The organism is Phytobacter palmae, from assembly GCF_039409775.1.
Taxonomy (GTDB): Bacteria; Pseudomonadota; Gammaproteobacteria; order Enterobacterales; family Enterobacteriaceae; genus Phytobacter; species Phytobacter palmae.
On the sequence record NZ_JBCIVJ010000009.1, the window covers coordinates 1 to 55722 of the forward strand.

At 54.0% G+C, this 55722-nt stretch carries 55 protein-coding genes and 3 pseudogenes (1 of these 58 only partly in view); 36 read left to right on the forward strand and 22 right to left on the reverse strand.

Features of this window, described 5'->3' with window-relative positions; translation table 11 throughout:
* Positions 1 to 147 precede the first annotated feature (147 nt).
* From AAIG39_RS12420 to AAIG39_RS12445, 6 genes and pseudogenes are all read left to right on the forward strand, one after another.
* A pseudogene (locus tag AAIG39_RS12420) lies at positions 148 to 475 on the forward strand (RHS repeat-associated core domain-containing protein); the annotation flags it as partial.
* Between the two features lie 27 nt (positions 476 to 502).
* Positions 503 to 865, forward strand: a complete 363-nt coding sequence (locus tag AAIG39_RS12425; RefSeq protein WP_343194086.1) for a DUF7587 domain-containing protein — start codon at positions 503 to 505, stop codon at positions 863 to 865.
* 7 nt (positions 866 to 872) lie between these two features.
* Complete coding sequence (locus AAIG39_RS12430) at positions 873 to 1175, forward strand: hypothetical protein (protein ID WP_343193974.1); 303 nt, start codon at positions 873 to 875, stop codon at positions 1173 to 1175.
* Positions 1176 to 1285: 110 nt separating this feature from the next.
* Positions 1286 to 1690, forward strand: a pseudogene (locus AAIG39_RS12435) (RHS repeat-associated core domain-containing protein); the annotation flags it as partial.
* A 105-nt stretch (positions 1691 to 1795) separates the two neighbouring features.
* Positions 1796 to 2041 (forward strand): annotated as a pseudogene (locus AAIG39_RS12440) (ribonuclease domain-containing protein); the annotation flags it as partial.
* Positions 2042 to 2046: 5 nt separating this feature from the next.
* Positions 2047 to 2379, forward strand: coding sequence for a barstar family protein (locus tag AAIG39_RS12445; protein WP_090089382.1), 333 nt, complete (start codon positions 2047 to 2049; stop codon positions 2377 to 2379).
* A gap of 46 nt (positions 2380 to 2425) precedes the next feature.
* Here the strand turns inward: AAIG39_RS12445 and AAIG39_RS12450 are convergent, their stop codons facing one another.
* Positions 2426 to 2722, reverse strand: a complete 297-nt coding sequence (locus AAIG39_RS12450; RefSeq protein WP_343194077.1) for a SymE family type I addiction module toxin — start codon at positions 2720 to 2722, stop codon at positions 2426 to 2428.
* Positions 2723 to 3042: 320 nt separating this feature from the next.
* On the opposite strand from AAIG39_RS12450, the gene AAIG39_RS12455 reads away from it, so the two are divergent.
* The 4 genes from AAIG39_RS12455 (at position 3043) to AAIG39_RS12470 (ending at position 6944) form a co-directional block, all read left to right on the forward strand.
* On the forward strand, positions 3043 to 3402 hold the full coding sequence (locus AAIG39_RS12455) for a GtrA family protein (protein WP_103245679.1): 360 nt from the start codon (positions 3043 to 3045) through the stop codon (positions 3400 to 3402).
* The gene (locus AAIG39_RS12460) at positions 3399 to 4319 is read left to right on the forward strand and encodes a glycosyltransferase family 2 protein (protein ID WP_249569070.1); all 921 of its coding nucleotides are present in this window, start codon (positions 3399 to 3401) and stop codon (positions 4317 to 4319) included. Before AAIG39_RS12455 ends, AAIG39_RS12460 begins: the two co-directional genes overlap by 4 nt.
* On the forward strand, positions 4319 to 5830 hold the full coding sequence (locus tag AAIG39_RS12465; RefSeq protein ID WP_343193975.1) for a hypothetical protein: 1512 nt from the start codon (positions 4319 to 4321) through the stop codon (positions 5828 to 5830). Before AAIG39_RS12460 ends, AAIG39_RS12465 begins: the two co-directional genes overlap by 1 nt.
* 418 nt (positions 5831 to 6248) lie before the next feature.
* Complete coding sequence (locus AAIG39_RS12470) at positions 6249 to 6944, forward strand: glutamine amidotransferase (protein WP_343193976.1); 696 nt, start codon at positions 6249 to 6251, stop codon at positions 6942 to 6944.
* Between the two features lie 48 nt (positions 6945 to 6992).
* On the opposite strand, the gene AAIG39_RS12475 is transcribed toward AAIG39_RS12470, so the two are convergent.
* Entirely contained in the window at positions 6993 to 8765 is a 1773-nt protein-coding gene (locus AAIG39_RS12475) for a sigma-54-dependent Fis family transcriptional regulator (protein ID WP_090085081.1), read from the reverse strand.
* Positions 8766 to 9039: 274 nt separating this feature from the next.
* Here AAIG39_RS12475 and exaC point away from each other — a divergent pair, with 274 nt between their 5' ends.
* The 4 genes from exaC (at position 9040) to AAIG39_RS12495 (ending at position 12920) form a co-directional block, all read left to right on the forward strand.
* The gene (gene exaC, locus AAIG39_RS12480; RefSeq protein ID WP_090085079.1) at positions 9040 to 10560 is read left to right on the forward strand and encodes an acetaldehyde dehydrogenase ExaC; all 1521 of its coding nucleotides are present in this window, start codon (positions 9040 to 9042) and stop codon (positions 10558 to 10560) included.
* Between the two features lie 376 nt (positions 10561 to 10936).
* Positions 10937 to 11302 carry a response regulator gene (locus AAIG39_RS12485; RefSeq protein WP_343193977.1) on the forward strand — a complete coding sequence of 122 codons (366 nt, stop codon included), beginning with the start codon at positions 10937 to 10939 and terminating at the stop codon, positions 11300 to 11302.
* Positions 11302 to 11940: a chemotaxis protein CheC gene (locus tag AAIG39_RS12490; RefSeq protein ID WP_090085076.1), complete on the forward strand. Its 639-nt coding sequence runs from the start codon at positions 11302 to 11304 to the stop codon at positions 11938 to 11940. The genes AAIG39_RS12485 and AAIG39_RS12490 overlap by 1 nt, the downstream gene beginning before the upstream one ends.
* Before the next feature lie 5 nt (positions 11941 to 11945).
* Positions 11946 to 12920, forward strand: a complete 975-nt coding sequence (locus AAIG39_RS12495; RefSeq protein WP_090085074.1) for a diguanylate cyclase — start codon at positions 11946 to 11948, stop codon at positions 12918 to 12920.
* 60 nt (positions 12921 to 12980) lie between these two features.
* Here the strand turns inward: AAIG39_RS12495 and AAIG39_RS12500 are convergent, their stop codons facing one another.
* Entirely contained in the window at positions 12981 to 13130 is a 150-nt protein-coding gene (locus tag AAIG39_RS12500; RefSeq protein ID WP_343193978.1) for a hypothetical protein, read from the reverse strand.
* 21 nt (positions 13131 to 13151) lie between these two features.
* Positions 13152 to 13439 carry an Rdx family protein gene (locus AAIG39_RS12505; protein WP_343194078.1) on the reverse strand — a complete coding sequence of 96 codons (288 nt, stop codon included), beginning with the start codon at positions 13437 to 13439 and terminating at the stop codon, positions 13152 to 13154.
* 220 nt (positions 13440 to 13659) lie between these two features.
* Between AAIG39_RS12505 and AAIG39_RS12510 the strand changes: the two genes are divergently transcribed.
* The 5 genes from AAIG39_RS12510 (at position 13660) to AAIG39_RS12530 (ending at position 19731) form a co-directional block, all read left to right on the forward strand.
* Positions 13660 to 16032, forward strand: a complete 2373-nt coding sequence (locus AAIG39_RS12510; protein ID WP_343193979.1) for a TonB-dependent receptor domain-containing protein — start codon at positions 13660 to 13662, stop codon at positions 16030 to 16032.
* Positions 16033 to 16099: 67 nt separating this feature from the next.
* Positions 16100 to 17152, forward strand: coding sequence for a hemin-degrading factor (locus tag AAIG39_RS12515; protein WP_343193980.1), 1053 nt, complete (start codon positions 16100 to 16102; stop codon positions 17150 to 17152).
* Positions 17149 to 17967, forward strand: a complete 819-nt coding sequence (locus AAIG39_RS12520) for a heme/hemin ABC transporter substrate-binding protein (protein ID WP_343193981.1) — start codon at positions 17149 to 17151, stop codon at positions 17965 to 17967. Before AAIG39_RS12515 ends, AAIG39_RS12520 begins: the two co-directional genes overlap by 4 nt.
* Complete coding sequence (locus tag AAIG39_RS12525; RefSeq protein WP_343193982.1) at positions 17967 to 18959, forward strand: FecCD family ABC transporter permease; 993 nt, start codon at positions 17967 to 17969, stop codon at positions 18957 to 18959. The genes AAIG39_RS12520 and AAIG39_RS12525 overlap by 1 nt, the downstream gene beginning before the upstream one ends.
* The gene (locus AAIG39_RS12530; RefSeq protein ID WP_343193983.1) at positions 18952 to 19731 is read left to right on the forward strand and encodes a heme ABC transporter ATP-binding protein; all 780 of its coding nucleotides are present in this window, start codon (positions 18952 to 18954) and stop codon (positions 19729 to 19731) included. The genes AAIG39_RS12525 and AAIG39_RS12530 overlap by 8 nt, the downstream gene beginning before the upstream one ends.
* Positions 19732 to 19763: 32 nt before the next feature.
* Here the strand turns inward: AAIG39_RS12530 and katG are convergent, their stop codons facing one another.
* On the reverse strand, positions 19764 to 21947 hold the full coding sequence (katG, locus tag AAIG39_RS12535) for a catalase/peroxidase HPI (RefSeq protein ID WP_343193984.1): 2184 nt from the start codon (positions 21945 to 21947) through the stop codon (positions 19764 to 19766).
* Between the two features lie 323 nt (positions 21948 to 22270).
* Here katG and AAIG39_RS12540 point away from each other — a divergent pair, with 323 nt between their 5' ends.
* A complete protein-coding gene (locus AAIG39_RS12540; protein ID WP_343193985.1) occupies positions 22271 to 22936 on the forward strand; it encodes an HAD family hydrolase in 666 nt (221 codons plus the stop codon).
* 4 nt (positions 22937 to 22940) lie between these two features.
* Here AAIG39_RS12540 and phnE (AAIG39_RS12545) read toward each other — a convergent pair whose 3' ends face one another.
* The 4 genes from phnE (AAIG39_RS12545) to phnC form a co-directional block, all read right to left on the reverse strand.
* On the reverse strand, positions 22941 to 23822 hold the full coding sequence (gene phnE, locus AAIG39_RS12545) for a phosphonate ABC transporter, permease protein PhnE (protein ID WP_343193986.1): 882 nt from the start codon (positions 23820 to 23822) through the stop codon (positions 22941 to 22943).
* Complete coding sequence (gene phnE / locus AAIG39_RS12550) at positions 23819 to 24691, reverse strand: phosphonate ABC transporter, permease protein PhnE (protein ID WP_343193987.1); 873 nt, start codon at positions 24689 to 24691, stop codon at positions 23819 to 23821. The genes phnE (AAIG39_RS12545) and phnE (AAIG39_RS12550) overlap by 4 nt, the downstream gene beginning before the upstream one ends.
* Positions 24692 to 24780: 89 nt before the next feature.
* Positions 24781 to 25722, reverse strand: coding sequence for a phosphonate ABC transporter substrate-binding protein (gene phnD, locus AAIG39_RS12555; RefSeq protein WP_343193988.1), 942 nt, complete (start codon positions 25720 to 25722; stop codon positions 24781 to 24783).
* A gap of 35 nt (positions 25723 to 25757) precedes the next feature.
* Positions 25758 to 26600 carry a phosphonate ABC transporter ATP-binding protein gene (gene phnC / locus AAIG39_RS12560; RefSeq protein WP_343193989.1) on the reverse strand — a complete coding sequence of 281 codons (843 nt, stop codon included), beginning with the start codon at positions 26598 to 26600 and terminating at the stop codon, positions 25758 to 25760.
* 337 nt (positions 26601 to 26937) lie between these two features.
* Here phnC and AAIG39_RS12565 point away from each other — a divergent pair, with 337 nt between their 5' ends.
* The 5 genes from AAIG39_RS12565 (at position 26938) to AAIG39_RS12585 (ending at position 32471) form a co-directional block, all read left to right on the forward strand.
* Positions 26938 to 27393, forward strand: coding sequence for a MarR family transcriptional regulator (locus AAIG39_RS12565; protein WP_090085050.1), 456 nt, complete (start codon positions 26938 to 26940; stop codon positions 27391 to 27393).
* A 27-nt stretch (positions 27394 to 27420) separates the two neighbouring features.
* On the forward strand, positions 27421 to 28599 hold the full coding sequence (locus AAIG39_RS12570; protein ID WP_343193990.1) for an efflux RND transporter periplasmic adaptor subunit: 1179 nt from the start codon (positions 27421 to 27423) through the stop codon (positions 28597 to 28599).
* A gap of 10 nt (positions 28600 to 28609) precedes the next feature.
* The gene (locus AAIG39_RS12575) at positions 28610 to 30148 is read left to right on the forward strand and encodes a DHA2 family efflux MFS transporter permease subunit (protein ID WP_343193991.1); all 1539 of its coding nucleotides are present in this window, start codon (positions 28610 to 28612) and stop codon (positions 30146 to 30148) included.
* Between the two features lie 298 nt (positions 30149 to 30446).
* Positions 30447 to 31679 carry an MFS transporter gene (locus tag AAIG39_RS12580; RefSeq protein ID WP_343193992.1) on the forward strand — a complete coding sequence of 411 codons (1233 nt, stop codon included), beginning with the start codon at positions 30447 to 30449 and terminating at the stop codon, positions 31677 to 31679.
* A gap of 111 nt (positions 31680 to 31790) precedes the next feature.
* Positions 31791 to 32471, forward strand: a complete 681-nt coding sequence (locus AAIG39_RS12585) for a transporter substrate-binding domain-containing protein (RefSeq protein WP_343193993.1) — start codon at positions 31791 to 31793, stop codon at positions 32469 to 32471.
* Positions 32472 to 32492: 21 nt separating this feature from the next.
* On the opposite strand, the gene AAIG39_RS12590 is transcribed toward AAIG39_RS12585, so the two are convergent.
* Positions 32493 to 33449, reverse strand: coding sequence for an AraC family transcriptional regulator (locus tag AAIG39_RS12590; RefSeq protein ID WP_090085040.1), 957 nt, complete (start codon positions 33447 to 33449; stop codon positions 32493 to 32495).
* A 115-nt stretch (positions 33450 to 33564) separates the two neighbouring features.
* On the opposite strand from AAIG39_RS12590, the gene AAIG39_RS12595 reads away from it, so the two are divergent.
* On the forward strand, positions 33565 to 34755 hold the full coding sequence (locus AAIG39_RS12595; RefSeq protein WP_343193994.1) for an MFS transporter: 1191 nt from the start codon (positions 33565 to 33567) through the stop codon (positions 34753 to 34755).
* Positions 34756 to 34848: 93 nt separating this feature from the next.
* Here the strand turns inward: AAIG39_RS12595 and AAIG39_RS12600 are convergent, their stop codons facing one another.
* Positions 34849 to 35862: an aldo/keto reductase gene (locus AAIG39_RS12600; protein ID WP_343193995.1), complete on the reverse strand. Its 1014-nt coding sequence runs from the start codon at positions 35860 to 35862 to the stop codon at positions 34849 to 34851.
* 102 nt (positions 35863 to 35964) lie between these two features.
* Here AAIG39_RS12600 and AAIG39_RS12605 point away from each other — a divergent pair, with 102 nt between their 5' ends.
* The 3 genes from AAIG39_RS12605 to AAIG39_RS12615 all read left to right on the forward strand — a co-directional run bounded on the left by AAIG39_RS12605 (position 35965) and on the right by AAIG39_RS12615 (position 38653).
* A complete protein-coding gene (locus AAIG39_RS12605; RefSeq protein WP_343193996.1) occupies positions 35965 to 36846 on the forward strand; it encodes a LysR family transcriptional regulator in 882 nt (293 codons plus the stop codon).
* A gap of 56 nt (positions 36847 to 36902) precedes the next feature.
* Positions 36903 to 37691: a phosphotransferase gene (locus AAIG39_RS12610; protein ID WP_343193997.1), complete on the forward strand. Its 789-nt coding sequence runs from the start codon at positions 36903 to 36905 to the stop codon at positions 37689 to 37691.
* A 284-nt stretch (positions 37692 to 37975) separates the two neighbouring features.
* The gene (locus AAIG39_RS12615; RefSeq protein ID WP_343193998.1) at positions 37976 to 38653 is read left to right on the forward strand and encodes a DUF1963 domain-containing protein; all 678 of its coding nucleotides are present in this window, start codon (positions 37976 to 37978) and stop codon (positions 38651 to 38653) included.
* Positions 38654 to 38938: 285 nt separating this feature from the next.
* On the opposite strand, the gene AAIG39_RS12620 is transcribed toward AAIG39_RS12615, so the two are convergent.
* Positions 38939 to 39340, reverse strand: coding sequence for a RidA family protein (locus AAIG39_RS12620; RefSeq protein ID WP_079496650.1), 402 nt, complete (start codon positions 39338 to 39340; stop codon positions 38939 to 38941).
* 143 nt (positions 39341 to 39483) lie between these two features.
* Here AAIG39_RS12620 and AAIG39_RS12625 point away from each other — a divergent pair, with 143 nt between their 5' ends.
* The gene (locus AAIG39_RS12625) at positions 39484 to 40089 is read left to right on the forward strand and encodes a TetR/AcrR family transcriptional regulator (RefSeq protein WP_343193999.1); all 606 of its coding nucleotides are present in this window, start codon (positions 39484 to 39486) and stop codon (positions 40087 to 40089) included.
* Here AAIG39_RS12625 and AAIG39_RS12630 read toward each other — a convergent pair.
* Positions 40086 to 41549 (reverse strand): MFS transporter, encoded by a 1464-nt coding sequence (locus tag AAIG39_RS12630; RefSeq protein ID WP_090085018.1) that lies wholly within the window; start codon positions 41547 to 41549, stop codon positions 40086 to 40088. The two genes, AAIG39_RS12625 and AAIG39_RS12630, sit on opposite strands and share 4 nt — an antisense overlap.
* A gap of 80 nt (positions 41550 to 41629) precedes the next feature.
* A complete protein-coding gene (locus tag AAIG39_RS12635) occupies positions 41630 to 42376 on the reverse strand; it encodes a glucose 1-dehydrogenase (protein WP_090085016.1) in 747 nt (248 codons plus the stop codon).
* A 128-nt stretch (positions 42377 to 42504) separates the two neighbouring features.
* Between AAIG39_RS12635 and AAIG39_RS12640 the strand changes: the two genes are divergently transcribed.
* Positions 42505 to 43374: a LysR family transcriptional regulator gene (locus AAIG39_RS12640; protein ID WP_090085014.1), complete on the forward strand. Its 870-nt coding sequence runs from the start codon at positions 42505 to 42507 to the stop codon at positions 43372 to 43374.
* Between the two features lie 2 nt (positions 43375 to 43376).
* On the opposite strand, the gene AAIG39_RS12645 is transcribed toward AAIG39_RS12640, so the two are convergent.
* The 4 genes from AAIG39_RS12645 to AAIG39_RS12660 form a co-directional block, all read right to left on the reverse strand.
* Entirely contained in the window at positions 43377 to 43916 is a 540-nt protein-coding gene (locus tag AAIG39_RS12645) for a cytochrome b (RefSeq protein ID WP_090085012.1), read from the reverse strand.
* Positions 43913 to 44968: a catalase family peroxidase gene (locus AAIG39_RS12650; RefSeq protein WP_343194000.1), complete on the reverse strand. Its 1056-nt coding sequence runs from the start codon at positions 44966 to 44968 to the stop codon at positions 43913 to 43915. The genes AAIG39_RS12645 and AAIG39_RS12650 overlap by 4 nt, the downstream gene beginning before the upstream one ends.
* A gap of 48 nt (positions 44969 to 45016) precedes the next feature.
* A complete protein-coding gene (locus AAIG39_RS12655; protein ID WP_090085008.1) occupies positions 45017 to 45586 on the reverse strand; it encodes a DUF308 domain-containing protein in 570 nt (189 codons plus the stop codon).
* A gap of 199 nt (positions 45587 to 45785) precedes the next feature.
* On the reverse strand, positions 45786 to 46370 hold the full coding sequence (locus AAIG39_RS12660; protein ID WP_090085007.1) for a TetR/AcrR family transcriptional regulator: 585 nt from the start codon (positions 46368 to 46370) through the stop codon (positions 45786 to 45788).
* Between the two features lie 246 nt (positions 46371 to 46616).
* Between AAIG39_RS12660 and AAIG39_RS12665 the strand changes: the two genes are divergently transcribed.
* The gene (locus AAIG39_RS12665; RefSeq protein ID WP_343194001.1) at positions 46617 to 46901 is read left to right on the forward strand and encodes a hypothetical protein; all 285 of its coding nucleotides are present in this window, start codon (positions 46617 to 46619) and stop codon (positions 46899 to 46901) included.
* A gap of 4 nt (positions 46902 to 46905) precedes the next feature.
* On the opposite strand, the gene AAIG39_RS12670 is transcribed toward AAIG39_RS12665, so the two are convergent.
* Positions 46906 to 47826 (reverse strand): AraC family transcriptional regulator, encoded by a 921-nt coding sequence (locus AAIG39_RS12670; protein ID WP_343194002.1) that lies wholly within the window; start codon positions 47824 to 47826, stop codon positions 46906 to 46908.
* A gap of 104 nt (positions 47827 to 47930) precedes the next feature.
* Between AAIG39_RS12670 and AAIG39_RS12675 the strand changes: the two genes are divergently transcribed.
* The 3 genes from AAIG39_RS12675 to oqxR all read left to right on the forward strand — a co-directional run bounded on the left by AAIG39_RS12675 (position 47931) and on the right by oqxR (position 50289).
* On the forward strand, positions 47931 to 48764 hold the full coding sequence (locus tag AAIG39_RS12675; protein WP_343194003.1) for an oxidoreductase: 834 nt from the start codon (positions 47931 to 47933) through the stop codon (positions 48762 to 48764).
* A gap of 314 nt (positions 48765 to 49078) precedes the next feature.
* Positions 49079 to 49528, forward strand: coding sequence for a DUF2569 family protein (locus AAIG39_RS12680; RefSeq protein ID WP_343194004.1), 450 nt, complete (start codon positions 49079 to 49081; stop codon positions 49526 to 49528).
* 281 nt (positions 49529 to 49809) lie between these two features.
* Entirely contained in the window at positions 49810 to 50289 is a 480-nt protein-coding gene (gene oqxR / locus AAIG39_RS12685) for an efflux pump transcriptional repressor OqxR (RefSeq protein WP_090085000.1), read from the forward strand.
* Between the two features lie 66 nt (positions 50290 to 50355).
* Here the strand turns inward: oqxR and oqxB are convergent, their stop codons facing one another.
* Together oqxB and oqxA are read right to left on the reverse strand one after the other, a co-directional pair.
* On the reverse strand, positions 50356 to 53508 hold the full coding sequence (gene oqxB / locus AAIG39_RS12690; protein WP_343194005.1) for a multidrug efflux RND transporter permease subunit OqxB: 3153 nt from the start codon (positions 53506 to 53508) through the stop codon (positions 50356 to 50358).
* Positions 53509 to 53531: 23 nt separating this feature from the next.
* Positions 53532 to 54707 carry a multidrug efflux RND transporter periplasmic adaptor subunit OqxA gene (gene oqxA / locus AAIG39_RS12695; RefSeq protein ID WP_343194006.1) on the reverse strand — a complete coding sequence of 392 codons (1176 nt, stop codon included), beginning with the start codon at positions 54705 to 54707 and terminating at the stop codon, positions 53532 to 53534.
* 337 nt (positions 54708 to 55044) lie between these two features.
* On the opposite strand from oqxA, the gene AAIG39_RS12700 reads away from it, so the two are divergent.
* Positions 55045 to 55410, forward strand: coding sequence for a helix-turn-helix domain-containing protein (locus AAIG39_RS12700; protein WP_090084993.1), 366 nt, complete (start codon positions 55045 to 55047; stop codon positions 55408 to 55410).
* Positions 55411 to 55513: 103 nt separating this feature from the next.
* On the opposite strand, the gene pdxR is transcribed toward AAIG39_RS12700, so the two are convergent.
* Positions 55514 to 55722, reverse strand: partial view of a MocR-like pyridoxine biosynthesis transcription factor PdxR gene (pdxR, locus tag AAIG39_RS12705; RefSeq protein WP_343194007.1) — the 3' end only. 1270 nt of this gene lie beyond the right edge of the window; 209 of the gene's 1479 nt are visible here — the last part of the coding sequence; its start codon lies off the right edge, out of view; its stop codon occupies positions 55514 to 55516.

Here is a 55722-nt window from a genome sequence, read left to right on the forward strand (position 1 = left end):
CTGTAAATATTATTGTCGCGGCAGGTGAAAGCCAACCATCCAGGTTTAAAATAATCTTATTAGGCTATGCGATCGAAAAATAATTCTCTAAAGAAAAGCGTATATTTTTTATCTATAAAAATGGCTGGGTAAACGTTAGAGTATTTGGATGTTTTCTGGTTCCACTGTCAGCCGAACGGTACGCCAGAACGGATGACGGACCGTGAAGGACATATCCGCTGGGAAGGGCAGAACAGCGCGTGAGGTAAGCTGCTGCACGATTCAATACCGCAGGAGACGGGCTATGCGCAGAACCTGCGTATACAGGGGCAATACCTGGAACGTGAGAACGGGTTGCACTATAATTTGTTTCGTCATTACGACGCGGATAGCGCCAGGTTTACCCAGCAGGACCCTATAGGGCTGGCTGGGGGACATAAACTTATATGCGTATGCGCCGAATCCACTGTCGTATATAGACCCATTCGGGTTAAGTCCTGATTGTAATACTGTCAAAAGAGCAGTGACACCTGAACAAATGGCGAGTATTCGAGCTGGTAATGGAATAACCAGACCAACTCCATATCACAAAACAACACCAACCCAACACGTTGCAGGTGCTCCACATTCACGCGCCCCTTGGATTTTCACCACCAGGAGCCAAGCATCAGCAGTGTATTTTGCTACTCATGGGGGTACTCGTCCGGCTAATCCTATTATAGAAATTGATTTATCTAAAATACCGAAAGACAGAATATTGGATGTTTCAACGGCTAAAAAAGCTGCTGAAAATTTACAAACCACATCTACTCGGAATGCTGCCGCAGCACATCATAAAGTATTGATTTTTGGGGAGATTCCTCACGGAGCCATTATATTTAAGTAGGTGAATAATGTTAAATGATATAAAAAAGCAGATAATTACTAATAATTTTGTTGATAATGTTAGAGTTAACATGAATTTCAATGATCATGAATATGATAAGCTTATTTCTAGCTTGGAAAGTCTTGCTAATCATATGAAAAATGAATCAATTATTGATAAGGAATTGGCATTGTATTTATATACAATGCCTCAAATGATAAGAAATGCATATTCTAGTTTTGATAAATGGGAAAACAAACCAGAATTAGCATTAAGATTAGAAGATGCATGGATTGAATTAGATTCGTTAGTGATAAACTGTTTGAGCTGAAGAAATAAAAGCCGGGAAAGATTAAATCTCCCGGCTTTTTATTTTTTAACTCTCGTTCAGCACACTAAACATCCCGTTTCGCATCCCCTTAACCATCTGTTTAACCTGATGATGTGCCCCTGACTTATGTTTATAGCGACGCGGAAAGTTATGAACCGCTAGCGCGTATTGATGGCGCAGAGGATCCGGATATCTTCTGGTTCCACTGTCAGCCGAACGGTACGCCAGAACGGATGACGGACCGTGAAGGGCATATCCGCTGGGAAGGGCAGAACAGCGTGTGGGGGAAACTGCTGCACGAGTCGATACCGCAGGAGACGGGCTATGCGCAGAACCTGGGTATGCAGGAGCAATACCTGGATCGTGAGACCGGGGTGCACTACAATTTGTTTCGTTATTACGACCCGGATAGCGCCAGGTTTACCCAGCAGGACCCGATAGGGCTTAAAGGCGGGTTAAGTCTCTGTAGTTACGCGCCTAATCCGTTAAGTTGGATCGATCCACTTGGGCTGAAATGCTCTCATTCCGCTAAAAATCCGAAAGAATTCCATGCGGCTGTAAATGAGAAATGGGGACATAAAATGACCCCAGCAGAAATGCGAGAAATACAAAAAACAATCGATTATATTAAATTAAACAGACCTGCATATTCTAGAGATGGAATACAGTTTGAAAATAACTTTAGAATATCACCTGATAGTCAACGTCTTAATACAGGGAGTGGTCCTTATAGAGAATGGACTGTACGAACCCCGGGTGTTGGTAATCGAGGGACAAGACGTATTGTTGTAGATACAAAAACAGGTCAGGCGTACTATAGTCATGATCATTACAATTCGTTCATAGAAATAGATCTCGGAGGATGAAAGTAATGAAAATGATTAATTTATCAGTAAATTTCAATGATATAAATAGTCACTCTGAATTTCATGAAAAATTTAAGCGGTTGTTCGGCTTTCCTGATTTTTATGGTAAAAACTTCCATGCATTTATTGATTGTCTTACTAGCTTGAGAATCCCAGAAGATGGAATGACAACCGTAAATATACAGCAGGATGAATATATATTACTCGAAGTCATTGACATAAATCATTTACAAGACGATCTTAAACATGATTTTCTCTTGGCAATACAGGAAATAAATAACAGGTGTACATTATTAGGGGAGAAAGCGTCACTATTATTATTGCTATCTAAGTCTTGAGAACTATAAAGAAGCCGGGAAAGAAAAATCCCGGCATCTTTATTATTTAACTCTCGTTCTGCATATTAAACATCCCGTTCCGCATCCCCTTAACCACCTGTTTAACCTGATAAAGTTCCTCCCGCAGTTCCTGTATCTCGTTATTGTCAGCGATGATAGTCAGGCACCCCTCCGTAATCCTCACCGTCACGCCCCGCCCGGTCTCAAATCCCGCTTCCTTTAACCAGTCGCCCTTAAGGTGCAGGCTGGAATGTTGTGAGTAGTACGTGGTCATGCAGGTTTTGCTGTTGATGTGGCTGGCGCTGACATAGCCGATTTTATAACGACGCTGTGTTTTGGAAATGGCGGGTTCTGCCTTAGAGTGGCCCGGTGCAGATAAGGGACTATCATGGAGCGGGGGTAGCTTGTCTGTATGATGTGGGCGCTTTTCGTATGTTATGGTGAATCTGTTACTTATGAGGTGCTTTGATCGCTTTTTTGTTGAATATCATTGCTAATGTATTAATCACTGTCTTTGACACAAAACCCTCCATCCCCGACGAATTTCCTCAACTCGCCATTCTGCGCGCTACCTGATCCTGGCTTTCACTCTATGGCGGCAACTGCTAAAATCCCTGCCCAAACAGCGACCTGACCCGGCCCAGGGTAACCCTGGCTATTCTTATGCTAAAACTGTTCGTCCGATACACCTCCGTGGGCGTCATCAATACGCTTCTCCACTGGCTGGTGTTCGCCATTCTGTTCTTTGCAGGTGCCAGCCAGACGATAGCCAATCTTGCTGCCTTTTGTGTCGCCGTGACGTTTTCATTTTTCGTTAACGCCCGCTGGACATTCAAAGCCCAGGCGACGACCGTTCGCTATGTGTTGTATGTCATTTTTATGGGGGCTATGGCGGCGGGTGTCGGTAAACTCGCCGATCGCGCGCATATTAACCCCGTGATTACACTCGTAGCGTTTTCTGCTATCAGTCTGGTTTTCGGTTTTATCTACTCCAGATTCATTGTCTTCAGGGTGAAAAAGTGAAGATTTCTTTGGTTGTTCCCGTCTTTAACGAAGAAGAAGCCATTCCTGTTTTCTATCAGGCGGCAAAAAAGACGCTTTCTGAATACGATCTCGAGATTGTTTTTATTAATGATGGCAGTACAGATGCCACAGAGCAGATTATCGATGCGCTTGCGAAGGCTGATCCTGGCGTTAATGCAATTAACTTCATCCGCAACTTTGGTAAGGAGCCCGCATTGCTGGCGGGGCTGGAATATGCCACGGGCGATGCGGTGATTCCAATTGATGTTGATCTCCAGGATCCGATAGAGGTCATTCCTGCGCTTATTAATAAATGGCAGGAAGGTTGGTCCGTCGTCCTCGCCAAACGTAGTGACAGAAGCAGTGACAGCCGTTTTAAACGTAAAACAGCCGGCTGGTTTTACCGGATCCACAACAAAATCAGTTCACCGAAAATTGAAGAGAACGTAGGGGATTTTCGTCTGTTGTCACGTGAAACGGTCGAAAATATTAAGCTGCTACAGGAACGCAATTTGTTCATGAAGGGCTTACTGAGTTGGGTTGAGGGCGAGGTAGCGGTGGTCGAGTATACCCGTTCAAAACGGGTTCGCGGAGAGTCGAAATTCAACGGCTGGAAATTATGGAACCTGGCGCTGGAAGGTTTTACCAGCTTTTCAACCTTACCGCTCAGGGTCTGGACCTATATTGGCTTTTTTGTTGCTGCGCTCTCGTTTCTTTACGGGACATGGATGATTATCGATAAACTGATATGGGGTAATGCGGTGGCCGGTTATCCGTCATTACTCGTATCGATCCTGTTTCTGGGTGGTGTGCAACTCATTGGTATTGGTGTATTGGGTGAGTATATTGGCCGAATTTATGTCGAGACCAAAAAAAGACCTCGCTATATCGTAAAAGGCGCGAAAAAGGATAAGTAATGTTTAAATTTAGCCTGAAAGAAGTTGGTTTCTTTCTGTTATTGTTAATTATTGCCCTCGGTGGTTCTTACTTTTTGACAATGCGCTATTTTGCGCTGGACCCGGATTCTGCGAATAGTCCTCTGGTCTGGCGGGCGTTTCTTACAGAGGGGTTTTCCGCTTTTAAAGACTGGGCGCCCACGCCGGATAACTGGTATTTCACCACTTATCCCGTTAATTTCCTCTTTTTTGCATTGATGGGGAATGACGGAATACATCCGTTAGTTCTGTCTACGTCAGTTTTTGTGGGGTTAAGCGCCTTTATTCTGGCCTGTGTCGTGTATGCGATGTCGAAAGCCTGGTACGCGTTGGTCGCAGTGATTTGTCTGATCCTGCTCCCGGCTTACGTTTACACCTTCGGTTTCGCTGCACATCCCTTTTCGCATTATTCTACTAACTTCTTTGGAATACTGGTTTTTGCGCTGGCGTTCTTCAATATCAAGAAACAATCCCTGCCTTTAATCTGGCTGACTACATTTATTGCGCTTTTTGCCTCTATTTCCGACCCCTGGTTTTTGGCGACGTATTTTCTGCCGCTACTGCTGACTTGTGGTTATTTTAGCTGGCGGCATATTCTTCCGAAGAAGTTTACTATTATCCTGGGTGTCAGTTTTATAATCAGTATGTCCCACGTCCTGCAAAGACTGATGGGCTTGCCGATTCAACGCTTTAAACTGATGCCTGTGGCTCAGTGGCCAGATAATGCCGCATGGGTCGTTCAGCTTTTAGGAAAGAGCCTGAATCTCTTTTTTGTTCATACCCCGCTTGCTTATATCGCCTCTTTTGTTATCTGGATGGCTCTGTTCCTGTACGCCGTTATCCTTTGCTTAAGGAAAAGTACAGAGAGTATCTTTGTCGCACTGTTCAGCTTTTTTACCGTCTCCGCCATTATTTCATCGTTCATTATCAGCTACGATTTTCCTGCGGATATAAGTGCCCGCTTTTTCGTCAGCGCGGTCTGTTTTGCTATTGTGATGGCTGTTCTGGCGTTTTCCAGTACGAAGAAGGCTGTCATTGCGCTGGTATTCCCGCTCTATATTGCCTCTTCGCTCTATTCCTATCAGGTTATTACAACGCCGCTGTACGATCAGGAAAAACAAACCTACGACTACATCGCTTTCCTGAAAAAGAATAATCTCACTTTCGGCTATGGAGATTACTGGAAATTATCCAACAATGTTAACTGGCTGTCGTTTGGTGATATCCATATTTCCCCGGTGATGTTTGATAAAGTTGATTTCCATATTCAGTTTGACAGCACGCGCTCTCAGACGCTGAGATCCTGGCTAACCGATGCCTATGTGGAAACCTCGCCGGAGCGTCAGTTTGTGGCGATCCCCGCAGTCGAAACGGAAACTGCACCCCATCCGCGACTGGAAGCGGTGAGGGCGCAACTGGGAAAACCTGACGAAACGCTGGTCTTCGCCGATATAACGATTTTCGTTTATCACCACCGGATACCGCTACGCTAATTACAAACGTGGGCCCTGATATTTTATTTCAGGGCTCACAGATCCTTCCTCCGTGTGATAACCCCACTGCCGGGGAATGCTAATCTCTGTTTTGCACAAGTAACACTCCCACCACGCCCCCCCTAGGCCACTCTGTTCGCGTTTATCCCGACCTCCCTGATGAGGCGTCCAGACGCAGTGGGCGCGCAAATAATCGCTTTGCGTTTATGACGATGCGTTCAGCCGAAGGTTTGGGTCAACATACCCTTGCCGCATTAGTTTCTACTCAACGAGCGGGCACGAATTGTGGGTTGTGCCTTTCGCCACTATTGTTCTGCGAAGTGCCGTCCTCCCATTCATATATTGTCATTGACAAGTTTTTCACTCATGTACAAGGTTGTTGCTCCTGTACGTCTTTTACTCAGTTGAAGGAGCCGTCATGAAGACAGCCGTTGTATTTCGTCATGTGCCTTTTGAAGATCTCGATTCCCTTGGCGAAACCTTACTGGCGAAGGGATTTCGCTGGCGCTATATCGACACCCCCGTGCAATCCCTTTCAACGCTTGACCCGCTGGCCGACGATTTACTTATCGTGCTGGGCGGACCGATTGGTGTTTACGAACAGTCTGTTTATCCTTTCCTCGAGACCGAGATGCGGATCATCCGTGAGCGTCTGACTCACGGTAGACCGGTTCTGGGTATCTGCCTGGGGGCTCAGTTGATGGCGGCGGCGCTGGGAGCGACGGTTGCGTCGATGGGCGTACAAGAAATTGGCTACTTCCCGATAACTGTCAGTGACGCTGCGCCTGCGTATTTTGCGCCGTTGCAGCAACTGCCGGTGCTGCACTGGCACGGTGACCGTTTTGAGATACCCGCAGGTGCCACGCACCTTGCCAGCAGTGCGGTGTGTGATAACCAGGCATTCAGCGTCGGCAACCATGGGCTGGGTTTTCAGTTTCACCTGGAAGTGACCGCTACCGGGCTGGAAGGGTGGCTGGTGGGGCATGCGTGTGAATTAAGCCATGCCGGAATTGATCCCCGCATGTTGCGTGAAGATGCCGCGCGTTATAGCGCCAGGCTTGCCAGCGCTGCCCGCCAGGTGACAGGCAACTGGCTTGATAATCTCCCAGTCTGATATTTTGTCCCGGCGAGTCGGGAGAGGGCGCGGACAGATAAGCGCATTTCAGGCTCTGCCGATGCTCTGGCGTTTTTCCAGTCGCCGGTAAAGGGTACTGCGTGAAATTCCCAGTTTTTTTGCCGCCAGGCTCATATTGCCCTGGGCCTCACGGATGGCGATTTGCTCATCGGCGGGGGCCGACAGCAGAACGGGCGCTGAGGCGGGCGTGGGATCGCCGGGCAAATCCGTCAGCCGGACCACTGAATGATCATCTGCCAGCGCCAGCAATACCCGCAACTGGCTTAACAACTGGCGCACATTGCCCGGCCAGGGGCGAGCGGCAAGGGCGTGAAGCGCCTCTTCGCTCAGGGTGATATCACGCGCGCTGGCGCCCAAATCCTGCCACAATTTCTGGATAAACTGCCGGGTATGGGGCCATTCGCGCAGAGGCGGGATGCGCAGATGAAATTCCTGAATACGGTACAGCAGGTCTTCGCGAAATGCCCCGGTGGCCACCTGCGCGGCAAGATCCTGATGGGTGGCGCAGATCAGCGCAAAATTGACGCTGTAGGCGGTATTCGAGCCGAGCGGCGTCACTTTTTTCTCCTGCAAGACGCGTAATAAACGGGTTTGCAGACCCGACGGCATATCGCCGATTTCATCAAGAAACAGAACGCCACCGTGGGCTTCACGGAATTTCCCGCTATAACCTTTCGGATTGGCTCCGGTAAACGCGCCAGGAGCATAGCCAAACAGCTCCGATTCGATCAGGTTCTCGGGCAGGGCCGCACAGTTAATGGCGACAAAGTTACCATCCCGCCACTGGCTGCGACTGTGTAACTCGCGGGCGCAATGTTCTTTACCGCACCCTGTCTCACCGGTGATACACAGGGCAATCCCGGCATTGATAATACGCAGCGCTTTCTCTTTTTCCGGGTCTGCCGCAGTCGGCGTGCGGGCGACGCCACGGCCAATATAACGACGCGCTGGCGTGGTCTGGCGGGCGTAATAACGCTGGCGATTGCTGGCTTCCAGGGTGGTTTCACCCGCATTAAGCGTGATGCCAGGAAACAGTGTCTCGATCGCTGTCGCACCAAAGTGTCCCGGTGTGAGACAGAACTCGTCTATCGCCAGTTTGTTCGCCCCCAGCAACGTGTTCTGCTCAAAAATCAGCAGCAGTTCCTGAGCGCTTCCCAGTACGCTGGCGTCACTGTGCAGGCTCAAAAGCCAGCGATCGGCACTGACGGCGCTGGCAGTCCAGGCGTGTTCAATCTGGCAGACTGCCCGGCGAATCAGCGCTGCCGCATCGTGTTTTGGCAGTTGTGCTGGTGTGGAGATGTCCAGCACGCCAGCGACGGTCCCGTCCGGGCGAAACACCGGTGAGGCAGAACAGAACAGTCCGGCATTGCGGTTAAGATAGTGTTCACCGCCGGAGACCTCGCAGTGACGCTGCATGGCAAGCGCAGTGCCAATGGCGTTGGTTCCACGTGCATGCTCACCCCACAGGTTACCCGGCGCCAGTGCATAACGCTGAGCTTTATGCAGGAAGTCGGCGTTGCCGTGGGTTTCCAGTACCAGACCGGTGGCATCGGACATCACCATGATGGACGGATGGCTGGATAATTCTGGTCCCAGCCTGGCAAGGAGCGGAGAAACCAACTGGCTTATCCATGCATTTTCCGCCCGCGCGTCTTTCAGCATCGACGTCGCTACCCACGGCTGGGTATCGTCGTCGCGATGAAGCCCGTAGTTGAGGCTACGCTGCCAGGAGTCTTCCAGTTGGCAGGGAAGGCCTGTGGTCTGCGGGGCAAGAGTGAAAGACGGTACGCGATGCGGCATGGCACACTCCGGAGAACTGAGATGTTACAATTGTGTAGCATAAAAGTGTCCCGCGTGTAGCGATGGACGACACAGTTCGGGAAGAGCGACACGAATTTTTTTAGCCTTCGAGAGGATGACGATAAAAGTTTTTGCTAACTAATTTCTTGTTTTTAAAGAAAAAAAGAAGATTTTCTCTTTTCGGGACAGGTTTTGGCATAAGAGCTGCTTATGAAGATATGTCCGCATGGGGCGCGACGCCTCACCTGTACCCATAAAAATAGAGGAACATCTTATGAAATACATTCACCCTGGCCTGGCCGGCGCTAAAGTCTCCTTTAAAAAACGTTATGGCAACTACATTGGCGGTGAATTTGTCGATCCGGTAGAAGGGCGCTGGTTTACCAACACCACACCGGTGACCGGGGAAGTGATTGCTGAGTTCCCGCGTTCAGGTGCTGCGGACATCGAAAAGGCGCTCGACGCCGCCCATGCCGCCGCCGATGCGTGGGGCAAAACCAGTGCGCAGGAACGTTCGAACGTGCTGCTGGCGATCGCCGATCGCATTGAGCAGAATCTGGAGCTGCTGGCTCTGACGGAAACCTGGGATAATGGCAAACCCATCCGCGAAACGCTGAATGCCGACCTGCCGCTGGCGGTGGATCATTTCCGCTACTTCGCAGGCTGTATTCGCGCGCAGGAAGGGACGGCAGCAGAAATTGACAGCAACACCGTCGCCTATCACATTTATGAACCGCTGGGGGTGGTCGGGCAGATTATCCCGTGGAACTTCCCGCTGCTGATGGCGGCCTGGAAACTGGGTCCGGCGCTGGCGGCAGGTAACTGTATCGTACTGAAACCGGCAGAGCAGACCCCGCTCGGCATTTGTGTGCTGATGGAGCTTATCGGTGATTTACTGCCGAAAGGGGTGCTGAACGTGGTGCACGGCTACGGTACCGAAGCGGGCGAACCGCTGGCCCGCAGTAAACGTATTGAAAAAATCGCCTTTACTGGATCAACGCCGATTGGCCGCCATATCCTCTCTTGCGCTGCGGACAATATCATTCCGAGCACCGTTGAGCTGGGCGGTAAATCGCCGAACATCTACTTTGAAGATGTGCTCAATGGCGATGAAGAATATATCGATAAAGCCATTGAAGGGGTGGTGCTGGGCTTCTTTAATCAGGGCGAAGTCTGTACCTGTCCATCACGCGTGCTGGTACAAGAATCAATCTACCCGCAGTTCGTTGAAAAAGTCGTGGCGCGTATGGAAAACATCCGCAAAGGCGACCCCTTTGACACCGACACCATGATTGGCGCGCAGGCCTCCCGCGAGCAGTACGACAAGATCCTCTCTTATATCAACATCGCCAGAGAAGAAGGGGGCGAGATCATCACCGGCGGCGCACACGTTGCGCACGATAACCATCTGCAAAATGGTTTCTATATCCAGCCGACGTTGATCAAAGGTGAGAACCATATGCGCTGCTTCCAGGAGGAGATCTTTGGGCCGGTTATCGGCATTACTACCTTTAAAGATGAAGCGGAAGCGCTGCGTATCGCCAACGACACAGAATATGGACTGGGGGCCGGGCTGTGGACGCTGGATATCAATCGTGCATGGCGCATGGGACGCAACATTAAAGCCGGTCGCGTATGGACCAACTGCTACCATCTCTATCCGGCCCATGCGGCATTCGGTGGGTATAAAAACTCCGGCGTAGGGCGTGAAACCCATAAACTCGCACTGAGTCACTATCAACAGATTAAAAACCTGCTGGTGAGCTACAGCGGTAAGGCGATGGGTTTCTACTAAAAGCGCGGTAATTGCATCAAGACAGGGGGAAGCGGGGCAGTCATGCTCCGCTTTTTCTTTTTTTACGGCTCCACGCCATATGCCGCGCGCCACCATCCTGCATATAAGGTCTTCTTTTCAGCGCATTGCACCGTTTTTTTAACTCTAAGATGGCATTATGGTGAATAAAGCATCACTTAGCCGACTAAGCTACGCGCGAAGTGCAACTTCTTACAATCTGGCACTAATTAAATAGCCATTGCTGCCGATGAATAGTGTGACCTAAGGGAAATATTGCGCAACCAGGGTGAGAATAAGCGGTACTGCGTGCAAAGACCGACACAGCAAGTCGGGCGATTTTTATGCCAGTTGAATAAATAAAAGAGAAAGTAAAATTATGTCCAGACATATTCTCATCGTGGATGACAGCCGGTTGTCACGCATGATCTCAAAGCAGTATGTACTCAGCCAGCATCCTGAGTGGCAGATTGAAGAGGCGGCGACTGGCGAGCAGGCTATTGAGATGGCGGCCATCAAAAAACCGTATCTGATCCTGCTGGATGTCAATATGCCAGGAATGGGCGGTCTTGCGGCGGCGGCAATCCTGCGTGAGACTTACCCGGATATGCATATCGTGCTGCTAACGGCTAACGTGCAGAACTCGGTGCAGGCGCAGGCCGACCAGCTTGGTCTGGGCTTTTTATCCAAACCGATTAAAGAACCGCAAATTCACGCCATGCTGCAAAACCTGGAGTCGAACTGATGATCGATTTGACGGATATGAGCGAAATCGAAGCGGATAGCCTGATGGAAATTTTCAATATCGGTGTGGGTCACGCGGCTGCCGCGATGAGTGACATCGTTAACGAAGAAGTCCGCATGTCTGTTCCGTCGGTGCGCATTACCACGCGTTCGGAAGCGGCCGAGGAGCTCGGGGCCGGTCTCTCATTGTGTGGTATCAGCCAGCAATATAAAGGGGCGTACGCCACCGAAGCTATCCTGATGTTCCCCGAGACCGCAAGCTTTGAAATCGTCCGCATGATGGTGGGGGATCTGATCCCTGCCCATGAACTGGGCGAGATGGAGCGCGAAGCGATGAGCGAAATCGGTAATATTGTGCTCAATGCCTGTGTGGGTACGCTGGCGAATATGTTTCAGAAAGAGTTACAGGGTTCATTGCCCGTGTTTCGTGTGGGGACCAGTGAGCAGATCCTGAACCCGTCGCACGACCCCAGCGACCCATCGGTGCTAATGTTGCGCATCGATTTTTCGCTGGAGCGTCAGGAAATTGAAGGGTATCTGGCTTTTATCCTGGACATGTCGGCGTTGCGTGATTTGCGCGAACAAATCAGCCTCTATATTGAACGCGTTGAATCTGGTTTTGCTTCCGACGGGCTCTGATAACCATGAATGACAAGCTGCTACTGGATGCATTTTCCGCCCTGAGTCTGGGCGTGATTGTTGTTGATGCGAACTACAAGGTAACCCTGTGGAACGCGTGGTTAGAAGCACATACAGGTCGTGCGGCAAGCGAAGCCAAAGGTCAGGATTTTTTCGCGCTTTTTCCGGATCTGCGTAACCACCGGGTTGGCGTAGCGATTAAACAAGCTATTTGTCACAACTTACCGGCGCTGTTATCGCAGTCACTGCATCGTTCACCGTTCCCGCTGTTTGCGGAACCCGCACAGCCAGGTGAACGTTTGAGTCAGGCGATCACTATCGTTCCGCTCGGCGATGTGGAACGCTACTGTCTCATTCAGATTGTAGATGTCAGTATGGCCGTTCGCCGGGAGTCGCTGTTACGCGAACAGGCGCATGTGCTGCTCTCACAGTCGTTATCCGATGGACTGACGGGCGTGGGCAATCGTCGCTATTTTGATCTGTGCATTGCGAAAGAGTGGCGTGCCAGTAAGCGCAATAACAAACCGCTGGCGCTGTTGTTGATTGATGTGGATTACTTCAAGCGCTACAACGATCGTTACGGTCATCAGCAGGGGGATCTCTGCCTGCAACAGATAGCAGCGGCCATGCGAGGTTCATTGCTGCGCCCTTATGACATGCTATTCCGTTACGGCGGGGAAGAGTTTTGTGCGCTATTGCCGGAAACGCGCTCGGCTGATGCGGTCGTCGTGGCGGAAAGATTGCGTGCGAGTGTTCAGGCGCTGGGGTTGCCGAATTCTGATTCGCCGGGCGACGTAGTGAGCGTCAGCGTCGGTGTTGCCAGCCTCAACCAACGTGTGCATACGGACTTTGCCTGCTTAATTCAGGCGGCGGATGACGCGTTGTACGAGGCCAAGCGTGCCGGGCGTAATATCGTTCGCGCCAGCACCGCAGCCTGGAGCGAGGCGTTAGTCCCCCCTAAATCGTCCCAGCCGGGTTGAGCGGGAACGTATGTTTACCACCGGGGCCTGCGCAGGCCCCGGCTTACTGATCCAGTAATTTTACGCCGCCCCTCGCTGCGTAAAGCGACAAAACAGTGGCGGCTGGTAATGGAGCAGTGTCAGAGACATGGTCATCCCTTCTGTTCCCCCCATCCTTGATTGATTTTCTTTATTCAATGCCAGCGCCGCTGCTCCTGTTTTTCGCTTCATATCAGGCAGCTTCCACGACGGTTAAGTGTTTTTCTTTTCCACATGCCCGAGCTCTTTATCCGGGAAGCAGTAATCCCGCACGCGGCGTTTCAACTCTGCCGCATCCGGAAAACCGCCATCCGTTTTACGGTCCCAGATAACTTGACCATCAATATCAATGGTAAAAATACCGCCAGTGCCCGGCACCAGGGTAACGGAACCTAAGTCGGTATTAAAACTGTGGAGGAGTTCCTGCGCCATCCAGCAAGCGCGGAGCATCCAGTTGCACTGGGAGCAGTACTGTAAGGTGATAGCGGGTTTGGTCTGCATATTCATGTTAACCGGCAAGTGTAAACGTTGGCTTAGTGTAGACAAAAGAGTGCGCAAAGCGTGAAGGAATTGTGAAGTTGTTGCAACTGATAATTATTATCATTATTATTCACGTCAAGATAAAGAGCGAATCAGTGTGTCTTGTGCTGACATTATCCGCTCAATAATAAACTGGAAGCACGGTGGGCCTGATACTAATAAATTCTAAGGCTTGCAAATTATGGGTACATCGCAACTTTCCCGGGCACCGTTTCGCAAGAGCGCCCTGGTGACTTCACTGCTCGCAGCACTGTATCAGACCACGGCTATGGCGGCTGATACTCACGTCAAACAGACCACCGCGACCGATACCCGGCAGGATAATGCCGAGGAGATCGTTGTCAGCGCACCGGCGCCAGTACTGAAAGAGGGCAGCAGCCATACGGTGAGCGCGGAGGAGCTACAAAACAAAGGCGCCAACGACTTTGGCTCAGTCATGCGCTATGAACCGCTTATTAGCGCAACCGGCGCAAGCGGCGGTTCCGGCAATGGCAAAAGCGGCTTCGACCGTGGCGGTTATACCGGATACAACATTCGCGGGCTGGAAAGCAACCGTGTCGGTATCGATGTTGACGGAATAGCGCAACCCGACGCCACCGGGCGTAGTTACGTCAGCCGTGCCGGTCTGAACACCTTTGGTATTGGCCGCGATTATATCGACCCGTATATGTACGGTGGGATTGATATCCAGTCTGGCGCCACCTCCACCGAAACCGCTAACACCTCTATCGGCGGCAACGTCTCGTTCCAGCCGAAATCAGCGGACAATTATCTGCATGCGGGTAAGCAGTCTTACTTTGGTTATCAGACGGACTATGATTCTGCCGATCGCAGCTGGCACAATGGCCTGACGGCGGCGGGCGGCGATGAAACCCTGCGCGGTATCTTTGTCTACAGCCGCCGCGACGGTCAGCAGACCCGCAACAACAGCGGCACCATTGACGCCTACCCGGCCAACTGGCACTCCGATGCGATGCTCACTTCCGGTATCTGGCAGCCGAATGATAAGCACAAATTTACCGGTACGTTCGATTACTACCACAAAACCAATCACACCCATTACGATGCGTGGAATAGCGCGGGCAGCTCCATTATTGGTAATGCCAGCCAGACCAGCCAGACGCGCCGCTGGGGACTCAGCCTGAAAGATGACTGGACGCCGGAGAATGCCTGGCTGGACAGCATGTCCACCAAAATATACTACCAGTATACCGAAGCCCACGACTGGACGTACATGCCGGACAGCACCACGCTGTCGATGGAGACGGTCAATTCAAACTATGACACCGATACCTGGGGCATCACCAACGCACTGACGAAAGCCCTCGGGCGCCATGATTTGAGCGCGGGTTTCAACGCCAGCGCCAGCAAAACGCAGCGTCCGTTCAGTCAGTCGCCAGTACCGGGTATATTCAGCGAAATCATGCAGCCGGAAGCGGATAGCCGTGGCTACACGCTGGGTGCATTCGCTCAGGATCAGATTAATTTCGATCTTGCCGACCGTAACTTTGCGATTATCCCTGGCGTGCGCGTTGTGCATCAGTCGACGAAACCGGATAACCTCACCAGCCTGACCACCAACAGCCCGGTGCTGAATGAGTCCGACGTTGCCACGCTGTATGGCAAAAATGCGGATACCCAGTGGCTGCCGTCCCTGACCTTCCGCTACGATCTGACCCCGCGTCTGATGACCTATCTGCAATATAAACGCGGGGCGGAATTCCCCAACGCCAGCCAGCTCTACGGCTCCTGGAACCTGGGTTCAAACTATGCAGGGCGCGGGCAGTATGCACTGGTTGGTAATACCGACCTTAAAACCGAAACCAGCGATAACCTCGAATGGGGGATGAAGGGCGAGGTGGTGGAAGGGGTTACTCTGCGTACCGCGCTTTTCTACAACACCTATAAGAACTTTATCGCCTATACCCGTTACACCCGTGCCGGGAACCCGGACAAGTTCACCCGCATACCGTCCAATATTTACACCACGTATCAGGCAGAAAATCGCGATAAAGCCTGGATCTATGGCGGTGAAATCAGCGCCAGATTCAACATCGGCAGCTGGTTTGAAGAGGTCAACGGCCTGAGCGCAACGCTGGCATACGGCTACACGCAAGGCCAGTCGAAATCGAGTTACCTGGGCGATAAATATATAGACCTTGATAGCGTCGCGCCGATGAAAGCCATCGCTGGCCTGGCCTGGGATGACCCGGCAAAACGTTATGGCACCGCGCTGACCGCCACCTTCGTGAAAGGCAAACAGGCGACGGCCACCACCCGTGAATCCTACAGCAATAACGGCTCGTCCCTTGGCGAATCCAGCACCGAATATATGCGCGTGCCGGGCTACGGTCTGCTGGACTGGACCGCCTACTGGCAGGTGGCGAAAAACGTCAAACTGCACGGCGGCGTCTACAACATCACCGATCGCAAATACCGGGATTATCTCAACAGCCGTACCCAGGAAGAGACCACCCGACAGGATGCTTATGACAAAGCGCTGGCCGTGATGCCCGGCCGTACATGGCAACTGGGCGTGAACGTCGATTTTTAATTTCTTTCACTTAACCTGCCCTCCGGCCTGTGCGCCGGAGGATTCACAGAACAAAGGAAGTAGATACATGACCCATTCATCGCACAATCACGCTGACCTCTGGCAGCAGTATCAGGCGCTCAAAATCGCGACACCGGGTAAATACGCGCGCGACATTGCCACTGAGATGGGGATGAGCGAAACGGAACTCACGCTTGCCCGCACTGGGCATGACGCCACCGCGCTGACCCATGACGCACGCGAGATCCTGAGCGCACTGGAGCTGGTGGGGGAAACTAAGTGCATCTGCCGCAATGAATATGCGGTTCACGAACATCTGGGCAGTTTTACCAACCTGCATATCAGTGAGCGTGCCGGTCTGGTACTGAACCCACGGGCGCTGGATTTGCGCCTGTTTATCAGCCAGTGGGCCAGCGCCTTTTTTGTGCGTGAAGCGAGCGCACGCGGGGAGCGCCAGAGCATTCAGTTCTTTGACCATCAGGGCGATGCAGTGCTGAAAGTATATGCCACGGAACAGACCGATCGCGCCGCGTGGAATGACGTGGTCGCCCGTTTTCGCGCCCCGCACGCGCAGCCGTTAGCGCTGCAACCCGTAGACGTCCCCCATTACGCGCAGGATGCCGACGGCGCGGCGCTGGATAAAGCCTGGCGCGCCATGACCGATGTGCACCAGTTCTTTGGCCTGCTAAAACAACACAATATTTCACGCCAGCAGGCCTTCCGCCTGGTGGGGGATGATCTCGCCACACGCGTGGCGAACGATGCGCTGTCGCAACTGCTGGAAAACGTGCTGCAGGATGGCAACGAAATCATGATTTTCGTCGGTAATCGCGGCTGCGTGCAGATCTTCACCGGGACCCTGGAAAACGTGACGCCGATGAAAGGCTGGATCAATATTTTCAACCCTGCCTTCACACTGCATCTGCGCGAAGAGGCCATCGCCGAAAGCTGGATCACCCGTAAGCCAACCGCCGACGGGCATGTTACCAGTCTTGAGCTGTTTGCCGCCGATGGTACGCAAATTGCCCAGTTGTACGGTCAGCGCAGCGAAGGCCAGCCGGAACAGATCCAGTGGCGCTCGCAGGTTGACGCGCTGGCAGAGAAAGGAAAAGCGGCATGAAAAAACTTCTCTTTCTCCTGGCGGCGCTGCCGCTGATGGCCAGCGCCGCCGCTGAACGGATTATCACGCTTGGCGGTGATGTCACCGAAATTGCCTGGGCTTTGGGGGCAGGGCCGCAGATGGTTGCGCGTGACAGCACCAGCACCTGGCCTGACGAAGTACAACAACTTCCCGACGTGGGTTATGTGCGCCAGTTGAATGCCGAAGGTATCCTCTCGCTGCGCCCGACCCTCGTACTGGCAAGCATCCAGGCGCAGCCCTCGCTGGTGCTGGACAAAGTGGCTGAGAACAAGGTGAAACTGGTGAGCATTCCTGGCGGTTATGACGTGGCGGCCATTAATAAGAAAGTGGATGTTGTCGCCGCTGCCATCGGGAAAACCGCCGAAGGGGCCGCCCTGCGTAACAAGCTGGATGGCGAAATCGCCGCGTTACCGACGCAGCCGCTTAACAAGCGCGTACTGTTTATTCTCAGCCACGGCGGGATGGGGTCAATGGTGGCAGGGCAGGAAACCGCCGCAGACGGGGCGATCCGCGCCGTGGGTCTCACCAATGCCATGCAGGGCTTTAGCCACTACCGCAACCTCTCGCAAGAGGGCGTTATCGCCAGCAAACCGGATCTGGTGGTGATTTCTGCCGATGGCGTTAAAAGCATGGGCGGGGAAGAGAACCTGTGGAAACTCCCCGGTCTTGTGCAAACGCCCGCCGGGCGAAATAAGCAACTGCTTATTGTGGATGATATCGCGCTGCTCGGCTTTGGCGTTCGCACCCCCCAGGCGCTGAAAGCGCTGCGTGAGAAAGCGGAGCAATTGCCGTAATGCGCCATGTGACCTGCTACCTGTGGGGGCTGATAGTACTACTGGCTGGGGTGACACTGATGGCCAGTACGGTAGGGGCGATGTCAATTCCGCTTGCCAGCCTCTGGCACAGTGGTGATGAAGCGCTGCGCCAGATCTGGCTGACGATCCGTTTGCCGCGTGTGCTGCTGGCGCTGGTGGTGGGCGCATCGCTGGCGCTTTCCGGCTGCGTGATGCAGGGGCTGTTTCGTAATCCGCTGGCGGACCCGGGTTTGCTCGGTGTCAGCAGCGGTGCGGCACTGGCGGTGGCCTGCTGGCTGGTGCTGCCGCTGACGGTTCCCGCGCTGGTGGCTCTCTATGCCCCGATGCTGGCAGCCTTTCTCGGCAGCTTCGGGGTGATGCTGGTGATTTTCATCCTCAGCAAAACCCGCGACAGTTCACTTTCACGATTGTTACTGGTGGGTATTGCCATTAACGCCCTCTGCGTTGCGCTGGTAGGAATGCTGTCGTGGTTAAGCAACGATGCCCAGTTGCGCCAGCTCTCCCTGTGGGGCATGGGGGGACTCGGACAGGCGCAATGGCCAACGCTTGTTGTTGCCGCCACGCTGATAGTGCCGTCTGCTGCCGTGGTCTGGCGCGTGGCCGGACAGCTCAACCTGCTGCAACTGGGCGATGAAGAGGCGCATTACCTGGGCGTGAACGTACCGATGTTACAGCGGTTGCTGCTGCTGTGCAGCGCGCTACTGGTGGCCGCCAGCGTCGCCGTCAGCGGCATTATCAGCTTTATTGGCCTGGTGGTGCCGCACCTGATGCGCCTGTGGCTGGGGGCCGACCATCGGGCGCTGGTCCCGGGTTCACTGCTGGTTGGGGCCATACTTTTGCTGATTGCCGATACGATTGCCCGCACAGTGGTGGCGCCCGCAGAGATGCCGGTGGGGCTGCTCACCAGCGTGCTCGGTGCGCCGTGGTTCCTGTGGCTTATCTTTCGGCAGGGGAGGGAGAACCATGGTTAAGCGTTTAACGGCAGAACACCTCAATCTCTGGGTGGGCGCGCGCCAGTTGATTAACGATGTCTCGGTCACCCTTGATGCAGGGGAACTGGTGGCGCTGATTGGCCCCAATGGCGCGGGTAAATCAACGCTGCTGCGCCTGCTTACCGGTTTTTTGCCTGCCAGAGAAGGGCAATGTCTTCTGGATGGACGCCCGTTACGGGAGTGGCCGCCCGAGGCGCTCTCCCGTCAACGGGCGGTGATGCTGCAACAAACGCGGATGCAGTTTGACTGGCCGGTTGAGGGGGTTATCGCCATGGGGCGAGCGCCCTGGGGGACGCACAACGAAAGTGAGATTGTGCACAGCGTGATGGCGCTGACTGGTTGTCGCGAACTGGCGGGCCGCCGCTACAGCACCCTGTCCGGCGGGGAGCAGCAGCGCGTTCAACTGGCACGTAGCCTGGCGCAGCTCTGGCAGGACGAGGGGCCGCAGGGATGGCTGTTTCTGGATGAGCCTACCTCAGCGCTGGATCTCTACCATCAGCAGCAGTTGTTGCGCCTGATGAAGAGCCTGACCCGCAGCGGAAAGCTGCACGTTTGCGCAGTGCTCCACGACCTGAATCTGGCGGCGCTGTGGGCAGACCGGATTTTGCTGCTGCATGAGGGAAAACTGGTGGCGCAGGGCGCTGCGCAGTCAGTGATTCAGAAAGCGATCATCGAAAAATGGTACCAGGCGGATGTGCGGGTGGAACAGCATCCGCAAAGTGAAAAACCGTATCTCTTTTTGAGCGAGTAAATACCCGGCGAGGGAGCTCGCCGGGTTGTCGTTTATAGCAGGTCGAAACGGTCCAGGTTCATCACTTTCGTCCATGCGGCGACGAAGTCAGCGACAAATTTCTCTTTTGCATCGTCGCTGGCGTACACCTCGGCAAGCGCCCGCAGAATCGAGTTAGAACCAAATATCAGATCGGCACGGGTGGCGGTGTATTTCACTTCGCCGCTCGCCCGATCGCGGCCTTCAAACAGCTCAGCTTTCTCGTCAACCGGTTTCCATACGGTACGCATATCCAGCAGATTAACGAAGAAATCGGTGCTGAGCACGCCAACGCGATCGGTGAAGACACCATGCTTACTGCCGTCGTAGTTGGCCCCCAGCGCGCGCAGGCCACCGACCAGAACGGTCATTTCCGGTGCGGTCAGCGTTAGCTGTTGCGCCTTATCAATCAGCAGCGTTTCGGTCGGCATCTCATCCGCCACGCGGCGGTAGTTGCGAAAACCATCGGCCAGCGGCTCCATCCATTTAAACGACTCAACGTCGGTCTGATCCTGGCGGGCGTCAACGCGGCCCGGTGTGAACGGCACGCTGATTTTCACGCCGGCATCGGCAGCCGCAAGCTCAATACCCACGCAGCCTGCCAGCACAATGATGTCGGCCAGTGATGCTTTACCGGACGCCTGCTGAATACCCTGCAGTACCGGCAGTACTTTGACCGCGATAGCGTTCACTTCCCAGTCTTTCTGCGGCGCTAATGCCAGACGCGCACCGTTGGCGCCACCGCGTTTGTCGCCGCCACGGAAGGTGGACGCTGACGCCCAGGCAACGGAAACCAGCTCACTCACCGACAGCCCCGATTCGGCAATCGCCGTTTTCAGGCTGGCAATATCCAGATCGCCCGGTTTATGGACGGCAGCAGGCAGCGGATCCTGCCAAATCAGGTCTTCGCTCGGCACCTCAGGACCAATGTAGCGAGATTTCGGCCCCATATCGCGGTGGGTCAGTTTGAACCAGGCGCGGGCGAAGGCTTCATTAAAGGCCTGCGGATCGTTGAGGAAGCGACGGGAGATTTTTTCGAATTCCGGATCAAAACGCAGCGTCAGGTCTGTCACCAGCATGGTGGGTTTACGTTTTTTCTCCGGATGGAACGGGTCAGGAATAATGTCCGGCGCATCTTTCGCTTCAAACTGAATTGCCCCGGCCGGACTGCGGGTCTGCACCCATTCATATTTGAACAGATTCTCGAAGAAGTAGTTGCTCCACTGGGTCGGAGTTTGTGTCCACACCACTTCAAGGCCAGAGGTGATAGCGTCGGCGCCCGCACCGCTGCCATAGCTGCTTTGCCAGCCTAAGCCCTGAGATTCAATAGATGCCGCTTCCGGCTCGGCGCCCACATGGTCGGCGGAGGCTGCACCGTGGGTTTTACCCAGCGTATGACCGCCGGCAATCAGGGCGACAATCTCTTCATCGTTCATTCCCATATTGCCAAAGGTGGCGCGAATGGCAGCGCCGGCAGAGGTCGGCTCGCCGCTGGCGTTAGGGCCCTCCGGGTTAACGTAGATCAACCCCATTTCGGTGGCGCCGATAGCCTGTTGGGCCAGGCTTTCCGGGTGACGGTGCTCAAGCCAGTTCTTTTCATTACCCCAGTTTACGTCCAGGTCCGGTTCCCAGACATCTTCACGGCCTGCGCCGAAACCAAAGGTACGGAACCCGGCATTTTCCAGCGCCACGTTACCGGCAAGGATGATCAAATCACCCCAGGAGATCTTCTGCCCATATTTCTGTTTCACAGGCCACAGCAGGCGGCGCGCTTTGTCGAGACTCACGTTATCCGGCCAGGAGTTGAGCGGGGCGAAACGCTGTTGTCCACGTCCCGAACCGCCGCGCCCGTCAATGGTGCGATAGGTCCCGGCACTGTGCCAGGCCATACGAATGAACAGCCCGATATAGCTACCCCAGTCCGCAGGCCACCAGTCCTGAGAATCGGTCAGCACTTTTCTGATATCGGCTTTTAGCGCGGAATAGTCGAGTTTGTTGAACTCTTCGCGATAATTGAAGTTGTCGCCTAATGGATTGGAACGGTTGGAATGTTGATTAAGCAGGTCCACGCGCAATTGCTCTGGCCACCAGTCACGGTTGGTGGTGACGCTGCTTTTCTTCGCGGGTTTTGCGCCGCCTTCATGAAAAGGGCATTTGCCTGCGGAGGATTCCGGGGACGTATCTTCTGACATGCTCATATCTGGCTCCATTTGCACTAGTGAGTCTCGTTACGATATACACTGCTTGAAGTTAGAGGTATTTGAATGAATCTACAGATTTGATAGCCAATTCCTTTCTTATTAGTAGCACTGTTTGTAGGTATTTACAGTAAAAAACAGGCGTAACTGGCGCATCATTGATCAAGACCGGTACAGAGCAGTAATGCCCCGATCACAAGCGTGTGCATATTTTCGTAAAATCGCCATTTTTCAATGGCTGAAACGTGCGGCGCTCAACATCGGGGTGTCATAATTTTTTGTCAGTCTGTTGCGTCCTGATATGGACAAAAAAGGAAACCACAATGTCGCAACCGCTTTACGTATTCGATCTGGACAATACGCTGTTAGATGGCGATAGCAGCACGCTCCTGAGTCGTTTTCTGGTCCGCGAAGGTTATGTCAGCGACCCAAACTATTTGCCGCATGAAGAACAGCTGATGCTCGACTATGCGCGGGGGGAGATGGATCTTCAGGAATATGTTGCGCTGATCATGTCTCCGCTCACCGGGCTGAGCCGTGAGGTTGTTGATCAACAGGTGGCGCGCTGTGTACAGGCAGACATCCTCCCGCGTATTTACCCGCAGGCGCTTGCGCTTATCCGCACATTACAGGCGCAACATCGCCCGATACTGATTATCTCAGCCTCCGTCAGCCTGCTGGTGAAGGCGATCGCGTCTGTGCTGGGTATTGAGCACGCCATTGGCATTGAGGTCAAAATGGATAACGACCGCTACACCGGCGTCATCGATGGTCCCCCGAGCTATCAGGCGGGCAAAATTACCTGCCTTCATCACTGGCTGGCGTCACACCCGCAATGCACTGGTCCGCTGACGTTTTACACCGATTCAATTAATGACCTGCCCCTGTGCCTGCATGCTGACGACGTCTTTCTGGTCAATCCGTGCCCCCAACTGGCCGCGCAAGGAGAACAGCACCGTTGGCCGGTGCTGAACTGGCGGCTCGGCTAAACCGCTATGGTGCTTTATAGGCTGGAACCGGCTTCCCGGTGATATAGCGGCGTCGCAGCCAGGCGGACGCCGCATCCATTGCCATGACGACAGCCACCAGGATCAGGGTGATGAACATCACCACATCCCAGTTCCACAGGCGCATATTTTCCGCATAAATCAGGCCAATCCCGCCCGCGCCGACAAAGCCCAGCACCGCCGCCGACCGGGTATTGGATTCAATCTGATAAAGGCTGAGTGACAAAAAGGTCGGGAATGACTGGGTAAAGGTGCTAAAGCGGTGTTTTTGCAAACCGTTGGCCCCCACAGCCGTCAGCCCGCGCCCTGGTGAGCGGTCCACCGCTTCGTGGTTTTCTGCATACAGACGCCCCAGCAATCCGGTGTCCTGCATAATGATCGCCAGTACACCGGCAAGCGGCCCAAGCCCCACCGCCCTGACAAAGATAAGCCCCCAGATAGCCATATCAATGCCCCGTAACAGATCGAACAGACGACGCATCAAAAATGCCACCATCCCGGCGAAGCCGCCTTGCATAATATTCCGCGCGGCAAAGAAGGAGAGCAGCAGCGCGATAAAGGTTGCGGTCAGCGTACCGGCAAATACGATGGCGAGCGTAATGGCAATCTGGGTGAAGTAGTACCGAAACGGCCAGTGAATAAAGTCCTGCCAGACAAACATACGCAGGATGTAGCGGCTAATTTGCCTCATGCCGTCGAATGCCTGATCGACGGGGATGCCAAACCGGGCAAAAAACCAGACATAATAGAGCACTCCCGCCAGGACAATCAGACCAAGACGGCGCAGATAACGCCCTTGCGCCTGAAACAACGCCTTGTGTTGCTGGCGACTTAAGGCCACATCGGGTTCGTCCAGCCAGTGGCTCATTTTCCACCCTCCAGCACCCACTGGCGCAGACGGCCAGAAAGGGTATCCAGTACTGCGACCACGAAAATAATCAGCAGCAGCGTGATGCTGACCTGATCGTAGCGGTCGAGTTTGATATTGGTCATTAACTCCTGGCCGATGCCCCCTGAGCCCACCAGACCGAGAATGGTGGAGGAGCGGAAGTTGATCTCAAGGCGCATAAAGCCATAGGAGAGAAAAAGCGGTTTCACCTGCGGCCACAGGGCGAAGCGGACGCGCTGGAAATGGCTTGCGCCACAGGCGGCCAGACCACGCACGGGACGGTCATTAGCGCTCTCAATCGCTTCGTAGAACAGCTTGGTCAGACTCCCAACGGTATGCAGCGTGAGCGCCAGGAAGCCGGGGATCACGCCAATGCCAAAGGCCATCACAAAGATAACTGCCCACGCCAGCTCCGGCATAGTCCGTAAAAATGCCACCAGCGCACGGACAGCAAAACGCACCAGCGGCGGCGACCAGGTGTTTCCCGCCGCCAGAAATGCGAGTGCCGTTGCTGCGACAAACGATATCAGCGTAGCCGCCAGCGCCAGTTGCAGGGTTTCCTGAATAAGCGGGAGCTGAAAAGGCAGGCGATAGCCCCAGTAAGCCAGCGACCCTCTGGTGTGACTGTCGGCAAAAAGTGTGGACAGATGCAACGTCGGCACGGTCTCCAGCATATAGTCGAAAAAATTTGGCAGCGAATGCCAGATGGTGTTGAGGTTAAATTCCGCGGCGTTTCCGGCGGCAAAATAGAGTACAAGCAGCACCAGCGACCAGGTGATTGTGTCGCGTTTCTGGCGCATTCTGATGTTCTGGTAATACTGCTCAAAGGAGGTATTCGATCTGTTCATGGCTAACCGGTTACAGGCGGATATAACAATCGAACAAAAGCCCCGGACGCTCAGCCAGGGGCTCTATTTTCAACGCAAGCTGGCGTGAATTAACGTGCATTCACCAGTTCACGTTTCATATCGATAATCTGTTTGAAATCTTCCACGCTCCCCGGGCCGATATGCTGGGTGCCGCCCATGGCCTTGACAAAGCAGGCATGATTGTCGGTATCGAGTTTTTTGATAGCGGTAATCACTTTAGCCTTGAAGTCAGCTGGCAGGCTGTTGCTGACCAGGATAGGGCCGTTCGGGATTAGCGGTGATTTCCAGATAATGCGGATCTGCTTCATCAGATCAGGGTGATCCATACGAATCAGACGGTTAAATGCGCCCACGCTGTAGCCAGCGTTATAGTCACCGACCATCGATGTCCAGGTTACTGCGCCCGCGAACTGGTTATTCAGCACGCCCAGAATGTCCTGCTCGTGGCCGCCGGAGAAGGTGACGCTGGAGAAAAAGTTATTGTATTTATTATCAACATTACCGCCGAACTGCTGTTTGAACGTCTGGTTCGGGATCAGGAAACCTGAGGTGGAATCCGGGTCAGCGAAGCCGAACGCTTTGCCTTTCAGGTCTTCCAGTTTCTGATACGGGCTGTCTGCTTTGACGATAACCACAGAATAATAGCCGCGCGACTGATCTTTATCGTCCACGGCGATCCCCACAATATCCACCGCTTTCGGGTTGTTGATATAGACAGAGGCATAAGATGAAGGCGACATACTTAGCACCACGTCAACTTTCCCGCCCAATAGCCCCTGAATAACGCCAGAGTAGTCAGAGGAGTTACGCAATTTGGTGTCAACGCTCAGCTCCTTGTCCAGAAACTCCTTTACGCACTGGTTATCACCAATTTGCTGGGTGGCGTTCTGCCCGCCGAGGATACCCAGATTTAATTCCTTCGGTTGTTCAGCCGCGCCCACCTGCCACGCCAGCAGAAGACCTGTCATCAATGCCGATAAACGTAATGCGCCTGAAATTTGCTTTTTCATTGTCATTGCCTGTGTTGTCTCAATTGAAGGAAGAATTAATGCAGCTGACTGATTTCATCACCATAAAGAGTGTGCAAAACATCCTGCGTCAGCAGAGAAGGGGAGGCGTCAAAAACAATGCGTCCCTGTGAAACGCCGATAACGCGCGTGCAGTATTCCTTCACCAGCTCCACGGAATGCAGATTTACCATCACGCTGATTCCCTGTTCACTCACTTCACGCAGCACGCGCATAATGCGCTGCGTATTTTTAGGGTCCAGCGAGGCGACGGGTTCATCCGCCAGTAGAATCGAAGGGTTCTGAATTAAAGCCCGACAAATCGCCACGCGTTGCATCTGACCGCCGGAGAGCGTTTCCGCGCGTTGCAGCGCGTGCGGCAGCATGTTGAGCCACTCCAGCAGCGCAATAGCTTTCGCACGGTCTTCGGCGGTGAAGACTTTGAACAAGGATTTAAAGGTTGAGGTCTGGCTGAGCCTGCCCAGGAGTACGTTAGTCAGCACGTCGAGACGCGGCACCAGGCAAAAGTCCTGAAAAATCATGCCGCACTGGCTGCGCCACTGACTCAACTCGCGGCCTTTAAGACGGGAAACGTCACGGGGTGTACCGGCATCTGGGAAACTCAGGATTTCACCGGATGTCGCGCTGTGTGTTCCGTTAAGCACATGCAGCAGGGTGGACTTCCCGGCCCCGGAGCGGCCAATCACGCCGACCATCTCACCGCTGTGCAGGTCAAAGCTGATGTCCTGCAACACCGTCTGATGGTTGTTATAGGCTTTGCTTAAATTTCTGACGCTCAACACCTTATGCAGCGGGGCACTGTGCAAGTGGTGTGACAATGGCGCCAGGGTTTCCGGGAGTTCTGCCAGTGCACTGTTCATGTCTCATCCAGATTTATCACGAGGATGCCCAACATTAAGGGTATGGCGTGTGATCGTTTTATGATGAAACAGAGAACAAATAATGAACGGGAGAAAAGATGTCCTGCGCGTAAGCGCATTGAAAAGGTATCAAAAAGGAGAATTCAGGCCTGTCGTTGGGCCGCTGTAACGTCTGGACATTGCCCCCCGGAACGGCGCAACTGTATCCGGCTATATGCGCAGCGACGCGAAACGCACTATTCAGAATGTATAGATTTGTGCTCTTTTCTTGACGCCACGTTGACAAACATTTGCCTGGTCAGTAATTTCGTTTGTAATTATTGACCAGGCAAATACTATGAAAGACGTTGCAGAAACACCTAACCCGAAACTCCACCTTGGCTTGCTGATTCATCTGGCAAACCAGTTTAAAGATCAGCTTATCAGCCACTATTTTGCTGACACTGATATCACCGCTGCGCAATTTAAAGTCCTGATCAGTATCTACAAAGGTTTCAACAGCCCCCTCGAAGTCAGCAAAAATTTGCTGATGGATGCCGGGGCCATGAGCCGGATGCTCGAGCGGATGGTGAAGCGGGATCTGATCCTGCGAAACCCGAATCCGGAAGACAAACGTCAGGTCATTCTGGCGCTGACCGCGAAGGGGCAGGCTCTCTGCGATCGTTTTCAGAATGAGGCGCTGGCCTCGATTCTGAGTTCGCTCACTGCCCGTCTGACCCCGGAAGAGTCACGCCTGCTGGTACAACTGCTGATCAAAATGCTGCCAGACGAGGCCACCAAACCCCATCGTTAAGCTGTCCTGTATAAGGTTACGATAAAGATGCAAAATTCATCTGCACAACCGGAACGCGCGCCCAGTAAACGTAAGCGCAACTTCGCCATACTGCTGGTTCTCCTGGTGCTCATTGCGGCAGGGTGTCTGGCATGGTACTTCCTCTATGCCCGTTATTACGAAACCACTGACGATGCCTATGTCAATGCCAACCTCGTAACCCTGACCCCGCAAATTGCCGGAACGGTTACCCAGGTCGCCGTTGATGAAGGGGATTACGTCACCAAAGGCCAGCCGCTGGTATTACTCGACCCAAGCGACACGCAAATAGCGCTGCAACAGGCGGAAGCCAACCTGGCAAGTACTGTGCGTCAGGTTCGTGGTCTGTATAGCACCGCCGATAACTACCGCGCTCAGGTGGCGGCGAAAAAAGTGGCCCTGCAAACCGCGCAGAACGACTTCGCGCGGCGACAGAAGATTTTTGCCACCGGGGCGATTGCGGCAGAAGATATGTCTCACTATCGCGATGCCGTGGCCACCGCCCAGAGTGATTTAGCGGCGGCGCAACAGGCATTGAGTACCAACCTGGCGATGGTTGATGACACGGTCATCGACAGCCATCCGGAAATCAAAAGCGCGGTGGCGACGCTGCGTCAGCGCTATCTGGATAATGCCCGCAGTACCATTGTGGCGCCGGTAAGCGGCTTTGTGGCGAAACGCGCGGTACAACTGGGGATGCGTGTCGATTCCGGCACGACGTTGATGTCAATCGTGCCGCTGGATCAGGTGTGGGTGGATGCCAACTTCAAAGAGAGCCAGATGGACACTATGCGTCTGGGGCAGAAGGTGGTGCTGACCGCAGACCTGTACGGCGATAAAGTGGAATACCAGGGCACGATTGAGAGCTTAGGTATTGGTACGGGCAGCGCGTTCTCGTTGCTGCCTGCGCAGAACGCCAGCGGCAACTGGATCAAAATCGTTCAGCGTCTGCCGGTACGTATTACCCTCGACCCGCATGATATGGAGAAACATCCACTGCGTGTGGGGCTTTCGATGTTTGCCAAAGTGGATATCCGCGACACCGAAGGCCATCTGCAGCCGCAAAAAACGGTCGACGCGCCGCGCTTTACCACCGATGTATACCAGAACGCGCTGGATAAGGCCGATCAGATGGTGGCAAAAATCCTTCATGACAACAGTCAGGCCGTAGCGGCAAACAGCCGCTAAGTGAGGCGTTATGCAAGATAAGGCGGCGTTTACGCCCCCCAGCCTGCTGCTCGCCACTATTGCGCTGTCGCTGGCGACCTTCATGCAGGTGCTCGATACCACCATCGCTAACGTGGCGTTGCCGACCATCGCCGGCAACCTCGGCGTGAGCTCGGACCAGGGCACCTGGGTTATCACCTCGTTTGCGGTCTGCAATGCCATCGCGCTGCCGCTGACCGGATGGTTTACCCGGCGCTTTGGGCAACTAAAGCTGTTTGTCGGATCGGTTACATTGTTTACCCTGACCTCGTTCCTCTGTGGCTTTGCCCACAGCATGACCGAGCTGATTATCTTCCGCGCCTTACAGGGGTTTTTCGCAGGACCCATGTTTCCGATGTGCCAGACGCTGCTGTTGGTTATCTTCCCGACCACCAAACGCAGCATGGCGCTGGCGCTGTTATCGATGGTGACGGTGGTGGCGCCCATCGTCGGGCCGATTACCGGGGGGTGGATCACCGATAACTACTCCTGGCCGTGGATTTTCTATATCAACGTGCCGATCGGTATCTTTGCGGCCATCGTCGTATGGACGCAACTGCGTGAGCGTGAAGAGACCACCACGCACGCGCCCATTGATTACATCGGTATTATGCTGCTGGTGCTGGGCGTCGGCCTGCTGCAGGTTGTGCTGGATAAAGGCAACGATCTCGACTGGTTCTCGTCGACAGAGATCATTGTGATGTCGGTGATATCCGCTATCGCGCTGGTCTCCTTTGTGATTTGGGAACTGGGGGAGCGCCACCCGATTGTGAACCTGCGGTTGTTTGCCGATCGCAATTTCGCCATCGGCACCACCACGCTGATGCTCGGCTATGCGGCGTTCTTTGTCATCAACATCATTTTGCCGCAGTGGCTGCAAACCCAGATGGGTTACACCGCGATTTGGGCGGGGCTGGCGGCGGCGCCGATGGGCTTCCTGCCGCTGCTGCTCACCCCTATCGTTGGACGGTATGCCAACCGGGTCGATCTGCGTATTCTGGCATCGCTGTCGTTCCTGACCATGGGGGTGTCGTGCCTGCTTCGTGCGCAGTTCAACACCAGCGTTGATTTTCGTACTATCGCCGAAGTGCAGATGTTTATGGGGATTGGGGTGGCGCTGTTCTTTATGCCCATCACCACTATCGTGCTGTCAAACCTGCACGGCAATGAAGTAGCCGAAGGCTCCGGTCTGGCGACCTTCTTTCGCGTGCTGGGGGGCTCTTTTGCCTCGTCACTGACCACCTGGCTGTGGTCGCGGCGTGAGGTGTTTCACCATGCGAATCTGACAGAGAGCGTGTCGGTGTATCACCCGCCCGCCATGAATTATCTCAACAAGATGGGCGGTGTCACACAGCAGCATCTGGCCGCCGTGGATAAAACCATCGAACAGCAGGCCTATATGATGTCGACCATCGACTATTTCTGGCTGTTGGGTTGGGGCTTTATGGCGCTGGTGGTGATTATCTGGTTTGCGAAACCGCCATTTATTCGCGCCGGGGCGCCGGGAGCATCGCCTGCGGCGGGCCATTAATGAGAGTGGGGAAGGACGTTATGTTAGTGAGAAGGAGCGGTTCCGTTCACTACACAGCATTTTGAACGCGCAACCGCAGGGAGTGTAAAGGGGGCCGCGGTGGCCCCCTTTACCCGTTCAGGAAGGTGATCGTCACAGAGTTCGCCGGAGTTTTCGTGATCGGAGCCTGGGCCACTTAACTGACATGTACTGAATCATTCTCTGCATATCCCAGGCGCCAGAGCATTCATTAAACGAGAACTAAAACCACCGCCGGGCAAACTTCACGCGCTGGCTTACCACTTTTACAGGATTTTCTATGGCACCACTGTTGTCCGGTAACGATGGCCGTTTATTGCAGCATCGATCATTTGTCTCTTTCTGGCTGGCGCGCACCAGTTCAGGCTTCGGCTTTCAGATGCTTTCTATCATCGTTGGCTGGCAAATCTATTCGCAAACCCACAGTGCATTCTGGCTAGGCATGATAGGCCTGGTGCAGTTTTTTCCTTCCGTTATTCTCGCACTGCCCGCCGGGCATATCGCCGACCAGTTTGATCGCCGTCGGGTAGTGATGTTTGGTCAGGTGCTGGAGTGGTCAGCCATTGCGCTACTGGCCTGGCTGACCTGGAAGGGGGATGCCAGCGTGTGGGTGATCCTGTCGCTGATTTTTATTATCTCTTCGGCGAAAACGCTTGAATCACCGGCGATGATTTCGATGTTGCCCGCGCTGGTACCCACCTCGATTCTGCCACGCGCCACGGCCGCCAACGCGGTATCCGGCCAGGCGGCGCAGATAGTCGGGCCCGCGCTGGGCGGCTTTCTGTATGCGGCGGGGGCGGAGGTCGTTTATGCGGTGACCGCGGGGCTGTATCTGCTCTCGCTGATGCTGGTGCTGACGTTGCGCTATGAGCAGGCGCTGCCGCCACGCACCCCACCGACGCTCTCCTCACTGTTTGCCGGCGTCGATTTTATCCGTAAGCGTCCGGATGTCTTAGGGGTTATCTCCCTCGATCTCTTCGCCGTCCTGCTGGGTGGGGCGACGGCGCTGTTGCCAATTTTTGCTCACGATGTGCTGCACACCGGTCCCATAGGTCTGGGCGTGTTGCGCAGTGCCCCTGCCGTGGGAGCGTTGCTAATGGGTTTCTGGTTAAGCCATCGTACGCTTAAGCGCAATGTCGGGATGATAATGTTTATGAGCGTGGCGGGATTCGGTGTCGCCACGCTGGTCTTCGCCCTCTCCAGCTGGATGTGGCTTTCTCTGCTGGCGCTTTTTGCGCTGGGCGGTTGTGATATGGTCAGCATGGTCATTCGCGGCTCGCTGGTACAACTCGACACGCCGGATGAGATGCGCGGTCGCGTAAACGCGGTGAACTCGATTTTTATCAACACTTCAAATCAACTGGGTGAGTTTGAATCCGGGATGCTCGCCGCCTGGCTTGGCGCCGTGCCTGCTGCGGCCATTGGCGGTATCGGTACGCTGGTGGTGGTAGCGCTGTGGATGAAGTGGTTCCCCAATCTGCGCAAGCGCCAGCGGCTGGAAAGCGGGACGTAAGACAAAGCGAGGGCAACTTAGTGGCAGATTGCCCGCGCATGATGCGACGCCAGTTGCTATCTTTTCCTGACGGGAGAACCGATTACGCGGATTTGCAGACAGGAGAAGCTCATGCCAGATGAAACGTTACCCACCCTGCGTTTTGCCATCAATGCCGGTAATGCTGTGTTGGCTTCATTGACGCCTGACGGTCAGCCAGCAGGCATCACCGTCGAACTGGCAAAGAATATCGCCCGCCATCTGCATTGTCGTCCCCGGTTCATCACTTACCCTGCCGCCGGTAAAGTGGTTGAAGATGCAGGCAGGGACATCTGGGATATTGCGTTTCTGGCAATAGATCCAAAACGGGAGGATCTGCTGCGCTTTACGTCTCCCTACATCACCATTAAAGGCACCTTGATGGTGCGCGAACAGAGCGACTGGCAAAGCGTAAGCGAAATGGATAGGCCTGGCGTCGTCATTAATGTGGGTAAGAATGCGGCCTATGACCTCTGGCTTTCCCGTGAGTTACATCATGCAACGCTGAACCGTCTTTCCTCCTCTCAGGCGGCGATTGATGCTTTTTTAGCGGGGGAAGGTGAGATGGTCGCCGGGATTCGTCAGCCGCTGGAGGCTGCGGCCCACGCCACTCCGGGCTTTCGGGTGTTGCCTGATGATTTCACCGAGATTCAACAGGCTGTCTGCGTGGCAAAAGCCGATGATCGGTACTTTGACGCCATTACAGAATTGCTGGCCCGGTTGCGTGAAGACAACACCCTGTCAGACATCATTACCAGGCATCTGCGTCAGTAGTCTTAAGCCTGTAAAAAAACATCACATCTCTGGCAGTGATTGCGAAACCTCGCGAAGGGCACCTGGCGGGTGGCCGACAATGCGCTTAAAGGCCCGGCTGAATGCCGCGAGCGAGCCATAACCAAGTCGCAGCGCCACGGTTTCGATGGGCTGATTTTCATGGCGGATGTACTGGATCGCCAGCCGCATACGCAGCTCGCTGAGATATTTTGCCGGGGTGCTGCCGGTGGCAGAGAGAAAGCGCTCGGCAAACACGGAACGTGACGTTCCTGCCTCTTTTGCCAGATCCGCCACGCTCCAGTTAATGCCGGGTTGCTGATGCATGGCGTAAATCGCCCGGCTCAGCCGTGGGTCGCGCAGCACCTGCACCCAGCCGGTGGCTTTGCCGCAACCGGCTTCCACCCAACCGCGCACAATCAGCGCCGCCACCACATCCGCCAGACGTGCCAGGATACCCGCAAAGCCAACCTGGCGGGTCATCGATTCGCGCTCCATGGCGGCAAGCAGGGGGTGAATCTCCGGCCAGGTAGACATTAACTTACTGACCATCATCACTTCCGGCATCGCTTTAATCAGCGGCTGCATCCCGCCCAGCTCGAAATCCATACATCCGCTGAATATCACCACGTTCTCGCTCCCCTTACAGGGTTCGCAGGTAATCTGGCAGACCGAACTGCAAATGGCTTCGCCCTGAAAGGCGGCGAGCGGCGTCGCCGTCGCGTTGTCATCAGAGAGCAGGGCATGGGCGTTGCCGTTGGGGATAAACAGCGCATCGCCGCTATTGAGGGTAAAACGGGCGCCGCTCTCCATCCGCAGTACCGCCGGGCCGCGGCTAACGAAATGAAACTGCGCTTTACCGGGCGCGGCATCAAAGGCAAAACCGAACGGTGCGCTGGCCTCGAAGCGGCGGTATTTCACGCCAGACAGACGCATGCCCCGCAGTAACTCGCTGATGAGATCGGGTGTCTGAGTCGTCATCGCTACAACTCCGGACGAATTATCAATAATTGGAGATTATATGTCATAGATCGTCCGCAGGGAACTTCCTATGCTTTGCGACATTGGTCACATTTTTATGGCAGGAGAAAAACAGATGAACACAGATGTCGCGGCTGAGGTTACTGCGCCCGTAAAACCCGCCTGGCGAGCCGTCTATTCACTGGGGCTTGGGGTGTTTGGTTTGATTACCGCAGAGTTTTTACCTGCCAGTTTACTGACCCCCATGGCAGCGAGTCTGGGGGTCAGCGAAGGGATGGCCGGACAGGCGGTGACCGCCACGGCACTGGTGGCACTGTTGAGCGGATTGCTGATTGCCGCCGCTACCAAAAATATCGACCGTCGCTGGGTGCTGATCGCCTTCTCGTTGTTACAAATCGTCTCCAGTCTGCTGGTGGCTTTTGCTCCTTCGCTGCATGTCTTATTGCTGGGGCGTCTGCTGCTTGGGGTGGCGATTGGCGATTTCTGGGCCATGTCGACGGCCACCGCGTTAAGGCTGGTGCCAACAGCGCAGGTGCCGAAGGCGCTGGCGATTATCTTTTCCAGCGTGTCGGTTGCAACGGTGGTCGCCGCACCGCTCGGGAGCTACCTGGGCAGCCTTATTGGCTGGCGTAATGTCTTTATTCTGTGTACCGCACCGAGCGCGCTGGCGCTGCTGTGGCAATTATGGGTACTGCCATCCATGAAGCCGGAAAACAGTGGCAGCCTGAGCGCACTGTTTCGCGTACTTCGTCGACCAGGCATGGTGGGCGGGATGCTGGCGACAATCCTGATTTTCAGCGGCCATTTCGCCTTCTTCACCTATCTGCGCCCTTTTCTGGAGACTGTCGGGCAGGTGAGCGTGGAGAGCATTTCGTTGATCCTGCTCGGATTTGGGCTGGCGAACTTTGTCGGCACGTCCATCGCCGGGTATCTGCTGTCGCGTAATCTGCATTTAACCCTGGCGCTGGTGCCGTTTGTGATGGGGTTGATGGCGGTTGCGATGGTGCTGTTTGGTCATCTGGCAGGTCTGGATGGACTGCTGGTCACCCTGTGGGGCTTTGCGTTTGGCATGGTGCCGGTCGGCTGGACCACCTGGCTTGCGACAACCGTACCGGATGAAGCGGAAAGCGCGGGCGGGCTGATGGTGGCATCCGTGCAGCTTGCCATTAGCGCGGGTGCGGCAGGCGGTGGGGCCGTGTTCGATGTCAGCGGGGCGGGTGGCGTCTTCATCGGCAGCGGGTTACTGCTGTTGACGGCGATGATCATTGTGTTTATCGGCGTACGGACAAAACCGGCTGCCGCATAAAAATGGCGCAAAGCGCTTCGTGCCGGATGAGCAGCCCGAAGCGCTGAGCGAGGCATTGGCAGCCTGGTTCTGTTAAGCGTCAATGGACGCTATTCAGGACGCTGCTTCCTCAGGCACGTTGGTGCCCGTGCCTTCGGGCAGGAAGGGGGCGATTTCGGCCAGTTCGTCCTCGCTCAGTCTGAAGCGGGCAGCATCAAGGAGTCCGTCGACCTGGGCCGGGCGGCGCGCGCCGACAATCGCACCCGATATCGCCGGGTGTCTCAGTACCCAGGCAATCGCCACCGCTGCCGCTGCCAGCCCATGGCGTTCACCGATCCGACGGAAGGTCTCAACCAGTGCAAGGTTTCGGGTCAGTCGCGGCTCCCTGAAATCCGGACTGCGGGTTTTACGCCAGTCGTCATCGGGAAGGCGGGCGATGCGTTCACGCGTCATCGCGCCGCTCAGCAGACCCGATTGCAGGGTTGAATAGGCGATCACGCCGATACCCGCTTGCTCACAAAATGGCAGGATGTCGGACTCGACCTCGCGCATGAGCGCCGAGTAAGGCGGCTGGAGCGAGGCAATTTTCGTAACGGCAAGGGCGCGCCTGAGTTGTGCGACGCTAAAATTAGAGACGCCGATGGCGCGGATCTTGCCTTGCTGACGCGCCTTTTCCAGCACGGAGATCGCAGCTTCAATGCCGTCGTCCGGGCCGTCTGCCGGGAAAGCCGGCCAGTGGATCTGATACAGATCGATGGTGTCTGTCTGCAGGCGGCGCAGGCTTTCGTCAATCTCACGGGCCAATGAATCCGGTGCCAGGGAGTGCGAAATCTGCCGGGTTGTCGGGTCCCAGACCAGACTGCCTTTTGTGAATACCAGCGGACGGCGCGAAGCCGGTACACGGCGCAGGACTCTTCCGACAAGTTCCTCGGCGTGCCCAAGTCCATAAACGGCAGCGGTGTCGATCCAGTTCACGCCGCGTTCCACGGCATATTCCAGCGCGGCCAGACTTTCATTGTCATCCTGCGTTCCCCAGCCAAATTCCCAGCCCGCTCCCGCGATGGCCCAGGTTCCCAGACCGATGGGAGAAATAGTGAAATCGGCATTACCCAGTTTTTTCTGCTGCATAGTTTAACTCCTTGTTCAATCAGACGGCGCCAGTGTGGCACGCTGGATAGAAGGCGATAAGCCATGTTATGTTTGATGAACTACTGAATAATTCTCATCAATATGACTATCGATCTGCATGAACTAGACGCTTTTGAAGCCGTGGCGCGGCATCGGAGTTTCCGCAAAGCTGCCGCCGAGCGCGGTGTTTCCGCCTCAGCCCTGAGCCATGCCATGCGTGGGCTGGAAGAGCGGCTGGGGGTTCGTTTGCTCCACCGCACCACCCGCAGTGTTACGCCAACCGAGGCGGGGCAGCGCCTGCTGGCCCGCCTCGCCCCCGCTTTACGCGAGGTAGCGGATGCGCTTGTCGATCTGACGGCATTACAGGCGGTGCCCGCCGGTACGCTGCGTCTGAACGTGCCGCGCCCGGCTGCCTGGCTGGTGCTGGCCCCTGTACTGGCGGGTTTTGTGGCGAAGTATCCGTCGGTGAAAGTCGATGTTGTGACTGACGACGGCCTGGTTGATATCGTGGACAGTGGCTTTGACGCGGGTATCCGTTTTGGCGAGAGCCTGGCCGGAGACATGATTGCTGTCCCTGTCGGTCCCCTCCAGCGTTTCGTATGTGTTGCTGCGCCGTCATACCTGAAACTGAGAGGCGTACCCAAATCGCCGGATGAACTGCTGGATCACGCCTGTATTGGCCGGCGTTTTCCAGGTGGTCGCCACTATCACTGGGAATTTCTGGTCGCAGGAAAACCGCTCGCCGTCGCTGTCTCCGGCCCTTTGGTGTTTGACGACGATATGCTAATGATTCAGGCTGCACGCGATGGCGCTGGCATTGCTTACCTCTACGAGGCGATGGTGAGCGAAGAGTTAGCCGCAGGTCGGTTGGTCTCTCTCCTGGATGGCTTTAGCGCGCCGCCGGGCCGTTTTTTCCTCTACTATTCCGGACGACGGAATCTGCCGACCGCGTTGCGGGCATTTGTCGATTTTATTCGCCAATAAACGCCATCGCTTTAAACACCGGAATACCAGAAAAATACCCACTGAGGGAGAGAGCTATGTCAGCTGAGAATCTATCCCGTATGGGGGTAGCAAGAGTGGTGCTTCTTGTTGATGAAACGGGTCGTCAGATTATCGAAAAATCTCCCGTTGGTGAGGTGGAGTATCATTTTTATCATCAGGCTGCCGGCGAACTCAGCCGGGCAGGGGTGACTGTACCAAAACTGTTATCAGCCGATCCTGACCTTCGTAGTCTGAGACTGGAATATATCCCCTTTGAGGTTAGTCAGGACGAAGTGTCCGGCGATAAAATTCTCGCAACGCTGTGCTGCCTGCACCGTTATATCGCCAGCCCGCAGTGGGTTTACCATAACCATGGCTGGTCAGAGTATGCGCTTGAGCAATCTCTGCGGTTGCTAGCATTACCCGGGAAAAGCGCGCAACAGCTTCGGCGTTTTCAACAATATAGTGATGTTTTGTTTGGTTATCAGAGTCTTGTTTCTGGTGATAGCAATGCCGGTAACTGGGGAAAAAGAGCGAATGGTGATGTTGTGCTTTTCGACTGGGAAAGGTTTGGAAGAGGAAGCCCGGCCATCGATCTAGCTCCCCTCATTAAAGGAATGGGAACGAAATCCGCGTTTTTTGACCTTGCAGCACGCTATTGCCAGTTATCGGGCCAGTGTAATTCCAATGCACTGGCGCGAGAAATTGCCATTGCAAAAGCATGGATCGTCACCGAAGTGATTACGCTGCTTTATGAGCGGGAAAAAACAACCTTGCCTTTGTATCTTAACTGGTACAAGGAACATCTTCCCGACTGGTTAGATAATGTCGGCAATATGCTTTGAATAAATACAGGCATTAAAAAGCCGTCTGCTGATGGCTCAGGTTCACTATTTTAGCTGTATTCAATAATAGTGAACCCTTCATCTGCAGTCGGTGCAGTGAAATGATACTAAACAGATTTTTATCATCAGATGAAGCTAGCTGGGGGAGGATGTTAAGTCTCCTGTTTTGAGAAAGGATCACTGAGGTCGCTTTGGGCCGGACCTTTCCGGGAATCATTTTTATATAATGAGCAGGTCTGAATCCGCGATAGTAAGAGAATATCCTCATACGCAAGGCAACGAAGATGAAATCCGAAAGTGCGTTAGTTTTAGAAGAGCTCAGGTCCAAATTGCGCCCTGCATCGGTGGCTCAGGTAGGTGGTTTTCGCCCCAGTGCAGATCCTCTTACCTCCTGGTTTTTAAAAGGAGTATCGCTTGCAGGCGAAGGACTGCCTGTCTGGAGAGGGAAACCGATGTTTCCGCTTCTTCAGATTCGTATCGATGAGCTCCCTGTTATTCCTGAACAACTCGAGAATGTCGCTCTTCTGGTGCTCTTTCATAATATGGAAAGCCATCCTTTTGACCAACCCCATGGTGAAGGCTGGCTAATTCGTGAATATGCCACGCTTGAGGGGCTTGAGTTATTACCTGAACTGGTCACGCCGTATCGCGCGTTTCCTGTGCGATGGTTAAGTGTGAATGATGATACGCCGGGCTGGGAGGATGCCTGGGATATTCTTGATCTTTCTGCCGTAAACGATGATGAATCAGCCAGTGACAGTTTCTTTGAGGACTTTAGCCGCTATGGGGGAACCAAAGTTGGCGGATACCCTGCGGAAATACAACATGGTGTCGGGCTTGAGGATTTCGTCTTTCAGGTGGGATCTGAGGAAAAAGTTAACTGGATGTGGGCGGATAACGGCATTGGCTATTTTCACAAATCACCAGACGGCGTCTGGCGGTTTTCATGCCAGTTCTACTGATAAATTGACCTGTTATCCGCTGTTAAGGGGCGTCGGCGTCATTGGTTTTTAATCGCTTATGCAAACATGTGCGCATTTCTGCTTTTTCTTATCGCTGCCGTCATGCCTCCCGCGGCCGATCGCGCCGCGCCATAAGCGAAGATTACACGTAATATGCCGTTTCAAAATAGGGAGGAGGAAAGCAAAACGAGTCCCGGTGGCTTGCACCGGAACGCATCACCCGCTCCCGTTGGATCAATGCTGTTTACGGTGTAGCCATTAAAATGATCATGTCGTTCCCTCTGGTTATGACTGATGCGCAGGAATGCGGGCAATCACCTTAATTTCAAAATCGAATCCTGCAAGCCAGTTGACGCCAACAGCAGTCCAGTTTGGATAAGGGGGATGCGGAAAAACAGACTGCTTAACCTGCATAATGGCGGGAAATTGATTCTCGGGATCGGTATGAAATGTCGTGACATCAATCAAATCATCAAAGGTACATCCAGCAGCATCAAGAACCGCTTTCAGGTTATCGAAGGCAAGTCGGACCTGAGCGGCAAAATCGGGTTCCGGCGTGCCATCTGGCCGGCTTCCGACCTGACCAGAAACAAACAGCAAGTCGCCAGAACGGATCGCGGCGGAATAACCGTGTTCATTATAGAGAGCATGGCGATGAGCAGGAAAAACAGGCTCGCGTTGAATCATAGGGTTTCCTCTTTTCAAACAGATAGCGCAGATGAAGCAATACAGGACGGAATGATTTAACATACGCGATGTATGTGTAATAATTATCACATACATCACGTATGTCAAGTGAGATACGCGATGTATGTCAAAAAGGAGAGGGTATGGCTGTTAACCGCCGAATCGAGGCGATGGAAGAAAATCGCGCAAAAATGATTTCAGCCGCGCGTAAGGCCTTTGCAGAAAAAGGCTTTGCTAATGCATCAATGGATGAATTAACCGCAAGTGTGGGTCTGACACGCGGAGCGCTTTATCACACCTTTGGTGATAAAAAGGGGTTACTCGCCGCGGTCGTCACCCAGATAGATAGCGAAATGGCTCAGCGCGCAAAAGCCGCTGCCGCAACAGCCAGCGATGACTGGGAGAGATTGCTGGCCGAAGGTATTGCCTACATTCAGATGGCGCTGGACCCGGAAGTGAGGCGCATTGTCCTGCTTGACGGCCCGGCTTTCCTGGGCAATCCCGCTCAATGGCCCAGCCAGAATAGCTGCCTTGAATCCACCCGACAAACCCTGACAAGCATGATTGAACGCAAGGTCGTCAAAGAGATGGATGCAATGGCCGCTGCACATCTGTTGAACGGAGCGGCGCTCAATGCTGCACTGTTGATAGCCGCGAGCGACGCTCCGCAAAAAAGACTGCCAGACGTTATTAAGGTATTTACGCTGCTTGCCAGCGGGTTACGTAATCATTCAGGCGAATCGCACTAAGATCGCTGCGGGATGCGGCTGGCCGGATCTGAGGGCAGACCAGAGGCGCGCCGGATAAGCCGGATACTTAGCCCTGCGCCAGTGGCGAGGCATGCTGACATCGTCAGAAGCGCGACAATAAAGGCATGCGTGATATTTGCGCCGCTTTTATCGGTGCCCAGCATGCTATAAAAAATACCCCCGATTATGGCGACGCTCAGCGCAGTGCTGATTTGTAATCCCGAGCTGGTTACGCCGGCAATCATGCCTGAAAATTCCGGGGCAACGCGGCCCGTTACCATCCGGACCAGCGTTGGCATCGCCAGCCCCTGGCCAAGACCGGTAGTAAAAAGCAGTACTGCGAGTGGCAGCATGGCTGGGGAGCTGCCTGTCAGCGTACTGGTAATCAGCCATGCCAGGCCTGCTAACCCCAGGGTCTCGCATCCCATCCCGATTGCGCTCAGGTAATTTCCGATAAAGCGCCGCAGCCAGGGCGTCAGTAACGGTCCAATCAGAAAGCCGATGCCAAAGGGCAGAAAAAGCAGGCCCGCGGTCAGCGCGTTTAAATGCAACGCCCCTTGAAGATAAACAGAAAACAGAAGAAAGAAGGCGCCAATGGAATAGAACAGCAAAACGATCGCCAGTCCCTGTCCCACCCCGGGCGCGCGGAGTACGGCCGGATCAAGCAGTGGAGAACCGCCATTCTGACTAAGGCGATGTTCATAACGCCATAACAACGAGGCCAGCAGCGGGACAGCAAGAAGTGACAGCCACGTCCACCAGGGCCATCCCGCCTCACGGCCTTCAGTCAACGGCACAATCAGCATGCTCAGCGTGACGGTTGCCAGTAGCATGCCGATGGGGTCCAGCCGCTGAGCAGATTGCGCCCGCGTCTCTTTCAGTAACGGCAGGCCAAAGAGGATAACCAGCAGCGCCACCGGCAGGTTAACGAGAAAAATCGTCCGCCAGCCCAGGTGAAACAGGTCCGCTGAAATCAGAATACCGCCCAAAACCTGCCCGATAACCGAGGCCAGGCCAAACACAGCACCATAGATACTCAGCGCTAATGGTTTCTCCGCTTCCGGGAAGATGGCCTGTACGGAGGCCAGCGCCTGTGGTGCCATAATGGCGGCCGTCGCGCCCTGTAACATGCGCCCTGTAATCAGGACCCACGGTGACCAGGCTAAACCACAGAGCAGTGATGCAGCAGCGAAACCGATAAGCCCAATAAAAAACATCTTCCCGCGACCGTAAATATCACCCAGGCGGCCGCCCGTTATTAATGTTACCGCGTACACGGCAGCATAGGATGAAATGACCAGCTGTTCTGCGGAGGAAGAGGCGCCAAGCTCACCCTGAATGGCAGGCAGCGCAACATTAACGATAAAAAAATCGAGCGGTGGCAAAAATGCGCCGACCAGCAGGATGACAAACATTGCCCAGCGACGCGGCTCGGCTTGCGTGAGGGTATGTGTCGACATAGAACGCTCCGTATATAACGGTTTCGTCCCCGCTAAGAGACGTGTTGGGAAATTGTGGGGCAGGGCGCTGGATGGGGGTGTCAGCGCATGCCGCCAGAGGCCAGAATGATCTCGCCGGTGACCCACCCCGCGTCATCTGAGGCGAGAAATGAGACAATCGGCGCGACATCCTGCACCTGGCCGATACGGCCAAGTGGCGTCTGACTTTCATTCCATGTCTGGAAATCCGAGTTCATCGCGCCCGCACTATGGCTCCCTTGTGTTTCGATAAGGCCGGGGTTGACCGCGTTGACGCGGATTCCCCGCGGGCCGAGTTCCCGGGAGAGAACGCCGGTGATGGCGTCAATCGCGCCTTTAGTGCCGCTATAGATGGCGCTTTCGGGGATAAAGACGCGAGTGACGAATGAGCTGATGTTAATGATGCTGCTGCCTTTCGTCAGATGCGGCGCAGCGGCGCCAGCCATTAACAGCGGGCCCAGAACATTGATGTCGAACTGTTTGCGATAGAGCGCTTCGGTGCTCTCTTCAATCCTGGCGAACTGATAAATACCGGCGTTGTTTACCACAATGTCCAGCCGCCCGAAATGGTCGATGGCCGAGCCGACCAGCGCCTCGACCTCCGCCTGGCTGGTGACATCCGCCGCTACCGCCAGAGCCTGCCCACCGGCGGCTTCAATATCCGCGACCACCATATCGGCACTGCTTTTGTTCGCGGCGTAATTGACGATGACCTTCGCACCGTCAGCCGCCAGCTGGCGGGCAATGCCAGCCCCGATACCGCTGGAGCCACCGGTCACGATGGCAACCTTGTCTTTTAATTTGTTCATCTCTTGAGCTTCCTGAAATCGCCGCACGGGCGGTTTAGCTGAGGAGACTATGTTGATAGTTACATAATTGTTTTGGAACTGACACTTTTGTATATTCGATGTTCATTTTTGAACGGTGAGGCTATGACATGGAATGGGGCGACGTCCGGATATTTCTGGCAGTCATGCGTAAGGGCTCTTTCGGAGAGGCGGCTCGCAGTCTTGGCGTAAGTCACCCTACAGTGGGGCGCCGGATAAAAGCGCTTGAAGATGAGGCGCAGCAGGCGCTCTTTCGTCGGACAACTAACGGGCTGGTGCTAACGGACGCCGGCGACAGGGTTATGACGCTGGCAGAAGCGATGGAAAACTCAGCGCTGGCGATGGAACGGCGCCTGGCAGGGAATCACGAACGTCTTGAAGGAATATTGCGGATATCGTCGGCAGAGTGGTTTGCTAACTATGTTCTGGCGCCTGTTCTGGTCGAACTGACGCAGCAACATCCGGCCATTGTGCCGGAGATCATCGCAAGCTACCGCTTACTCAATCTTTCGCGCCGTGATGCCGACATCGCGTTTCGCATCGTGCCTTTTACCGAGCCGGATATCGTTCAGCGCCGCCTGATGCGCATTCCCTATGCCCTGTATGGAACACCTGAAATCGCCGGGCTCGCGCAAAGCGACCCGGCCGCAGTAGGGTTAATTCTTATGAATACCGCACAATCCCATTTTTCCGACGTCGCCTGGCTGCTGGAAAGGTTCCCGCAGTCACGACGAGTCTTCACCAGTACCAGCCGGGCCGTACAGGCACAGATGTGCCAGCGAGGGATGGGGATTGCCGTGCTGCCGCGACCGATTGGTGATGCCACCACCGGATTGCAGCCTGTCAGTATGCCGGAGCCACCGCCGTCCAAAGATATCTGGGTGGGGTATCACTCTGACCTCCGGCATATGGATCGCCTGCGGGTCTTACTGGATCTCGCCGATGCGATGCTCGCCGATCCCGTGACGGCAGCCACGTAAGTCTACGGTTTACGGATGCCAGTCATACTGCTGAAAACGCCGTCGCGCAGGACGAATGCATGCAGCAGCGCAGCGGCAAGATGCAGCAGTACCGTTGCGAATAACGCCAGGGCAACCCAGGTATGAAGCGGCCGCAGTAGCGCATACCAGTCATTATTCACGTGCATAATGGGGGGCAGAACTATGCCATTCCCCAGAGTGACGGGATACCCGGCTGCCGAGAGCATCGCCCAGCCTGTCAGCGGCTGGGCCAGCATCATCAGATAGAGCGCCCAGTGCGAAAGATGGGCCATTGTGCGCTGCCATGCAGGAATGGAGGCGGGCAAAGAGGGGGTAGCCGTAGTAAATCGCAACCACAAACGAACGATGACCAGAAGTAATATCATCACCCCCAGAGGCTTGTGGATCGACACCAGCAAGCTGTGCAGGGAGGATACGGTCGAGACCATCGCCACACCGATAAACAACATAATGAGAATCGCTGCGGCCATCAGCCAGTGCAGGACGCGCAATGCCGGATGAAAATAAGCGACCTTTTTCATAAGTTTTCTCCTGCCTGTTGTGCCTGTTCATGGGTACGCAGATTGTAGGATTTGGCATAAGCCGAGGAGCGCGCGTTAAGTATCGGATCATCAGATGCTGCTATGCCGTCAGGCAAAATCAAAGGATCGTAGTTGATGTCATTACAGGGCCCCTGCTGTTGAGGGATAGCCTTATTTAAGACCAGCGTACCGGCATTAATCGTTTTCCGGTCGGCGGGCCATGCTTTCGTGGAATCGTTACCTTTGTCGCCCGCCTGAGCCAGCGTGAACACTAAATCCCATTCCAGCGTCCCCTGTTCCAGACGATGTACAAGATCCTGTTGCAGAAAATCGGTGTTCTGTTTATCAGCATCACTTATGGGGGCGAACCCGGTATGCGGCACCATACTCCAGCGCACCAGTTGTTCATTGCCTGCCTTATCAATCAGGCGGAAAGCATTCAGGCTGTTAAAACGATCGCTGGCCCAGCTTGAAGAGGGAATGTATTGCTTTGCCCAGGCAAAAAACGGTTTTATTTCCGGATGCTGCATAACAAAAGCACTCAATTTTTCCGGATTCGGTTTTCCGGTTGCAGCATCCGGCAGGGTCGCCGTTTGAAGTTCATAGAAGCCTTCAACGGAACTGACGGGGAAAAATGGCATGGCATTCATCCCGGTGCGCCACTGCTCACCATTACTCTGTTGGAAGGAGAGCGCCATACTTCGGACGGGCACGGCATAATCCGGTGCGCCAGGATTTCCACCTGCAATGGCAAAACGCCCTGTTACAGCAGTTTCACCTTTGCCAAATAGTATGGCCCGTGACAGCGTGCTGGCATTCCCGTTTGAGATAAATTTTCCCAGTACGCACATGCCTTTCGCATGATTACGGCGATAGCCTTTATGAACGCCACCTGACTGTTGCAATACAGTGACCAGCTTGTCGGACGTCAGACGTTCAGGCGTAAGCCAGCCGCCAGCCCACAGAAATAATCCAAAAAGGATCAACGGAATAATGCCAACCAGCGCCAGACGCACGAAAGTTTGTCTGTTTACCTGTGATTTAATATTCATCGGATTAACTCATTTTGTTCGCAATATTTTTAAAAAAGAGCAGTGCATTTAGCCTGGTTGTTTCGCTTCTCTTTTTTGTCGAACGGTTAACGACACGGCTGATATACAAAAATAGAAGGCGCCAAACGCAGCATAACCCGCAATATTGTCTATAGACGGTGGCTCTGGCGTCCGGGCCTGAAAGATAAAAAATGCGCCTGCCAAAGCAGACTGAGCGCCACTTAACATCATGCTCCATTGCGCACCATAATTTTTCCAGCGCTGAACCGCCGCACCGAGTTGCAGCAGGCCTGATAATATTGCCCAGCAACCGAAGATACGAATCACATCATTTATGCTGCTGATGCTCACTATTACTGCCAGCGTTGTGAGGGCACTGACGATAATATTGACGGTCTGCATCCGGCTACGACCAAATCCACCGCTTTTAACTGCATCAATATAATTAGCCATCGCATCCCAGGCGGGATAGAGAATTAACAAAAGCGATGCCCAAAAAGGCGAAGAATGGCCAATGGTAAAAACGGCAATAACCCATAAAACTGAGAAAAGCGTACGGGAAAAATAATACTGTTTGAGCCAGTTTTGCTGAATCTCGTGATGAATACTATCGGACATTTCAACCCTCTCAACCTGGCATGTTGAACAAATGGAGCATCAGAATGAGCTTCCTCTCGTCAGTAAACCTACTAGTAGGTAGGTAAAAGGTCAACATGTTTTGCTGCAACCAGGTTACGTCATAACAGGAGCATTGAGAGGCGAGAGGTAAGGGGAGGTTTTGCAACAAGTGTTACCCGGTTAAAAGACCGGGCAACTGTCAGGCTACTTTTACAACTTTGTTGATCAGTGGATAAGCAATCTGATCAAACACCTGCGGATTATTGAATGCTCGTGCTGCCAGCATGGCGCCGTGTATGCCTGCCATCAGCGCTCTGGCTTCGGCTTGCGCGGTTTCATTTAACTGGAAAATACCCAGGGCTTCACCCGCGCGGAGTAATGATGTCAGCCAGTCAGAGAGATCGCTGAAATGGCCGGTGACCTCAGCGGCAATCTCCACCGGTAATGTTGGCAGCTCAACGGCAAGCATCACGCAGATACAAAATGGTGAAGAGCCATCTTTGATACAAGCCGACCAGAAATCGGCATAACCTCTCACTTTGACGAGGGGATCGTTTATTTGCTGATCCATGGCCGCCATTCCGGCCTGAGCTTCGGCACGATACTCCTGTACAACCGCCTTCACTAAATCTTCTTTGCCCGGAAAATGGTGATGGATACTGGCTTTACGAATACCGACCCGCTCAGCAAGATCGGCATAGCTAAAACTTTTATACCCTCCGGCGGTGAGCAGTTGTCGCGTATTAGCCATAATTTCACGCGCTTTCGGTGAACGTTCGATCATTTCACTCTCCAGTAATCAATCCAGGTAAAAAATTCTTGAGATCAGTATCTTGTGCAGGATTCAGTCTGGACAACCTACTGGCAGGAAGAGAAATTGTCAAACCGCCAGACCCGGCATCGGCTGAGCCTGAATATCTCTTCGCGCATTTCCTTTGTGAAAAGTTGAAGCTTATCTGTACAACATTGACACTATACCATCCTACTACTAGGATGGTTTTAGTTCAAAACATCCCGGTGGAGAGACTTTATGACGGTTATCCGTTTCCCTGACAGGCGCAAGTTAACCGCAGCAGAAGGCCCGTTCCGTTCATTTTCCGGTTTAAGTGCAACGAATAAGGGGCAATCGCAGCGGAGTGAATTATTACAACGGAGCCAGCACATGCGCTGTAACGGTGATAACGAAGCCGTTCGCCATTTTGCGTTGATGATAGCCGATAAACTGTTAAGCGATCCGGAACTCAACCATGCTGCGCCCTTTATGGTGGACAAAATAATCAGGATGTTGGTGAATGAATCTCGTGATATTCAGTAGCAGCCTAATGCGAGGAGACAAATACTGACGCTTGTTGCGCCGGTGGAACAGCAAAGTTACGCTGCATGCGTTTTATCTCCTCAGCCGGTGGCAGACCAAACAGGCGCTTAAACTCGCGATTGAATTGCGACGGACTTTCATAGCCGACGGCATAGCTCGCGGCGGCGGCGGTAATAGACTGACGCACCATCAACATTCGCGCCTGGTGCAGGCGTACTGATTTCACATACTGCATTGGCGGCACGCGGGTTATCGCTTTGAAATGGCTATGAAATGTAGGCACACTCATTCCGGCTTCCATCGCCAGTTGCGTCAGCGTTAACGGTTCAGCGTAGGTGGCATGGATGCGCTGTAGCACTTTACCGATTTTGCCAAACTGCCCCTGCAAAGCCAGCGCCGCACGCATTGCGTTCCCCTGTGCACCCGTCAACACGCGGAAATAGAGCTCACGTACCCGGCCGGGGCCGAGGATGGCCGCCTCAAACGGATTGTTCAACACTTCAAGCAGGCGCAGTACAGCCGCTTTTACCGCATCGTCCATCGGGCTCGACATCATGCTTTGCGGCGCGGCGGGAGGATGCGGGTTGCCATGCTGTTCGATCTGCAACATGAGTTCAGCGGCAAGCTGAAAATCCAGATGCATATAAATCGCCAGTAACGGATGTTCTGGCGAAGCGTCGGTTTCCATCACAAAGGGCACGGGCACCGAAACGGCCAGGTAGTGTTGCTCATCATATAAATAGGTCTGCTGACCGAAAAAACCGCGTTTACTGCCCTGGCAGACAATCACAATCCCCGGATCGTAAAGCACAGGCGTTCTGGAAAGCGGGCGATCGGCGCGTAAAATTCGCACATCAGGCAACGCAGTCAGGTTGTAACCCTCCTGCGCCGCAAGGGTTTTCATTAAGGTGAGCATCAGAGACATTTTCGCTCCTCATAAAATCAGGCAAGAAAAAGAGAAGATATGGCCTGAAAATCCAGCAGTTCAGAGAATACCATGCAAACTCTACTGTTCATGGAGCGCTTTTTATGACATTTACAAAAACCATTTTAATCACTGGCGTCAGCAGCGGCTTCGGTCGGGCACTGGCGCAGGAAGCTCTCGCCGTAGGCCATCGGGTTATCGGGACTGTGCGCAACCGCGAAGCACAGCAGGCCTTCGAAGCCCTTGATACTTCGCGGGCGTTCGGTCGCCTTCTTGATGTCACGGACGTTGCGCGCATTGATGGGGTGGTTGCAGAAACCGAAGCGACAGTTGGCCCGGTTGATATCCTTGTCAACAACGCGGGCTACGGCCATGAAGGGATAATGGAAGAATCCTCGCTTGAAGAGATGCGCCGGCAGTTTGATGTGAATGTGTTCGGCGCAGTGGCAATGATCAAAGCGGTCCTGCCCGGTATGCGCCAGCGACGCCGCGGCCATATCATTAATATCACTTCGATGGGCAGTTTCATTACCATGCCTGGTATCAGCTATTACTGCGGCAGCAAATTTGCACTGGAAGGTATATCAGAGACGTTAAGCAAAGAGCTTGCCCCGTTCAACATACACGTAACGGCCGTGGCGCCGGGGTCATTTCGGACCGACTGGGCTGGCCGCTCAATGGTCCGCAGTGCCCGCAGCATTGCGGACTATGATGCTTTATTCGATCCCATTCGTCAGGCTCGTCAGGAAAAAAGCGGTAAGCAACCCGGCGATCCTGTGAAAGCCGCACGTGCCATTCTGGCAATAACGCAGAGCGAAACCCCGCCCACGCATTTGTTGTTAGGCAGTGACGCATTAAGTTTAGTGCGAGAAAAACTCGCGGCATTGGGTAAGGAAATAGAACAATGGGAAAAAATAACGCGCTCAACCGATGGCTGATTAATTTCTGCTACAGAGCACATTAGCGGGACAAGGATGGCCGGTTATATAACCGGCCATTTCGCACGGGCAGGGGGTTTTATACTTGTTTTCTTCATAACCACAACGGTGAGAACGCAATTACCCTAAAGATTGTTCATGGTTAGCCGTTAATTAAGCCGGGAATGAAGCAAGTTCGTTATGAACGAAGAGACAAAAAAGTAAGGACTGCGACCCCTTTCAAATGGACGTGCTTAACCTGTGATATGTCCATTGCGCAACATCTTGAATAGTGTGCTGAATATGAAGAAAAACGCTAAAGAAAAATTAGCGGTTTGTTGTTCCTGCCACTCCTCAATATATTACTAATGGTCTGTGATTATTTCACTTCGCAGGTAATGACCTTAAAGCTGGGTATGAATACGCTGGGTCGTATTCCTGTTTATCAGACCTCCTGGCTTTTTATTGCCGCAGGAATTAACCTGATTTTACTGCTCCTGGTTATTTATGCTGCCTCTCTTTTTTTGCGTAAAAAGAGCGAGTTACCGCCGGCGTATAGCCTGTTGCGCACCAACAGTATCGCGGTCATGCTGATTGACCGGGCTATCACTTCATACTTATTTTCGCCTCTTGCGCTGAACTTTGCCATTATTATGCCTGTTGTCAGGTATCTAATTTATGCTTGCATCTGGATACCTTACTTTCATTGTTCTGTTCGGGTTAAAAAGACGTTCGTTGGGTCGCATCATATATCCTTAACATCTGGAGACATACAGGGCACATAAAATGAACGTTTCGTGCTTCAAATACCTCAGGCCAGCCATTGAATAGTTGTGGCCTGTATCGGTAGCGCTATATGCTCTTTATGAGGTTCGGGCTGGCTGGATAAAGGAGTCAGTTCGCTCTGGATGAAGTTTGTGGCACACGGTGGAAACTCTTTTTTACGCGTCAGGTCACTCGTTGATTGCTTCAAAAAAATAACGGTATTTGTTATATTATTGCTCATTGATTACTCACCTCTGCGGTGCCAAAAAGAAAAAGATTCACCGCAACCCAGGATACTGAAATGTTAGATTACCGCTTCCCGACAGCTTTGCAGATGGTTCTCAGCGTAGCGATGGCGGAGCAATCCGGTGAACGTTCGACGAGTGCGATTCTGGCCTATGGTCTGGAAGCGAATCCGAGCTTCATCCGCAAATTGATGGTGCCCCTCACACGTGACGGCATTATCGTCTCAACACTTGGCCGCAACGGCTCTATTCATCTTGGCCGACCGCCCGAAGAGATCACCCTGCGCGATATCTACCTGTCCGTCATCGAAGACAAAAAGCTTTGGGCGTCGCGACCCGATGTACCGGCGCGCTGCGTGGTCAGCGCCAATGCGTGCTGGTACTTTAAATCTATCGCTGATGAAGCAGAACAGGCGTCGTTAGAGGTATTAGCTCGTCATACCGTGGCAAGCGCGCTGGAAAAGGTCAAAAAAGCCGATACCAGCGGCTGTGACCCGGTGCCTGAAATTGATACCCGGTATAAAAAAGCGCTTTAATAATTCTCTTTTTGCGAAAAAAAACCGCCTCACTGTGAAGGCGGTTTTTTGTTATCTGCGATGTCCCTATGCAGGCAGAACCTCTCTTTCCACTTTGCCGCGCGTGACGAATTTACGCAGCGTCACGTAAAAGACCGGTGTCAGGAACAGACCAAACAGCGTCACGCCCAACATACCGGAGAACACTGTGATCCCGGTAACGCCGCGCACTTCTGCGCCCGCGCCGTGGCCGAGGATCAGCGGAATGGTCCCGGCAATAAAGGCGATGGAGGTCATCACAATCGGACGTAAACGCAGGCGGCACGCCTCCAGCGCCGCTTCCATGATCCCTTTACCCTGGATTTCCAGCTCGCGGGCAAATTCGACGATAAGAATCGCGTTTTTACACGCCAGCCCCATGAGAACCACCAGACCCACCTGCACGAACACGTTGTTATCGCCGCCGGTCAGCCAGACGCCAAACAGCGCGGAGAGCATCGTCATCGGCACGATAAGGATCACCGCCAGCGGCAGCGTCCAGCTTTCATACAGAGCGGCCAGCACCAGGAACGCCAGCAGCACCGCAACCGGGAAGACAATCAGCGCCGTATTGCCCTGAGTGGCCTGCTGGAAGCTCAGATCGGTCCATTCAATATTCATTCCGTTCGGCAGGATCTGCTTAGACATCGCACCCAGCTGCGTCATCGCCTGTGCGGATGAAAGCACGCGCGGGTCGGCATCGCCAATCAAATCCGCCGCCGGATAACCATTGTAACGAATCACCGGGTCCGGCCCGTAGGTAGTACTGATATTCACCATACTGCCGATTGGCACCATTTCGCCCTGATTATTACGGGTGCGCAAATTGGCAATATCCTCCACGCTTTCACGGTATGGTCCATCGGCCTGCGCCATCACGCGCCAGGTACGCCCGAACTGGTTAAAATCGTTCACATACGACGATCCCAGATAGGTTTGTAGCGTACCGAACAGATCGGTCAGCGACACCCCCTGCGCTTTGGCCTTATCACGGTCAACCTGCACATCGAGTTGCGGAACGTTCGCCTGGTAGGTTGAGATCGGGAAATGCATCCCCGGCGTCTGCATAATCGCGCCGGACATCGTATTTACCGCGTTTTGCAGCGCGCCATAGCCCAGACCAGCGCGATCCTGGATGTAGAGCGAATAGCCCGACCCCTGACCCAGCCCTAAAATTGGCGGCGGCAAAATGGAGAAGCCGAAGCCCTGCTGGATTTGGGCGATTTTCGCGTTGATCTCAGCGTTTATTTCCGCAGCGGTATGTTTACGCTGGTCAAACGGTTTCAGACCAAAGAAGACCGTCCCGGTATTCGGCGTGTTGGTGAACTGCAACGCATTCAGACCCGGAAAGGCGACCGCATAATCCACGCCTTCGGTATTCATCCCGATTTCGCTCATTTTGCGGATCACCGCATCGGTGCGCTCCAGCGAAGAGCCTTCCGGCATCTTCACGCCGCCAATTAAATAGAGCTTATCCTGAGTCGGAATAAACCCGCCGGGTACGGCTTTAAACATCACCCCGGCGGCACAGAGCAACAGCACATAGACCACAAACACTGCGCCACGGCGTCCGAGCGTTTTGCCCACCAGTCCCTGATAGCCGTCCGAGCTGCGGTGGAAAAAGCGGTTAAACGGACGGAAAAGCCAGCCGAACAGACGGTCGATAAGCCGGGTAGGGTAATCTTTCGGCGCGCCGTGCGGCTTTAACAGCAGGGCAGCCAGAGCGGGGGAGAGCGTCAGCGAGTTGATGGCGGAGATCACCGTTGAAATCGCAATCGTCACCGCAAACTGTTTGTAGAACTGACCGGTAACCCCGGAGAGAAACGCCATCGGCACGAACACGGCGCACAGCACCAGCGCGATGGCGATAATCGGCCCGGACACTTCGCGCATCGCCTGATGCGCCGCCGCAAGCGGAGCAAGCCCCTCTTCGATGTTTCGCTCGACGTTTTCCACCACCACGATGGCATCGTCCACCACGATACCGATAGCCAGCACCAGTCCGAACAAACTCAGGGTGTTAAGCGAGAAGCCAAGCAGATAGAGAATGCTGAACGTACCCACTACCGATACTGGCACCGCGATCAGCGGAATAATCGACGCGCGCCAGGTTTGCAGGAACAGGATCACCACCAGAACTACCAGTACCACAGCTTCGAGCAGCGTTTGCACCACTGCGCGAATGGAGTCGCGAACGAAAACCGTCGGATCGTAAGGCGCCGCCCATTTCATATCTTCCGGGAAACGCCTGGACAGTTCGTCCATTTTGGCGCGCACCGCGTTAGACAGATCAATGGCATTGGCTCCCGGCGACTGGAAAATACCAATCCCGACCGCGTCTTTATTGTTCAGCTGGGAACGCAGCGCATAGCTACCGGAGCCCATTTCGATACGCGCCACGTCGCGCAGACGTACCAGCGAGCCGTCTTGCGCCGTTTTCAGAATAATATTGCCAAACTCTTCTTCCGTATGCAGGCGACCCTGAGCGTTAATTGAGATCAGGAAATCGCTCTCTTTCGGCAGTGGTTCGGCGCCAAGCTGACCGGCGGAGACCTGTACGTTCTGCTCCTGCATCGCCGTGACCACATCCGAGGCGGTCAACCCGCGCGCCGCCACCTTATTGGGGTCCAGCCAGATACGCATCGCGTATTCGCCCGAGCCAAAAATCTGGATTTGGCCGACGCCAGGCAGACGCGCCAGCTCATCCTTCACTTTGAGCGTGGCGTAGTTACGCATATAGAGTGAATCGTATTTACCGCCGGGGGAGAACAGGTGCACTACCAGCGTCAGCGTCGGCGACTGTTTCTGGGTGGTAATACCCAGACGGCGCACATCTTCCGGCAGACGCGCTTCGGCCTGTGATACGCGGTTTTGCACCTGAACCTGCGCCTGATCCGGATCGGTTCCCGGACGGAAGGTGACGGTGGTCACCAGTACGCCGTCGGAGCCGGCAACAGATTTCATGTACATCATGTTTTCAACGCCGTTGATCGCTTCTTCCAGCGGCGTCGCCACGGTCTCGGCAATCACTTTCGGGTTGGCGCCGGGATACTCCGCGCGTACCTGCACGCTCGGCGGGACCACGTCAGGGTATTCGCTGACCGGCAACAGCGGGATGGCGATTAACCCTGTGATGAAAATCAGAATCGACAGTACTGCGGCAAAAATCGGCCTGTCGATGAAAAAACGGGAAAAGTCCATGTGTCAGATTCTCAGGTAAGGGATCAGTTGAGGGCGGTGCTGGTGGTCATGGCAACGGTTTTCGCGTTAACCGGCATCCCCGGCATAAACACCTTTTGTAAACCGTCAACAATGACTTTATCGCCAGGTTTCAGCCCCTGCTGCACGATGCGTAAACCCTCTGCCAGACGGCCTGGCGTAATATCGCGACGCTGAGCTTTACCTTCTTTATCAACGATATAAACATATTTGCGATCCTGATCGGTCAGCACTGCTTTGTCGTCGATAAGCGTGGCTTTAAATTCAGCGCTACCCGGCAGGCGAACACGGGCAAAGAGACCCGGCGTGAACTGACGCTGGGTGTTATCCAGCAGCGCGCGCATGCGGATCGTCCCGGTACTTGGCGTTAACTGATTATCAAGAAAATCCACTTTGCCCTGATGGGGATAGCCATCCTCACCGGTAAGGCCAATCTCAACCGGCAGCGCCAGATGATTATTGGACGCGCCTTGCCCGCTGCGGGCGAGATTTTGATAGTGGAGGTAGGTCGACTCATCGACATCAAAGTAGACGTAAACTGTCTTCTGCGAGACCAGCGTTGTGAGTACGCTGGCGCTGTCGCCCGCAGTGACCAGATTTCCGCTGGTGATCAATGCCCGACTGGCGCGGCCGTCGATTGGCGCGGTCACCTTGGTGAAATCGAGATTAAGTTGCGCGGCGTCAACCGCCGCCTGGGCTGCGCGAATGTCGGCCTGCGCCTGGGCTGCGGCCGAACGACGCTGCTCCCATTCTTCGCGGGAAACGAGGTTGGTACCGATTAATTTATCGGTACGGTTAGCCTCACTTTGCGCCAGGCTGGCCTGCGTTTTGGCTCTTGTTAGCGTCGCCTGCGCCTGTTCCAGCGCGGCGCGATAGGTTCTGTCATCGATGGTGAACAGCACGTCACCCTTTTTCACTTCCTGGCCATCGGTGTAATTCACCTTATCGATGTAGCCGGAGACGCGGGGACGTAGCTGAACGCTTTCCACCGCTTCAATCCGACCGTTAAAGCTATCCCACTGGCTAATGGATTTCACCACCACATCCGCAGCGCTGACGGCGGGCGCCTGTGGCGCCGCGTTTTGCGCGACACTGTCATCGCAGCCGACGATCAGTACGGAGAGCATCATCACGCCCAGCGCGCTCAGATGAAAGTTACCCCAATGTTTTTGCAGGCTCATTATTTTTATTCCGGTAATTGTAGCCGCCGGGCAAGACGCAGCGGGAGACGCCGCGCCACTTCCTTTGTCCGGGCAGGCTTAAGGCCATTTGTGTCGTTCATCGCCACAAAACTGTAACAGTTGCGAATACACTATCGCGGCGATTGTAGGGAGGTGCTTAATTAAGTGCAAGAATAATTGTTGCACTTTATGTGCTATTCCTGACACTTCAAAATGGCCTGTTTCCGCCAGGGATTTAAATGCAACAATAAAACTTGCAATTAATTCAAAAACGCGCCACCTTTAAATGCAACAGACAAAGATGCTTTTTTCAGTAAGCGGCATGGGGGGAAAGAGGATGGACAACGGGGCATTTATTCACGATTTACTCGACTGGATCGACAACAACATTGAAAGCCGTCTCGACATTAACACTGTTTCCAGACGCGCCGGCTATTCGAAGTGGCACCTGCAGCGGATCTTCAAAGAACATACGGGATATCGTCTTGCCGAGTATATTCGCGCGCAAAAGCTGCAAAAGTCGGTCGAGCGCCTGGCCCACAGCGACGAACCGATTTTGAACGTGGCGATGGCGCTGGGTTTTGACTCCCAGCAGTCCTTTAACCGCAGTTTTAAGCGTCATTATGGGCAGGCGCCCGGCGCATGGCGCCGCAGTATTGGCCGTCCTGAAATGCAGCAATTACGCCAGCAATCTACCTCGTGATGTATTATGGTTTTCACCGCGCCCCGTTCAGGGTGAGATTGTCGGCCTGCATTCAGACAACCTGCCGCTCTTATTTATCGCATATGGATAGCGGATACTTGCGTCAGGCAAGACGGAAAAGAGCGGCGAGTTTCCCGACGGCCTCTTCCATTTCTTTCTCTGTGTAAGCCGCAAATCCCATCAAAAAACCGGCGGCTGCTGGTTGGCTGGCATACAGCCCTGTCAGCCTGAGCATATCAATACCTGCGCGGCGAGCGGCAGTGGCGATGGCAGCTTCTGACAGGCCATCTTTGAGATGGCAGGGCATCTGCA

Excerpts from the sequence above, each read along its gene's own strand:
- AAIG39_RS12490 (WP_090085076.1), top strand. The coding sequence starts at position 11,302 with ATGATCGATTTGACGGATATGAGCGAAATCGAAGCGGATAGCCTGATG.
- oqxR (WP_090085000.1), top strand. The coding sequence starts at position 49,810 with ATGTTAGATTACCGCTTCCCGACAGCTTTGCAGATGGTTCTCAGCGTA.
- AAIG39_RS12445 (WP_090089382.1), top strand. The coding sequence starts at position 2,047 with ATGAAAATGATTAATTTATCAGTAAATTTCAATGATATAAATAGTCAC.
- exaC (WP_090085079.1), top strand. The coding sequence starts at position 9,040 with ATGAAATACATTCACCCTGGCCTGGCCGGCGCTAAAGTCTCCTTTAAA.
- AAIG39_RS12700 (WP_090084993.1), top strand. The coding sequence starts at position 55,045 with ATGGACAACGGGGCATTTATTCACGATTTACTCGACTGGATCGACAAC.
- AAIG39_RS12570 (WP_343193990.1), top strand. The coding sequence starts at position 27,421 with ATGCAAAATTCATCTGCACAACCGGAACGCGCGCCCAGTAAACGTAAG.
- AAIG39_RS12650 (WP_343194000.1), bottom strand. The coding sequence starts at position 44,968 with ATGAATATTAAATCACAGGTAAACAGACAAACTTTCGTGCGTCTGGCG.
- AAIG39_RS12620 (WP_079496650.1), bottom strand. The coding sequence starts at position 39,340 with ATGATTCAACGCGAGCCTGTTTTTCCTGCTCATCGCCATGCTCTCTAT.
- AAIG39_RS12590 (WP_090085040.1), bottom strand. The coding sequence starts at position 33,449 with ATGACGACTCAGACACCCGATCTCATCAGCGAGTTACTGCGGGGCATG.
- AAIG39_RS12640 (WP_090085014.1), top strand. The coding sequence starts at position 42,505 with ATGGAATGGGGCGACGTCCGGATATTTCTGGCAGTCATGCGTAAGGGC.
- AAIG39_RS12515 (WP_343193980.1), top strand. The coding sequence starts at position 16,100 with ATGACCCATTCATCGCACAATCACGCTGACCTCTGGCAGCAGTATCAG.
- AAIG39_RS12615 (WP_343193998.1), top strand. The coding sequence starts at position 37,976 with ATGAAATCCGAAAGTGCGTTAGTTTTAGAAGAGCTCAGGTCCAAATTG.
- AAIG39_RS12475 (WP_090085081.1), bottom strand. The coding sequence starts at position 8,765 with ATGCCGCATCGCGTACCGTCTTTCACTCTTGCCCCGCAGACCACAGGC.
- AAIG39_RS12660 (WP_090085007.1), bottom strand. The coding sequence starts at position 46,370 with ATGATCGAACGTTCACCGAAAGCGCGTGAAATTATGGCTAATACGCGA.
- AAIG39_RS12470 (WP_343193976.1), top strand. The coding sequence starts at position 6,249 with ATGAAGACAGCCGTTGTATTTCGTCATGTGCCTTTTGAAGATCTCGAT.
- oqxB (WP_343194005.1), bottom strand. The coding sequence starts at position 53,508 with ATGGACTTTTCCCGTTTTTTCATCGACAGGCCGATTTTTGCCGCAGTA.
- AAIG39_RS12540 (WP_343193985.1), top strand. The coding sequence starts at position 22,271 with ATGTCGCAACCGCTTTACGTATTCGATCTGGACAATACGCTGTTAGAT.
- AAIG39_RS12530 (WP_343193983.1), top strand. The coding sequence starts at position 18,952 with ATGGTTAAGCGTTTAACGGCAGAACACCTCAATCTCTGGGTGGGCGCG.
- phnE (WP_343193986.1), bottom strand. The coding sequence starts at position 23,822 with ATGAGCCACTGGCTGGACGAACCCGATGTGGCCTTAAGTCGCCAGCAA.
- AAIG39_RS12495 (WP_090085074.1), top strand. The coding sequence starts at position 11,946 with ATGAATGACAAGCTGCTACTGGATGCATTTTCCGCCCTGAGTCTGGGC.
- AAIG39_RS12565 (WP_090085050.1), top strand. The coding sequence starts at position 26,938 with ATGAAAGACGTTGCAGAAACACCTAACCCGAAACTCCACCTTGGCTTG.
- AAIG39_RS12455 (WP_103245679.1), top strand. The coding sequence starts at position 3,043 with ATGCTAAAACTGTTCGTCCGATACACCTCCGTGGGCGTCATCAATACG.
- AAIG39_RS12630 (WP_090085018.1), bottom strand. The coding sequence starts at position 41,549 with ATGTCGACACATACCCTCACGCAAGCCGAGCCGCGTCGCTGGGCAATG.
- AAIG39_RS12665 (WP_343194001.1), top strand. The coding sequence starts at position 46,617 with ATGACGGTTATCCGTTTCCCTGACAGGCGCAAGTTAACCGCAGCAGAA.
- AAIG39_RS12675 (WP_343194003.1), top strand. The coding sequence starts at position 47,931 with ATGACATTTACAAAAACCATTTTAATCACTGGCGTCAGCAGCGGCTTC.
- AAIG39_RS12625 (WP_343193999.1), top strand. The coding sequence starts at position 39,484 with ATGGCTGTTAACCGCCGAATCGAGGCGATGGAAGAAAATCGCGCAAAA.
- AAIG39_RS12505 (WP_343194078.1), bottom strand. The coding sequence starts at position 13,439 with ATGCAGACCAAACCCGCTATCACCTTACAGTACTGCTCCCAGTGCAAC.
- AAIG39_RS12645 (WP_090085012.1), bottom strand. The coding sequence starts at position 43,916 with ATGAAAAAGGTCGCTTATTTTCATCCGGCATTGCGCGTCCTGCACTGG.
- AAIG39_RS12465 (WP_343193975.1), top strand. The coding sequence starts at position 4,319 with ATGTTTAAATTTAGCCTGAAAGAAGTTGGTTTCTTTCTGTTATTGTTA.
- AAIG39_RS12595 (WP_343193994.1), top strand. The coding sequence starts at position 33,565 with ATGAACACAGATGTCGCGGCTGAGGTTACTGCGCCCGTAAAACCCGCC.
- oqxA (WP_343194006.1), bottom strand. The coding sequence starts at position 54,707 with ATGAGCCTGCAAAAACATTGGGGTAACTTTCATCTGAGCGCGCTGGGC.
- AAIG39_RS12610 (WP_343193997.1), top strand. The coding sequence starts at position 36,903 with ATGTCAGCTGAGAATCTATCCCGTATGGGGGTAGCAAGAGTGGTGCTT.
- AAIG39_RS12670 (WP_343194002.1), bottom strand. The coding sequence starts at position 47,826 with ATGTCTCTGATGCTCACCTTAATGAAAACCCTTGCGGCGCAGGAGGGT.
- AAIG39_RS12580 (WP_343193992.1), top strand. The coding sequence starts at position 30,447 with ATGGCACCACTGTTGTCCGGTAACGATGGCCGTTTATTGCAGCATCGA.
- AAIG39_RS12520 (WP_343193981.1), top strand. The coding sequence starts at position 17,149 with ATGAAAAAACTTCTCTTTCTCCTGGCGGCGCTGCCGCTGATGGCCAGC.
- AAIG39_RS12510 (WP_343193979.1), top strand. The coding sequence starts at position 13,660 with ATGGGTACATCGCAACTTTCCCGGGCACCGTTTCGCAAGAGCGCCCTG.
- AAIG39_RS12485 (WP_343193977.1), top strand. The coding sequence starts at position 10,937 with ATGTCCAGACATATTCTCATCGTGGATGACAGCCGGTTGTCACGCATG.
- AAIG39_RS12585 (WP_343193993.1), top strand. The coding sequence starts at position 31,791 with ATGCCAGATGAAACGTTACCCACCCTGCGTTTTGCCATCAATGCCGGT.
- AAIG39_RS12525 (WP_343193982.1), top strand. The coding sequence starts at position 17,967 with ATGCGCCATGTGACCTGCTACCTGTGGGGGCTGATAGTACTACTGGCT.
- AAIG39_RS12605 (WP_343193996.1), top strand. The coding sequence starts at position 35,965 with ATGACTATCGATCTGCATGAACTAGACGCTTTTGAAGCCGTGGCGCGG.
- phnD (WP_343193988.1), bottom strand. The coding sequence starts at position 25,722 with ATGAAAAAGCAAATTTCAGGCGCATTACGTTTATCGGCATTGATGACA.
- AAIG39_RS12575 (WP_343193991.1), top strand. The coding sequence starts at position 28,610 with ATGCAAGATAAGGCGGCGTTTACGCCCCCCAGCCTGCTGCTCGCCACT.
- AAIG39_RS12600 (WP_343193995.1), bottom strand. The coding sequence starts at position 35,862 with ATGCAGCAGAAAAAACTGGGTAATGCCGATTTCACTATTTCTCCCATC.
- phnC (WP_343193989.1), bottom strand. The coding sequence starts at position 26,600 with ATGAACAGTGCACTGGCAGAACTCCCGGAAACCCTGGCGCCATTGTCA.
- AAIG39_RS12500 (WP_343193978.1), bottom strand. The coding sequence starts at position 13,130 with ATGAAGCGAAAAACAGGAGCAGCGGCGCTGGCATTGAATAAAGAAAAT.
- AAIG39_RS12430 (WP_343193974.1), top strand. The coding sequence starts at position 873 with ATGTTAAATGATATAAAAAAGCAGATAATTACTAATAATTTTGTTGAT.
- katG (WP_343193984.1), bottom strand. The coding sequence starts at position 21,947 with ATGAGCATGTCAGAAGATACGTCCCCGGAATCCTCCGCAGGCAAATGC.
- AAIG39_RS12655 (WP_090085008.1), bottom strand. The coding sequence starts at position 45,586 with ATGTCCGATAGTATTCATCACGAGATTCAGCAAAACTGGCTCAAACAG.
- AAIG39_RS12635 (WP_090085016.1), bottom strand. The coding sequence starts at position 42,376 with ATGAACAAATTAAAAGACAAGGTTGCCATCGTGACCGGTGGCTCCAGC.
- phnE (WP_343193987.1), bottom strand. The coding sequence starts at position 24,691 with ATGAACAGATCGAATACCTCCTTTGAGCAGTATTACCAGAACATCAGA.